At 49.1% G+C, this 56189-nt stretch carries 60 protein-coding genes, 2 tRNA genes and 1 riboswitch (2 of these 63 cut by a window edge); of the genes, 13 read left to right on the forward strand and 49 right to left on the reverse strand.

Features of this window, described 5'->3' with window-relative positions; genetic code table 11:
- The 7 genes from ACR9FF_RS19305 to ACR9FF_RS19335 form a co-directional block, all read right to left on the reverse strand.
- Positions 1–4, reverse strand: the 5' end (the start) of a protein-coding gene (locus tag ACR9FF_RS19305; RefSeq protein ID WP_127498556.1) for a DUF6081 family protein. 725 nt of this gene lie to the left of the window's left edge; the window shows 4 of its 729 coding nt (coding positions 1–4); its start codon is at positions 2–4; its stop codon lies beyond the left edge, outside the window.
- 45 nt (positions 5–49) lie between these two features.
- The gene (locus tag ACR9FF_RS19310; RefSeq protein WP_127498578.1) at positions 50–958 is read right to left on the reverse strand and encodes a prenyltransferase; all 909 of its coding nucleotides are present in this window, start codon (positions 956–958) and stop codon (positions 50–52) included.
- Positions 959–1137: 179 nt separating this feature from the next.
- A complete protein-coding gene (locus tag ACR9FF_RS19315; protein WP_435163812.1) occupies positions 1138–1896 on the reverse strand; it encodes a hypothetical protein in 759 nt (252 codons plus the stop codon).
- Positions 1893–2591, reverse strand: coding sequence for an ABC transporter ATP-binding protein (locus tag ACR9FF_RS19320; RefSeq protein WP_127498561.1), 699 nt, complete (start codon positions 2589–2591; stop codon positions 1893–1895). Before ACR9FF_RS19320 ends, ACR9FF_RS19315 begins: the two co-directional genes overlap by 4 nt.
- 5 nt (positions 2592–2596) lie before the next feature.
- Positions 2597–2992: a GntR family transcriptional regulator gene (locus ACR9FF_RS19325; RefSeq protein WP_127498563.1), complete on the reverse strand. Its 396-nt coding sequence runs from the start codon at positions 2990–2992 to the stop codon at positions 2597–2599.
- A gap of 44 nt (positions 2993–3036) precedes the next feature.
- A complete protein-coding gene (locus tag ACR9FF_RS19330; protein ID WP_435163817.1) occupies positions 3037–3795 on the reverse strand; it encodes a DUF2705 family protein in 759 nt (252 codons plus the stop codon).
- Complete coding sequence (locus ACR9FF_RS19335; RefSeq protein WP_435163820.1) at positions 3788–4741, reverse strand: ATP-binding cassette domain-containing protein; 954 nt, start codon at positions 4739–4741, stop codon at positions 3788–3790. The genes ACR9FF_RS19330 and ACR9FF_RS19335 overlap by 8 nt, the downstream gene beginning before the upstream one ends.
- Before the next feature lie 173 nt (positions 4742–4914).
- On the opposite strand from ACR9FF_RS19335, the gene ACR9FF_RS19340 reads away from it, so the two are divergent.
- Complete coding sequence (locus ACR9FF_RS19340) at positions 4915–5439, forward strand: DUF6886 family protein (protein ID WP_435163823.1); 525 nt, start codon at positions 4915–4917, stop codon at positions 5437–5439.
- 64 nt (positions 5440–5503) lie between these two features.
- On the opposite strand, the gene ACR9FF_RS19345 is transcribed toward ACR9FF_RS19340, so the two are convergent.
- Positions 5504–7282 carry a methyl-accepting chemotaxis protein gene (locus ACR9FF_RS19345; RefSeq protein ID WP_127498572.1) on the reverse strand — a complete coding sequence of 593 codons (1779 nt, stop codon included), beginning with the start codon at positions 7280–7282 and terminating at the stop codon, positions 5504–5506.
- Positions 7283–7374: 92 nt separating this feature from the next.
- Positions 7375–7462, reverse strand: a riboswitch (cyclic di-GMP riboswitch).
- A gap of 170 nt (positions 7463–7632) precedes the next feature.
- Here ACR9FF_RS19345 and ACR9FF_RS19350 point away from each other — a divergent pair.
- The 3 genes from ACR9FF_RS19350 to ACR9FF_RS19360 all read left to right on the forward strand — a co-directional run bounded on the left by ACR9FF_RS19350 (position 7633) and on the right by ACR9FF_RS19360 (position 8084).
- A complete protein-coding gene (locus ACR9FF_RS19350) occupies positions 7633–7845 on the forward strand; it encodes a YrzA family protein (RefSeq protein ID WP_127498574.1) in 213 nt (70 codons plus the stop codon).
- A 78-nt stretch (positions 7846–7923) separates the two neighbouring features.
- A tRNA-Thr gene (locus ACR9FF_RS19355) sits at positions 7924–7999 on the forward strand.
- A gap of 8 nt (positions 8000–8007) precedes the next feature.
- Positions 8008–8084: transfer RNA gene (locus tag ACR9FF_RS19360), tRNA-Pro, on the forward strand.
- A gap of 53 nt (positions 8085–8137) precedes the next feature.
- Here ACR9FF_RS19360 and ACR9FF_RS19365 read toward each other — a convergent pair.
- The 5 genes from ACR9FF_RS19365 to ACR9FF_RS19385 form a co-directional block, all read right to left on the reverse strand.
- Positions 8138–9490, reverse strand: coding sequence for an aspartate aminotransferase family protein (locus tag ACR9FF_RS19365; RefSeq protein ID WP_435163826.1), 1353 nt, complete (start codon positions 9488–9490; stop codon positions 8138–8140).
- A 229-nt stretch (positions 9491–9719) separates the two neighbouring features.
- Positions 9720–10145 (reverse strand): HIT family protein, encoded by a 426-nt coding sequence (locus ACR9FF_RS19370; RefSeq protein WP_435163829.1) that lies wholly within the window; start codon positions 10143–10145, stop codon positions 9720–9722.
- A 4-nt stretch (positions 10146–10149) separates the two neighbouring features.
- Positions 10150–10632: an NUDIX hydrolase gene (locus tag ACR9FF_RS19375; protein WP_435163832.1), complete on the reverse strand. Its 483-nt coding sequence runs from the start codon at positions 10630–10632 to the stop codon at positions 10150–10152.
- Positions 10633–10647: 15 nt separating this feature from the next.
- Entirely contained in the window at positions 10648–11355 is a 708-nt protein-coding gene (locus ACR9FF_RS19380) for a class I SAM-dependent methyltransferase (protein ID WP_201001530.1), read from the reverse strand.
- 65 nt (positions 11356–11420) lie between these two features.
- Positions 11421–12143, reverse strand: coding sequence for a MerR family transcriptional regulator (locus tag ACR9FF_RS19385; protein WP_435163836.1), 723 nt, complete (start codon positions 12141–12143; stop codon positions 11421–11423).
- Between the two features lie 168 nt (positions 12144–12311).
- On the opposite strand from ACR9FF_RS19385, the gene ACR9FF_RS19390 reads away from it, so the two are divergent.
- Complete coding sequence (locus ACR9FF_RS19390; RefSeq protein WP_435163839.1) at positions 12312–12968, forward strand: hypothetical protein; 657 nt, start codon at positions 12312–12314, stop codon at positions 12966–12968.
- A 116-nt stretch (positions 12969–13084) separates the two neighbouring features.
- Here ACR9FF_RS19390 and ACR9FF_RS19395 read toward each other — a convergent pair whose 3' ends face one another.
- The 10 genes from ACR9FF_RS19395 to ACR9FF_RS19440 form a co-directional block, all read right to left on the reverse strand.
- Entirely contained in the window at positions 13085–14455 is a 1371-nt protein-coding gene (locus ACR9FF_RS19395) for an FAD-binding protein (protein ID WP_435163842.1), read from the reverse strand.
- Between the two features lie 17 nt (positions 14456–14472).
- The gene (locus ACR9FF_RS19400) at positions 14473–14838 is read right to left on the reverse strand and encodes a hypothetical protein (RefSeq protein ID WP_435163845.1); all 366 of its coding nucleotides are present in this window, start codon (positions 14836–14838) and stop codon (positions 14473–14475) included.
- A 110-nt stretch (positions 14839–14948) separates the two neighbouring features.
- Positions 14949–15788 (reverse strand): DegV family protein, encoded by an 840-nt coding sequence (locus tag ACR9FF_RS19405; protein ID WP_127499335.1) that lies wholly within the window; start codon positions 15786–15788, stop codon positions 14949–14951.
- A gap of 168 nt (positions 15789–15956) precedes the next feature.
- Complete coding sequence (locus tag ACR9FF_RS19410) at positions 15957–19019, reverse strand: galactose-binding domain-containing protein (RefSeq protein ID WP_127499337.1); 3063 nt, start codon at positions 19017–19019, stop codon at positions 15957–15959.
- 404 nt (positions 19020–19423) lie between these two features.
- On the reverse strand, positions 19424–19699 hold the full coding sequence (locus ACR9FF_RS19415) for a hypothetical protein (protein WP_435163850.1): 276 nt from the start codon (positions 19697–19699) through the stop codon (positions 19424–19426).
- 102 nt (positions 19700–19801) lie between these two features.
- Positions 19802–20194 (reverse strand): DUF350 domain-containing protein, encoded by a 393-nt coding sequence (locus ACR9FF_RS19420; protein WP_127499341.1) that lies wholly within the window; start codon positions 20192–20194, stop codon positions 19802–19804.
- A complete protein-coding gene (locus ACR9FF_RS19425; protein ID WP_127499343.1) occupies positions 20191–20847 on the reverse strand; it encodes a hypothetical protein in 657 nt (218 codons plus the stop codon). The genes ACR9FF_RS19420 and ACR9FF_RS19425 overlap by 4 nt, the downstream gene beginning before the upstream one ends.
- Complete coding sequence (locus ACR9FF_RS19430) at positions 20822–22054, reverse strand: glutathionylspermidine synthase family protein (protein ID WP_435163853.1); 1233 nt, start codon at positions 22052–22054, stop codon at positions 20822–20824. The genes ACR9FF_RS19425 and ACR9FF_RS19430 overlap by 26 nt, the downstream gene beginning before the upstream one ends.
- On the reverse strand, positions 22051–22752 hold the full coding sequence (locus ACR9FF_RS19435) for a hypothetical protein (protein ID WP_435163856.1): 702 nt from the start codon (positions 22750–22752) through the stop codon (positions 22051–22053). The genes ACR9FF_RS19430 and ACR9FF_RS19435 overlap by 4 nt, the downstream gene beginning before the upstream one ends.
- A 20-nt stretch (positions 22753–22772) precedes the next feature.
- A complete protein-coding gene (locus ACR9FF_RS19440; protein WP_244935753.1) occupies positions 22773–22976 on the reverse strand; it encodes a hypothetical protein in 204 nt (67 codons plus the stop codon).
- Between the two features lie 335 nt (positions 22977–23311).
- On the opposite strand from ACR9FF_RS19440, the gene ACR9FF_RS19445 reads away from it, so the two are divergent.
- On the forward strand, positions 23312–23959 hold the full coding sequence (locus tag ACR9FF_RS19445) for an SIMPL domain-containing protein (protein ID WP_435163859.1): 648 nt from the start codon (positions 23312–23314) through the stop codon (positions 23957–23959).
- A gap of 94 nt (positions 23960–24053) precedes the next feature.
- Here ACR9FF_RS19445 and ACR9FF_RS19450 read toward each other — a convergent pair whose 3' ends face one another.
- The 8 genes from ACR9FF_RS19450 to ACR9FF_RS19485 form a co-directional block, all read right to left on the reverse strand.
- Complete coding sequence (locus ACR9FF_RS19450; RefSeq protein ID WP_127497543.1) at positions 24054–24887, reverse strand: carbohydrate ABC transporter permease; 834 nt, start codon at positions 24885–24887, stop codon at positions 24054–24056.
- 21 nt (positions 24888–24908) lie between these two features.
- A complete protein-coding gene (locus tag ACR9FF_RS19455; protein WP_127497545.1) occupies positions 24909–25799 on the reverse strand; it encodes a carbohydrate ABC transporter permease in 891 nt (296 codons plus the stop codon).
- Positions 25800–25883: 84 nt separating this feature from the next.
- Complete coding sequence (locus tag ACR9FF_RS19460) at positions 25884–27338, reverse strand: ABC transporter substrate-binding protein (protein WP_127497547.1); 1455 nt, start codon at positions 27336–27338, stop codon at positions 25884–25886.
- A gap of 258 nt (positions 27339–27596) precedes the next feature.
- A complete protein-coding gene (locus ACR9FF_RS19465) occupies positions 27597–28592 on the reverse strand; it encodes a DUF1835 domain-containing protein (RefSeq protein ID WP_435163864.1) in 996 nt (331 codons plus the stop codon).
- Positions 28593–28872: 280 nt separating this feature from the next.
- On the reverse strand, positions 28873–30732 hold the full coding sequence (locus tag ACR9FF_RS19470) for an ABC transporter ATP-binding protein (RefSeq protein WP_435163867.1): 1860 nt from the start codon (positions 30730–30732) through the stop codon (positions 28873–28875).
- Positions 30716–32470, reverse strand: a complete 1755-nt coding sequence (locus tag ACR9FF_RS19475) for an ABC transporter ATP-binding protein (RefSeq protein WP_127497559.1) — start codon at positions 32468–32470, stop codon at positions 30716–30718. The genes ACR9FF_RS19470 and ACR9FF_RS19475 overlap by 17 nt, the downstream gene beginning before the upstream one ends.
- Positions 32467–32808, reverse strand: coding sequence for a hypothetical protein (locus ACR9FF_RS19480; RefSeq protein ID WP_127497562.1), 342 nt, complete (start codon positions 32806–32808; stop codon positions 32467–32469). The genes ACR9FF_RS19475 and ACR9FF_RS19480 overlap by 4 nt, the downstream gene beginning before the upstream one ends.
- A gap of 185 nt (positions 32809–32993) precedes the next feature.
- Complete coding sequence (locus ACR9FF_RS19485; RefSeq protein WP_435172168.1) at positions 32994–33917, reverse strand: EamA family transporter; 924 nt, start codon at positions 33915–33917, stop codon at positions 32994–32996.
- Between the two features lie 329 nt (positions 33918–34246).
- On the opposite strand from ACR9FF_RS19485, the gene ACR9FF_RS19490 reads away from it, so the two are divergent.
- Genes ACR9FF_RS19490 through ACR9FF_RS19500 form a run of 3 tightly spaced genes read left to right on the forward strand, consistent with a single transcriptional unit; the run spans position 34247 to position 36883 of the window.
- Positions 34247–35245, forward strand: coding sequence for an ABC transporter ATP-binding protein (locus ACR9FF_RS19490; protein ID WP_435163872.1), 999 nt, complete (start codon positions 34247–34249; stop codon positions 35243–35245).
- Positions 35242–36045, forward strand: coding sequence for an ABC transporter permease (locus ACR9FF_RS19495; protein WP_127497568.1), 804 nt, complete (start codon positions 35242–35244; stop codon positions 36043–36045). The genes ACR9FF_RS19490 and ACR9FF_RS19495 overlap by 4 nt, the downstream gene beginning before the upstream one ends.
- On the forward strand, positions 36029–36883 hold the full coding sequence (locus ACR9FF_RS19500) for an ABC transporter permease (RefSeq protein ID WP_435163876.1): 855 nt from the start codon (positions 36029–36031) through the stop codon (positions 36881–36883). The genes ACR9FF_RS19495 and ACR9FF_RS19500 overlap by 17 nt, the downstream gene beginning before the upstream one ends.
- A 71-nt stretch (positions 36884–36954) precedes the next feature.
- On the opposite strand, the gene ACR9FF_RS19505 is transcribed toward ACR9FF_RS19500, so the two are convergent.
- The 4 genes from ACR9FF_RS19505 to ACR9FF_RS19520 form a co-directional block, all read right to left on the reverse strand.
- Positions 36955–37893, reverse strand: a complete 939-nt coding sequence (locus ACR9FF_RS19505) for an ABC transporter permease (protein ID WP_435163880.1) — start codon at positions 37891–37893, stop codon at positions 36955–36957.
- Entirely contained in the window at positions 37886–38818 is a 933-nt protein-coding gene (locus ACR9FF_RS19510) for an ABC transporter ATP-binding protein (protein WP_435163883.1), read from the reverse strand. The genes ACR9FF_RS19505 and ACR9FF_RS19510 overlap by 8 nt, the downstream gene beginning before the upstream one ends.
- Positions 38819–39017: 199 nt before the next feature.
- Complete coding sequence (locus tag ACR9FF_RS19515; protein WP_435163886.1) at positions 39018–39308, reverse strand: DUF3817 domain-containing protein; 291 nt, start codon at positions 39306–39308, stop codon at positions 39018–39020.
- 149 nt (positions 39309–39457) lie between these two features.
- Positions 39458–40384, reverse strand: a complete 927-nt coding sequence (locus ACR9FF_RS19520) for a DMT family transporter (protein WP_435163889.1) — start codon at positions 40382–40384, stop codon at positions 39458–39460.
- A gap of 126 nt (positions 40385–40510) precedes the next feature.
- Here ACR9FF_RS19520 and ACR9FF_RS19525 point away from each other — a divergent pair, with 126 nt between their 5' ends.
- From ACR9FF_RS19525 to ACR9FF_RS19535, 3 genes are all read left to right on the forward strand, one after another.
- Positions 40511–41434, forward strand: a complete 924-nt coding sequence (locus tag ACR9FF_RS19525; RefSeq protein ID WP_435163892.1) for a LysR family transcriptional regulator — start codon at positions 40511–40513, stop codon at positions 41432–41434.
- An 84-nt stretch (positions 41435–41518) separates the two neighbouring features.
- Positions 41519–41878 (forward strand): MerR family transcriptional regulator, encoded by a 360-nt coding sequence (locus ACR9FF_RS19530; protein ID WP_317978411.1) that lies wholly within the window; start codon positions 41519–41521, stop codon positions 41876–41878.
- Entirely contained in the window at positions 41878–42834 is a 957-nt protein-coding gene (locus ACR9FF_RS19535) for an SDR family NAD(P)-dependent oxidoreductase (RefSeq protein WP_435163895.1), read from the forward strand. The genes ACR9FF_RS19530 and ACR9FF_RS19535 overlap by 1 nt, the downstream gene beginning before the upstream one ends.
- Positions 42835–42940: 106 nt before the next feature.
- Here the strand turns inward: ACR9FF_RS19535 and ACR9FF_RS19540 are convergent, their stop codons facing one another.
- From ACR9FF_RS19540 to ACR9FF_RS19600, 13 genes are all read right to left on the reverse strand, one after another.
- Entirely contained in the window at positions 42941–43372 is a 432-nt protein-coding gene (locus ACR9FF_RS19540) for a DinB family protein (RefSeq protein ID WP_435163898.1), read from the reverse strand.
- 12 nt (positions 43373–43384) lie between these two features.
- Complete coding sequence (locus ACR9FF_RS19545; RefSeq protein ID WP_435163901.1) at positions 43385–43666, reverse strand: putative quinol monooxygenase; 282 nt, start codon at positions 43664–43666, stop codon at positions 43385–43387.
- A 21-nt stretch (positions 43667–43687) separates the two neighbouring features.
- On the reverse strand, positions 43688–44350 hold the full coding sequence (locus ACR9FF_RS19550) for a type 1 glutamine amidotransferase domain-containing protein (RefSeq protein ID WP_435163904.1): 663 nt from the start codon (positions 44348–44350) through the stop codon (positions 43688–43690).
- Between the two features lie 243 nt (positions 44351–44593).
- Positions 44594–45520, reverse strand: coding sequence for a ribose ABC transporter substrate-binding protein RbsB (rbsB, locus tag ACR9FF_RS19555; protein WP_201001563.1), 927 nt, complete (start codon positions 45518–45520; stop codon positions 44594–44596).
- 13 nt (positions 45521–45533) lie between these two features.
- Positions 45534–46496 (reverse strand): ribose ABC transporter permease RbsC, encoded by a 963-nt coding sequence (gene rbsC / locus ACR9FF_RS19560; protein ID WP_435163907.1) that lies wholly within the window; start codon positions 46494–46496, stop codon positions 45534–45536.
- A gap of 1 nt (position 46497) precedes the next feature.
- A complete protein-coding gene (locus ACR9FF_RS19565; protein ID WP_435163910.1) occupies positions 46498–47979 on the reverse strand; it encodes a sugar ABC transporter ATP-binding protein in 1482 nt (493 codons plus the stop codon).
- Positions 47980–47993: 14 nt separating this feature from the next.
- Positions 47994–48392, reverse strand: coding sequence for a D-ribose pyranase (gene rbsD / locus ACR9FF_RS19570; protein WP_435163913.1), 399 nt, complete (start codon positions 48390–48392; stop codon positions 47994–47996).
- Positions 48367–49272: a ribokinase gene (gene rbsK / locus ACR9FF_RS19575; RefSeq protein WP_435163916.1), complete on the reverse strand. Its 906-nt coding sequence runs from the start codon at positions 49270–49272 to the stop codon at positions 48367–48369. The genes rbsD and rbsK overlap by 26 nt, the downstream gene beginning before the upstream one ends.
- Complete coding sequence (locus ACR9FF_RS19580) at positions 49260–50255, reverse strand: LacI family DNA-binding transcriptional regulator (RefSeq protein ID WP_435163919.1); 996 nt, start codon at positions 50253–50255, stop codon at positions 49260–49262. The genes rbsK and ACR9FF_RS19580 overlap by 13 nt, the downstream gene beginning before the upstream one ends.
- Positions 50256–50358: 103 nt before the next feature.
- On the reverse strand, positions 50359–51225 hold the full coding sequence (locus ACR9FF_RS19585) for a LysR family transcriptional regulator (RefSeq protein ID WP_435163922.1): 867 nt from the start codon (positions 51223–51225) through the stop codon (positions 50359–50361).
- A 371-nt stretch (positions 51226–51596) separates the two neighbouring features.
- Complete coding sequence (locus ACR9FF_RS19590; protein ID WP_435172170.1) at positions 51597–52307, reverse strand: GT-D fold domain-containing glycosyltransferase; 711 nt, start codon at positions 52305–52307, stop codon at positions 51597–51599.
- Between the two features lie 285 nt (positions 52308–52592).
- Positions 52593–53384, reverse strand: coding sequence for a COG4705 family protein (locus tag ACR9FF_RS19595; RefSeq protein WP_435163925.1), 792 nt, complete (start codon positions 53382–53384; stop codon positions 52593–52595).
- 158 nt (positions 53385–53542) lie between these two features.
- The gene (locus tag ACR9FF_RS19600) at positions 53543–54154 is read right to left on the reverse strand and encodes a DedA family protein (protein ID WP_435163928.1); all 612 of its coding nucleotides are present in this window, start codon (positions 54152–54154) and stop codon (positions 53543–53545) included.
- A 429-nt stretch (positions 54155–54583) separates the two neighbouring features.
- On the opposite strand from ACR9FF_RS19600, the gene ACR9FF_RS19605 reads away from it, so the two are divergent.
- Entirely contained in the window at positions 54584–55453 is an 870-nt protein-coding gene (locus ACR9FF_RS19605; RefSeq protein WP_435163931.1) for an alkaline phosphatase family protein, read from the forward strand.
- A gap of 347 nt (positions 55454–55800) precedes the next feature.
- Here ACR9FF_RS19605 and ACR9FF_RS19610 read toward each other — a convergent pair whose 3' ends face one another.
- On the reverse strand, positions 55801–56189 hold the 3' portion of the coding sequence (locus tag ACR9FF_RS19610; protein WP_435163934.1) for a glycosyltransferase family 4 protein. 709 nt of this gene lie beyond the right edge of the window; 389 of the gene's 1098 nt are visible here — the last part of the coding sequence; the start codon falls outside the window, past its right edge; the stop codon is at positions 55801–55803.

Below are 56189 nucleotides of genomic sequence, written 5' to 3' on the forward strand. Positions count from 1 at the left end.
TCATCTTCTATTCCCTCGGCTTTCCTTATGAAATGATGGCCGTCTTTTCTTACAAGAGGCCTTGAATGATTAATGCTGCAATCAAAATAACGCCGCAACGGTTAGTCGCCTTAACCGAATTGCCCATCAGCGGCAAGTAAGCGTGGGAAGGATTATGCTCCTTCAGCTTGCCGTATACGGCATACAGCGGTACGGCCGTTACTAATCCAAGCAGCGCGTACCAAGGAAGCGCGCCCGCAAGCACGCAAATAACCAGCGAGACGTAAGCAAGCGCGAGCAGCCATCTGGAGAAGAGCAGCGCTCTTTGTTCTCCCCATACGACAACCAGCGTTTTTTTGCCGGCCTGCTTGTCCGCCTGCCAGTGCAGGAAATGGTGATTAAATAAAATAAGGGTGGTAAGCAGTCCAATCGGAAGCGACAGCAATAACGCGCGGTAATCGAGCTGCGAGGACTGCACATAGTACGCGCCGGCAACGGGCAAAATACCGAACGACAGCAGGATTGCGATTTCGCTATAGCCTTTGCCGCGATAGCCGAAACGAATGGGCGGCGCTACATAGAAGTAAGCGATCAATCCTCCAAGTCCGCCGAATACGATAACCGGCCATCCGCTGATCACCGACAAAATAATGCCGCTGACCGCGGCAATTGCGAATAGCGACCAGGTTACGGCTGCAAACACTCGAATCGACCACGTTCCGTTCGTCAAATAACCGGAATTTGTCGAGATAACCCCTTCGGCCTGCTTGGCAGCTTCATCCGTTCCGTTGTAGTAGTCCCACAAATCATTGATCATATTCGAGAACAAATGCGCCGCGCCCGAGCCAACAAGCGTGAGCAGAAGCAGCCAAATATTAAAGTTGCCGTCCCACACAAAAGCACCCAATGCGCCAAGCGCAACGGGAATAAGCATAACCGGAAGGACGCGTATCCGCGAGGCCTTCATAAACTGCTTCATGATGTTTTTCAAAGCTGCAAGTCTCTCCCTTCTTCATCATCCGTTCAACCTCATCAAATGTAATTGAAACACTTTGGGCAAGGGACCGTCAACTGAAAGTATAGGGCGAAAGCATCAATTTCTGACAAAAAAAGAGCTTCCCTGGGCGTTTAGCACCTTGGAAAGCTCTATTTCAAATCCTATCCTCTAGCCTGAATCTTCCGGTTAATCAGGTAGGTCATCATATAGACAAGCAGAACGATGACGGCAGCTTCAAAGAGCAGCGGTCCCCAAAAATTCGGGACACTGGCCTGCACATGAACGACCTGATCAGGGGAATCGGTTATTTTCACGTTAACGGATTTAAAGAACTGATCCGTAGAGACATTCATGCTGGGGAACAGCTTCGTTTCCACCCATTGAATGGCGAGCTGCAGCCCAACGAAGAGAGCAGCGCCTATCCAGGATCCCTTTTTCCCTCTGAACACCTTCGCCACCGTAATGCTTGAGAAAACAATGAGCACAAACAAGATACAGGAGATCAGCATCGCCCAGAAGCCTCTGTCCGCCAAAATATCGAATACCCGCAAATGCACCGAATCCACGACACTGCCAAGCACGATGAGATGGATTACGCCTATAACCCCAATAACAACCAGGCCCGCGATTCCTAGCAAGAGCGGAGACAGCACCGTATATAAGGCAGGCAACGGGAGAAGCCGGCGGTTAAAATACCTGAGGTTGCGCTCGTAAGTCCTGCATACCGTTACGCCAAGCGAAATCGTTATGGCGAGATAGACAAGAAAGGTCAGCACATAAATCAGGTCCGTATCCAAGTTCTTAACCTCGCCGTATACGGTAACCGCGCCTCCGGTTAATACGAACAAGGCTCCAACGATAAGCAAAAAGCCCGCGTTCCGTTTCCAATCGTATTTAACCAGCTTAAGCAAATTCATCATTCCGCGAACACCTCTTTAAACAGCTCATCCACGCTTTTGCCTTGCGAGAACCGGATCGTCTCCACTTCCTCCTGAAGGACAATGCTTCCGTTCTTGATCAAGATGACCTCGTCGAATATCCGTTCAATGTCCCGTACCAGATGGGTGGATATGATCAAGCAGCTGTCTTCGTTATAATATTTAACGATCGCATCCAATATTTTCTCGCGGGCAACCGGATCTACGCCGCCAATCGGCTCATCCAGCAAATACAGCTTGGCGTTGCGGGACAAAGCCAAGGTCAGCTGCAGCCGTTCGTTCATCCCCTTGGACAGCGTGCTGATCCTGTCCGCAGGCTGCAATTTCATGAACTGCAGCATCTCATCGGCCTTTGCGGCGTCAAAATCCGGATAGAAATCTTTATAAAAGCTTATCGCGTCCTTCACCCGCATCCAAGACTCCGTCAGAGGTTTATCCGGCATAAAAGAAGTCAAAGCTTTGGTCCGCTGACCGCTTGGTTCCCCGCAGACGAGCAATTGACCGGAGGATGGCGGCATGAGGCCCGCGGCGATTTTCATCAAGGTGCTTTTGCCGCTGCCGTTGCTGCCGAGCAATCCAATGATCCTGCCGGGCTGGATTTTGAAAGAAACATTGTCCAGCGCACGCTTGGCCCCATACGTTTTTGTTACTCCCGATAGCTCCAAGATCGATTCCACGTCTCTTATTCACTCCTGTCGGTACGACTCTCCGCTTTGCCGTCTTTTACGGCATCCTTCACGATGGCCACGATGTCGTCCTTCTCGAAGCCAAGCTCCCTCATTCCCTGCACAAAGCGTTCGAGCAGCTCGCCCGCCATCTCTTTCTTGATTTGCATAATCGTCGACTCCCTACTCGTCACAAATCGGCCAAGTCCTCGTCTTGTCTCTACAATACCTTCCCGCTCCAGCTCCTGGAACGTACGTTGAATCGTATTGGGGTTAATCTGCAGCTCAAGGGCCATATCCCGCACCGATTCGATTTTATCCCCGGGATTTAATCTGCCGGTAATAATCTGCTTCTTCACATAGTTCATAATCTGAATATAAATCGGCATATTGTTGTCAAATACAATTGTCACGGGTCAAGATTCTCCTTTCCATCTGTCGGCCCCAAACGCCTCGCTTAAGCGATGTCGCGCTTCTTGAAAACGGCGAAGCTGACGGATAGGAACAGCGCCATATATACAAGCAGTATAACAATGGAAAAGGCTAGCGTCATCCCCTCAACCGGCACTGCGTCGCTGCGGTAGACCGACAGGTCCGTATTGGCGAACAGCAAATACTTCGTAATCGAATAACGGGACAGCAGCATAACCAGAAGACTGCCGACCATCATGGAGAAAATACCGATGCCGATTGCCGCACCGTTTGATTTTGTCAGAATGCCAATCATAAAGGTCAGCGTGACGAACACGATGGAGTAAACGGCCAGGCTCGCTATATTGCCAAGAAAATCCGTCCATGTCGATTCTCCCGCTCCGCCGCCGTATACGATATAACCGGCAACAACGGCAAACACGGCTGCGGTTACGACTAACGTCAGCGCGTAAAGCACGGAGACGATATATTTGGATGCTAAAATTTTGTGACGGCTTTGCGCCCGGATCAGGAGAAACTTAATGGTGCCGTAGCGGTATTCCTGCGTTACGCTGCCTGCCGCGGCAAGAACGGCAAGAACCGGAACAAGCTGGCCTGCGGCTTGCAGCATAATCGTGCCGGTCGCGAAATCAACCGTTGAATTCAGGCCGTCAGGAGACAATTTATAGAAAGCAAACGCTAAAATCGCGAAAACGGCAGCGAGAATGGCGTAAGCGACGAAGAACGACTTCTTTTTACTGAGCTTAAGCCACTCGTTAATTAACAATCCCGAAAAATTACGCAATGCGGTTACCCCCCGTCAGCTTCATAAACTCTTCTTCCAAGGTTGCGCGTACTTCCTCAATCCGGTAGATCGCAACGCCTTCGGCCGCAAGCTTCGCGACAATACCCGGAATTTGGTCATGCAGCAGCTTGATGGTAATCCGGTTCGTGAAGGAGTCGGCTTGCGTTACCTCAACCCCTTCGATCTGGCCGATCACTTCTTGCGCTTGCCGCGCGTTTCCTACCTGCATGGAGATGGTGAGCACCTTCTGCTTCGGCGATTCCGTCTCTCCGATGGAACGAGCCGTTACAAACCTGCCCTCCTGAATGACGATAACGCGGCTGCACATGAGCTCAATCTCGCTGAGCAAATGGCTGGAGACCAGAATCGCAATGCCTTCGGACTCCGCTATCCGCTTCAAATATTCGCGCATCTCCTTGATTCCCGCGGGATCGAGACCGTTTGTCGGCTCATCGAGAATGAGCAGCTTAGGCTCATGGAGCAGCGCTTGCGCGATGCCAAGTCGCTGGCGCATGCCAAGCGAATAGGCTTTTACCTTTTTGCCGAGCGCCTCCTGCATGCCGACCAGCTTCGTAACTTCCTCAATCCGGTCGTTGGTTACCCCCTCCGTCATCCTCTGGTATTGCTTCAAGTTGTCGTAGCCCGTCATATACGGGTAGAACTCGGGGTTCTCGATAATTCCTCCGACATGCCTAATCGCCTTCTCGAAGTTCGTCCGGACGCTTTGCCCGCAAATCCGCACATCCCCTTCCGACATTCCGATTAAGCCCACAATCATCCGCATCGTTGTTGTTTTGCCTGCCCCGTTTGGACCAAGCAATCCAACAACCTCTCCCTTTGCGATATCAAAGGATAATCCGTCTACAATCGCTTTGCTGCCGATCTTCTTCGTTAAACCGTCCAATTGAAGCACGATAGACGGATTCGTAATTTTTGCCGTTGTCATAGCGCCTCTCCCTTTTGTATTAGTGTTATAGTTGAATAGTACACTAGATCATTAGTGATGTAAAGAGGTTAAAACGAAAATATCCATTTTTTTACGAAAAATAGTTGTTAGCCTAAGGAGACTGTCCTAGAATAGATAAGCACTAACAACCGCTTTGATTGGAGGTTACGAGGATGAGGCTGTTTCATTTCAGCGAGGAAAGCGTTATTGACGTCTTTGTTCCCAGGGTAAAAGCCAACCGGACCGATATGCCGCCCGTTGTCTGGGCGATTGACGAGGAGCATCAATTCACGTTTTTCTTCCCGAGGGATTGTCCCCGGATCGTCTACACGAGATCGGAAGGATTAACCCCCGAAGAGGAACAAAGATTTTTCGGCACGACAGCCGCAAACATTGTTATTACCGTTGAGACCGGCTGGCATGAACGGATAAAGCAAACAACCTTGTACCGATACGAGCTGTCTCCGGAATCCTTCGAGCTATTCGACGAATACGCCGGTTACTACATATCCAAGGAAACCTTAGTCCCCCTTGCGGTAAAGCCGCTTCCCGATCTGCTTGGTCTCTTGGTAGAGCTTGGCATCGAGCTCCGCTTCACCCCGAATCTTCATCCGCTTAGAGAAGCTATTCAACAATCCTCCCTCCGTGACTATGGCATTCACCGGTTCCAGTATGCGCAAGCCGATACAAGACCTTGAAAAACGACAAAGGCTGTCCTCCCCGGAAGGAGAACAGCCTTTGTCTTTGCCTATAGGATTGGAATTAAACTTTAAAGATTGCCGCTTTTTCTTTGAGCTCATACGAGGATTGCTGCAGATTTTGCGCCATCCCTTGCAGATTGTCCGAAATGCTGTTCTGCTCGACGGACAAATGCCCCATCTGCTCCATCTTGCCATTTACCTCGGAGGAGGTATGCAAAAGCTTGTCCACCGCGGTCACGATATGCGTGATGCCGGTTGTAATTTCATTGATGGCCGTCGAAATCTCGCTGACTTGCTCGGACAACGTATGGCTCTGCTTCTCCAGTCCTTTGAACACGTCGCTTGCCGCCGTGGAGGCCTGCTTAGTGGAGAAGATCACCTCGGCGAAGGCGCCCATGCTCTTGCTGCTTGCCGCTACATCCTCTTGGATCAGGTACATTTCTTTCGATATGTTTTTGGAGATCTGATCGGTCTGACCCGACAGCTTGCGGATCTCCTCGGCTACAACTGCGAAGCCACGTCCATGCTCCCCTGCCCGCGCGGACTCAATCGATGCATTCAGCGACAGCAGATTCGTCTGCGTGTTGACATCCTGGATACTTTCCAGAAACTTCGATACGTTGCTGTAGCGTTCGGTAATGCGGTTAAAAGCTTCCGTTACCTGGTTGAATTGCTCAACCGTCTGGTTAACCATCTGGACAACGCCTTCCATATCCACCGAGCCGGTATGGGAATCGTCTCGCATCTGCTGCATGTCTTTGTTGATATAATCGCTCGACGCCGCAATTTCCTGCGAGCTTGCAGAGATCTGCTCCGTTACCGCCGAGATCGAAGTCGCATCGTCATATTGGGAAAGCAAAACGGTTGTTCCCAGATCGATCTGCCCTTTCACCTGCTCGGATGCCGTACGGTTGCGGGCGATCATATCGCCCATCTGGTTCGACATCTGGAGAACGGTCTGGCTTACGCCTAACGTGGCTTTGATGGTTGCTTTCAAATTATCGCCCATGGATGCTAGCGAACGGTCGATATCGCCAAACTCGTCTTTGCGGTCAAGCGTTAGGTTATATGTAAAATCATTATGCTGATAGGCTTGAATACGTCCCATAATGCCTTGAAGACCAGATCGGATGCTTCTGATCAAACCAATCGTGAACAGGAACGGAATGACGGCCAGAATAAGTACGTTAATCAGGATGATCATATTCGCCGTATCCACGCTTTTCGAGAGAACCTCATCCGTATGCGCCGCATCTACGGTAATCCGGGCGTTGACGTTCTGATTGGCGAACTCCAGCTCATTCAGATAAATATTGACGAGCCTAAGCACTAGCGCCGATTTCATCTCGGCCGTTACATTTTCAAACTGGGTAACATTCGAGCTCTTCAAGTCATTGTAGGCAATCTCGTAGATGTTCGCCTGACCAATGTAGGTCTGCTGCTCCTCTGCCGCAGGGAACATCTTGTCCAGCTTCTCGAATGTTGTCTTCAAATGCTCGATTTGTCCCGGCATATCGGCCAAACGTTCCTTCGGATCGACAACCTCCGCATTCTGGCTGTTATTGTTGTTCTCGATCGAGTTGATCATCATCAGAAGCGTTTGAAGCAGCGAATTAGAGATCCCTTCGTATTCGCGCTGCGCGCTAGTCAACGTATTCGCATTTTTGACGGCATGGGATACCGACAGATTTTGCGTGTAGATAAACGCGCCTGCCCCTACGTTAAACAAAGTGATGATACTGGTCAGCAGAAGCAGCCGCACACCGATCTTTCTTCTGCCCTCCACAAGCTGTTTTCTTGCACCTAGCCATTGCAATGCCTTCTTAACCCATTCCTTCATCCTCGTCGTCTCTCCTCGCTGTCACTGAAAAAAGAAAATAAGCTATCCGGCCATGGACGGGCGGATAGCTGTTTAAGGCACTATGTCCTGCGTCCGGCGGTCTGGCAGCCATCGCTTCTATGCAGCATTAGGCCCATAACTTTGCGTCCTTGCCTTTCGGCAAGTTTGCCTTTTTCAGTTTAATTACGCTATTTTCGACACAAGGACTAGTTTAGGATATATATACCTATTTGTAAACAAAAAATGGCTCAATTCCCAACACTGCGACTTTAGCCTCATCTCTCTTTGAATCGCTCTTCGAAGAAGTTATAATAGAATTCAAATAAAGACAGAGACGGGAGTAATAGACGATGGAATTCCGGTTGGATCTGATTGACGATAAAGTAGAATTTTTTGAAGCTAGCGATCTGCGCACGCTGGAGCTGAAGATCGAGCAGCAGATCGAGAACAATAAAGCGCTTCTTCTGCAGGTTCATCATGTTCAGCATCATGCTGCATTTAACGCCAATACGGGTAAAATGCTATACAGCGCCGTTGTTCATTTCAAGGCTAAGAAGCTCTAGAAAATCCTCTCAAAAAAAGTCTTGCATAATCCGTACAAGCTGTGGCATAATACGTTTTGTGCCCGACACAAACAATATGCCGGTGTAGCTCAGTTGGTAGAGCAACTGACTTGTAATCAGTAGGTCGTGGGTTCGACTCCTATCGCCGGCACCATTCTTTTCCGGGACGTAGCTCAGCTTGGTAGAGCACCTGGTTTGGGACCAGGGGGTCGCATGTTCAAATCGTGTCGTCCCGACCATAGAGCAAACACGGAAGCTTGATAGGAATCAGGCTTTTTTTGTTTTTCTTCTATTATATACGTTTGAACACATCCCTTAACGTCTGAATGATAAATGCCACATCCTCATCCGTAGAAGACAACGGCGGACTGATCGTAAGCACATTATTGTAGCCTGCGACGGTATCGCCGTTTTTACCTATTATAAGTCCTTTCGCTTTACACTCCCCTATGATCCGGACCACGCCAGAGAGCGGATAAGGCTCCTTCGTCTGTTTATCGCTGACTAGCTCAATGCCCATCAGAAAGCCAAAGCTGCGGATATCTCCGACTATCGGATGCTCTTTCAACTCAGATAAGCCCTCGATAAGCCGTTCGCCAAGCGTTGCCGACCGTTCCACCAGCTGTTCCCGCTCCAGAATCTCGAGATTTGCCAGGGCAAGAGCACAGGCTGCCGGCGCGCCGCCAAACGTATTCAGATGACGGAAATGGCTGTACATGTCTTTCCCTTTGAAGGATTCGTAAATGTCTTTGCGTACTGCCGTCGCCGACAATGGCAGATACCCGCTGGTTAATCCTTTCGCCATCGTAACGATATCCGGCTTGATGCCGTAATTCATATGGCCAAACTTGCGGCCCGAACGGCCAAAGCCGCAAATCACTTCGTCGATAATGAGCAGAACGCCGTACTTCGTGCAGATGTCCCTGACCTTCTCGAGATAGATAGGCTCAGGCACAAGGACTCCCCCGCCGGTAATCGCAGGTTCCATAATGACTGCCGCGATCGTCTCCTGCCCTTCCCATATAATCGTCTCTTCAATTGCCTGGGCGCATTGCAAATTAAACTGCTCGACCGTTATCCCTTCCGGACGCCGGTAGCTGTCCGGCGGACGAACATGAAGGAAACCTCCGGCAAGCGGTTCATACTTATATTTGCGCTGGGCTTGCCCGGTTGCGGCTAGAGCCCCCATCGAATTGCCATGGTATGCCCGGTATCGGGAAATAAACTTGTACCGGCTTGGGGCACCGGATTGCTCATGATATTGCCTTGCTATCTTGAAGGCTACTTCATTCGCGTCCGACCCGCTGTTCGAATAGAAGATGACATAATCATCCTCCAGCCATTCATTCAGCTTTTCCGCCAAGCGGATCGCCGGTTCGTGGCTTTGCGTCAGAGGATAGTAGGACATGGCTTTGAGCTGTTCATAAGCTGCGCGCGCCAGCTCCTCGCGGCCGTACCCCACATTCACGCACCAGAGACCGGACATCCCGTCCAAATACCGGTTACCCCGGCTATCCGTAATCCACGAGCCTTGTCCTTCCTTAACGACCATCGGAGGTGCCTGCTCGTTATAAGGCGTCATGGCATGCCATACATATTGACGGTCCTTGGCAATCAGATCCAAATCATCCTGGTTCGTTGACATCTCTATACACTCCTCTCCTGAATCCTAGCAGTACCATGCCGTAACCTTTTTTAAGCGCATAGAATTCAACCCCGTCACTCTTACATCTATGTCTAGTATAGGGGGGAATATTACCGTTTACATTAGACAGAATGTCACGAAGTACAGAGACTTTTTCAACCTGAACGTTACATAAAACCGGAGCAGACCCGGGCTGCTCCGGCTAGGAGTCGGCACATTTGGGCCGACCTTAACGCTGAGGCGTATCCTTAAGCCCCGATATGATACGAGCTCTGGTCTCACGCAGTCGCAATTCCGCGCCATGGGGAGTTTGCGGCTCGCTCCAGAAGAAGCCGTCTCCCTTGTATCTAGGGATTAGGTGCATATGATAATGCGTCAGATCGTTGAAGATACCGCCATTCTGGCAGATGCTAATCCCGTCCGGACGAAAGACTTCCTTCAAGGCGACGGACAGCTTCTGAGAAGCCGCCATAATGGCTTGAGCTGTCTCCGAATCAAGTTCATCTACATCAAGATAATGCTGCTTAGGCAAAATTAAGAGATGCCCTTCGTTAAACGGCGCAATGTCCAGCACGCAGGTCGCATACTCATTTTCGTAAACGATATGTAGATCTGGTTCCAATCCGTTAGCAATGCGGCAGCCTAAACAATCCATAAGGCTAGACATTCCTTTCCAGATTAATGACGAAGTCGGGTTTCGTAACGTAATCCATATAAGTGACCGTACCGTTAAAATCCAAATAAACCTGATACCTGGTCCGAATCGCCGGGGAATGGATCAAGTCAAGCACCTCCTCCTTCCGTACCCAGCGTACCTCCGAGGTTTCTTCGGAAGTTCGCAAAGAACCTCCTGCCGGGCGGCATATAAAATCCAGCATCAGCTTGGTCGGCACATCGGTTACGCCATCATGCCATTTGTACATGCAAGTATTCGAATATACGCCGATCATTTGCAAGACCACGCATGTGATCCCGCTTTCTTCCTCTATTTCACGCTTAAGAGCATCGGTCAGATTCTCCCCGACTTCCACCTGACCGCCGGGAAACACCCATCCGTCATGCTGGGTTTTCACAAGCAGGACATCTCCGCGCTCATTCGCCACTATACCGCCAACAGCCACAATATGAGTCGGCATCACCATACGTTTTTCCTCCCCTCAGCTTGTACGACGAACGATAAAAGTAAGCCAATTTCCCCGGTATTCGATGGACTTCCCGTATTTGATTTCCTGAACGGCCTGGGGAATAACCCGCTCCAACACAATCTCCCAACCGTTATAACATTCTCTCAAGAGATGAAAAGCATCGTCTGTCGACAGATTTAATTCTATTAATCCTTCCGCCACTACGCCGGTACTATGATCGAGCTCTTCGGTCTGCGTACTCATTAAGATTGCATGAATGCCGCGGGATCTTGTTCCTTCTATCATGCGGTCAATGACGGTTCGAAAAGCATCTACCGAGGAAACATGCTCTAACGAAGAGCAAGCAATAATATAGTCATAGGATTGCGCCGGAATCCGGTAATGCTCAATATCTGCAATTACGGCTTCAAGATTATTTTGAACCTCGTATTTTTCCGCGTTATCCCGTAAAATCTCGACAGCAGAAGGAAGGAGATCAACGGCCGTCACCTTTCCGTTACTCGCTTTGATCGCTTGCGCAATGGGAATCGCATTTCGTCCAACACCGCTGCCAAGGTCCAATACTCGCATCTGATTCGGATCCAGCAAGACGAAAGTGTCCATAATGGCTTTTACAGGTTTAGAGATCCAAGTTCCGGGAGCAAACAACTCATGCTCCGCATAAAACTTCTCATGGTACTTCATTTCTTCGGTTCTTGCCTGGAGAAATCTTGATTCCAAAGTAGATTCGCCTCTCTCTTTCTCTTAATCTCTTCATTCTCCCTATATTTCCCATAAAAAGCAACTCATTTCTCCCTTACGCCACGCTCATTTCTGCCTTTATCATCCAGCAAACGGTACAAATAATAGATCCCTCGCAGCTGTTCGCGAATGGTTGTATTCAAGTATTCGAGGGATTCCCGTGCTATACGGAGTGCATGCTCCGTATGGTCATGGTCAAGCTCCTGAATGACTTGGCGGATGACTTCAAGCGGTAAATTCGCAGCCCGCAATGTACCGATAATCCTAATCTTGCGGACCTCTGCGGAATGAAAAATGCGATATCCGCTTCCTTCATCTCGGGTTAGCTGAATTAGCCCAGCCTTCTCCCAGTGACGGATCGCAGAAGCTGGAATGGAGGTTTCGCTGGATACTTCGCCAATGGTCCAGTTCTTTTTGGAGGGCCGGATTTCAATATTATTCAGCCCCGCTGTCTCCAGAACTTGTACCGTTTGCTCCGCCATTTTCTTCTTTTGATTCAATTCGGCCTGACTCTCATTCACCGTCCACATTGCTTTATCCCATTCCCGCTCGAGAAGCAGCTTCGTCACTTTAACGGTTGTTTCCATGCCAAAGCCAATACGCATTGCCCGGATACACTCAAAATAAACGACATGCTCTTCTGTATAAATCCGATATCCATTAGACGCCCGTTCAACAGGAGGAATAATCCCCCACTCTTCATAATGACGAAGGGCATTTGTGCTGATACCGAGCCTGTTAGCTATTTCCGAAGGCTTAAACGGCATGATCCTCACCCTCACCTCATCAAGATTCAACTAAAACCTTAAAGCTGCACTTCAATGTATTGCATCTTGCACTCCATTGATTCTAAGAGGTTTCTCAACACAACCTTAACTATTGCATCCATGTTATACAATTCAATTGTTAATCGCAATATAGCAGGAGGAGATGCAATGGATCTTACAATCGCTGAAACGTTTTTCCGTATTTCAACCGCCGGGTCGGAAGCCCCGCTCTATTCTACGGCCGCAACAGAATTGCTTGATAGGAATCAGATGGCGGACTTATTGACGAGATACGGCACAGAAGAAAAGGCAACCGGCCCTGAGCTAGCCGCATCCTTTCTTGGAATGGGCATCTATGGACTGATAGCCGTCAAGCATATGGTCCTTTCGAAATATAACCGTGTGCTGGATTTATCACTCCATCATTTAAATGTCCAATATGAGAAAACCCCGGATGGCCGTGTACAGTTTGTGTTTAAGCTCGGAGAGGTGAGATGGGCGGAGTTGCCTCAGGTTGGACGTGAGGAAGCAATCATTGAGGAATGGAAGAAATACTTTCAGGAAGAGATAAATCCGATTATTGAAGCAACTGCCGCCGCGGCAGGCGTTAGAACGGATTTGATCTGGAACCAGTATGGCTCTTCAGGAGCTTTTACCATGGAATATGCGGACTCGATGTTCGAAGGAGAGGTATTGCAAAGATATAGGGATGACTTCTTGACTCTATGCAGCTTGCCCGGCTCCGTCTTCAACCGTAGAAAGAACCCTTTTCAACATACGCCAAGATACAGGGACAACCCTTATTTGCCTGGTCAAAAACGATGATTCGTTCAGCTTGCTGTATGTACGATAAGCGCGAAGGCGGGAGTAAGTGTTTTTATTGTCCTGTGATGGCGGAAGCAAAAAAGGGATAGCCGCGGCTATCCCTTTCCCAAAACAAATTACTTCGCCATAACGTATTCATTTATGAAATCGTTCCGGAATTTTCCATCCGGGTCGCATTCCAGCATCAACTCACGGAATTCCGGCAGCTTCTCAAACAGCGATTGGATTCGCTCCGCAGGCATCGTGAACACTTTGCCCCAATGCGGTCTTGCGTTAAACTTCTCCAGCTTGGCTTCGATAAGCGGCAGCACCTGCTTGACGGCTTCCCAGTCCGGTTTCCAGGTAAAATGGAAGCCCACGGTGTCCTGCTTATAGCTTGGACTTAACCATAACCGATCGGCAGCAATGGTACGAATCTCGGATATAAACAGCAGCGGGGAGATCTGCTCGCCAAGCTCGCTGATTGCGCAAATTGCTTCATAGGCATGCTCGCGGGCCACAAAATATTCCGTTTGCAGCTCTTCGCCGGCGCTTGGCGTGAAATCCATGCGGAAATGCGGCAGGCGTTCATGCCATGGGCCCGGCACGCCAAACTGCTCGCTGCAGTTTTCAGCCGTTTGCTCCGGTACCGGATGGCGCTTCGCTTCCGCGAGGCTGGCCCCGTAAAATTCCGCTTGCACATCCCCAGCCGAGCCCTCTTGAACCAGTCTCTTTTGCCACACTTGATTAATAGAAGAGCCTTTCCAATCCGTAAATAGACTAACGCTATAGGCACTGGAGTAAATGGCATCAAAGTTATTCTCAACCTGCGCCAGCGGAAGAAGATCATAGACATATTGACTAATCTCAAAAGATGGCTGAATGTCTAGCGTAATAGCTGTTACAACGCCTAAAGCTCCTAAGCCAACGACGGCTCCATGAAACTTCCCGTCCTCGTCATCCCGGGTAAATACGGCGATTGTTCCGTCCGCTTTTACGATTTCAAGGGCATAAACAGCCGTTGCCAGGTTACCGTTCCGGTCACCGGAGCCATGAGTTGACGTTGCGATAGCGCCCGCTATCGTAATATGAGGCAGAGAAGCCAGATTATGGAGCGCGTAACCTTCCTGATGCAAATATTCGCCCAGGTCCCCGTAACGAATGCCGCCTTCTACTTTTACGCGGTTATTTACCTTATCCAATTCAAGTACGCGATTCATCTTCTGAAGCGATACCAGGCTTGCATGCGAATCCGCGATTCCGTTAAAGGAATGTCTCGAACCCAGCACTCTCAGCTTGCCGTTTCGCACAACAATCTCCTGCACTTGTTCCACATTCTCGGGATAGAGATATTCCAAGGCATTATACGTGTAATTGCCCGCCCAATTTTTCTCTTTTGCCACAACCTGCACTCTCCAGTCATTCAAGATGATAAAGCCTATCTTATAGTCATTAACCGCCAGTTCTCCTTTTCCTGCTCCGGAAAAAAATAAAATAACCGGCCCCATAGAGACCGGTTACCTCTTTACAGCATGAACTCCTTCATTTCGCCGCGCTCTAGCACCGCTTCGAATTCGTCATCGTCCATCTGATTTATTTCATCGATACGCGCAATTAGCAGCTTACCCGCTTCAAGGAGCTCCGGCCGATATTCAAAAATCCGCTTTATCTCTTCGGTTAGCCTTGCCGCAGTCCACTCTGTTGGCGTATCCGTCTCTGTCACTTGATCAATCGTCCATTCACGGCTCTGAAAGCTGAAGCTAAGCCTTGCGCTGATGCTCTCTTCCAAGCCTTCCAGCTGCATAACCAAAGTATTGTCCAGCATCTGCAGGCCCTGAGGCAATGCATGATATTCGAACCCCTTCTCTATTAACGAAGAAATACGGATCAATCCAATCGACTCCCCCCATAAAACTCGTCAATATGATATCAAATATTCGCGAAAAATCAACAAAATTCGTCAAAAAAAGCTGCCTCTATTCATTAGAGACAGCCTCTTGCTCACTCCGCGCAATACATGAAGCCTATAGCCCCGGGGCCGGTATGAGTCGTAATAACCGGAGTTGCCGGGCGAATACGGACTGGCGTTGCCGTAATCCGGCTAATCTCTTCCCGAAGCCGCTCGGCTAAGGAAAGATTATCGGCATGCGAGATTCCGATCTCGGTTATCTCTTTGCCTTCGGTATCGCTCTTGAAACGTTCCATTAAGCTCTTAATAATCTGGGATGAAGTCCGAACCTTGGTAATCGGCGTATAGACGCCTTCCTGCAGCATCGCAATCGGCTTAATGCTGAGCACCGAGCTGATCCAGCCCTTTGCTTTGCCGATACGGCCGCCTTTTACCAGATTTTCCAATGTGTCTACAACAACTAATAATGATGTGTTTTCTAACATACTCTTTAATCTCGTTATGATTTGCTGGACCGTGTGTCCTTCTCTAGCAAGCTTAGCCGCTTCGATGACTTGAAACCCAAGCGCTTGGGAGATCATTTGAGAGTCAATAACGATAACATGGCTTGCGGACATCTCGGCAGCGGCGCTGGCCGACGCAAAGGTACCGCTTAGACCGCTTGTCATATGAATGGAAATAATCGTGTCGCCATTCTTGCCGAGCCGGTCGTACGTATCGAGAAATACGCCAACGGCAGGCTGCGAGGTTTTCGGGAGCTCGGAGGCCATTTTCATTTTTTGAATAAAATCAAGCGGAAAAATCGTTACGTTATCTTCGTACGTCTCCCCGTCAACATACACCGACAGAGGAATGACCTCCACTTCATGCTGGTCGAGCAGTTCCTTGGGTAAATCCGTTGTGGAATCGGTAACAATCCTGATGCCGGGCATAAATAGCCTCCTATGATAATTCATATTTCGTAAGCATGCTTATTAAAGATAAACTTGTGAACAATACGTAAAGCTATGAAAATGGTTTCAATATTTTATAATGGAATATAAAGGGAAAAAGAAACAACCCAGCTAAGCCAGCCGGGTTGTTCTGTTCCTGCCTATGGATCACCAGTTATTTCCGGAGCCCGTTACGGTAAAGCTGCTTGAGGTATTGGAAAACTTGCCGGATGGCGCGCCGTTTACCGTATTATTGTTAAAGACGGAGCTGCCGGTTGCGGTTCCACGAATATACACCCCGTAAGTTCCTGAATTGGAAATCGTGTTCGAAGCATACGTGACCGAAATGCTTGGAGCCGGTTCTTCAATAAAAATACCGCTGTAGATGCTGTCCTGAATGGTATTGCCGGATACGGCAACCGTCAGATTTTGGGCTTTGCCCGTATTATTCAGCCAATACGCCCAGATTGCACCGATTTGATAGCCGTAATCTTTATGATAGGAACCCGTCCGAATCAGTACGTTATCTTGCACAGTCAGCGTTCCCGTCATCGAAGGAGGATTAAAATTGGTTCCAAACGAAATGCCAGAACCGTTAACTACCGTATCGGTCAGCAGATTGCCGATCACCTTGTTGTCTTTGCCGCCGTAAATAGCAATGTTGTTCGCGAGAGTAGGAATTTGAACCGTATTGTAGCTGAACGTATTGTTCGTATCCAAATAAGTATCGGACCACATCGCCAGTCCGTCATCACCGCTGTTGCGGACCGAGTTATTCGTCACCGTTGTATTGGATGTCCCGTAATGAAGATTCAGTCCGTCCGCCCATACATCACGGATTCTGGAATTCGAGATTGTTGCGTTATTCGTCTGGTTGGTCAGCCAGAAGCCCACCTTCGCATGCTCAATCCATAGATTCGTCAGAGTGGAATTCGTTCCGTTGCCTTCCACGCCGGATACGCCGTTGTAATCATCGCGGATGAGATCGTTCGCGCTGATTTTGAAGTCGGAGATCGTGACGTTGCCCCCGCGCAGATACAGCCCCGCATAGTTGCCGGACAAAGTCGAATACCAGATGCCAGCGCCTTTCATCGAGACGCCGCTGTCGAGATACAGCCTCGTACCGCTGCCGTCATAACCCGCGCCTTTATTCCCGTTATTCAAGTTAAAAGTACCCGCGGGAATCCATACGCCTTTATAGGCTCCGCCGGAGTTTTTCACCGCATTGATGGCATTGTTGAAGGCTGTTGTATCATCGGCACCGTCATTGGCCACGGCGCCGTAACTGGTGATGGATACGTAATTGGAAGGCATCGTCAGCGCAGCCGGAATGGCTTCCGTTTCGATCAGATCGATAGTCACATTGGCCGTGGAGCTGAAGTTCAGGTTCGATGCATTCCGCTGCAGCTTGATAATCGTACCTGCCGGGTACTCCTGATCCAGCACAACCGATACTTCGTCATACAGATGATGCGGCGTTGTTGGCGTGGCATTTGGGTTATTCGACCAGCGGATCTCCCCGCCTTCCGTTCCCCAAGCCCCGTAGTTCCAGCTGTATTTGGAAGTCAGATTGATATCTTTGAATAATGTGCCTCCAATGTACATGCTGATGGCCGAGTCAATGCCGGTTCCTGCCGCGTTATCGGGAATGGAGTAACGGATCGTTACGCCTTTTGCAGCCTTCGCTAATGTAAACTGCACGTATTGGCCAGCAGCTGCAAGCTGTACGGCTTTCCGGCCGGAAGCTTCCGAAGCAAGACTGCCAAAGGTCGTATTCGGCCCAATAACCGTTCCCGTATACGTCACCGACTCCGCTTCGTACGTATCATAAGGCATTGTTGCTCCATAAGTTCCGGATGGCGGAGGAGTTACCGGAGGCGTCTCTACAATCGCTACATCGATTTTGTCGATATTCACATTGCCGGTGTCGGTTGTATCGTACTTGTACATGATGGTGTTGTTGCCGGCATTTAACGTGACCGTATCGGCTTTTGTGCTCCAGGAATCCCAGTTTGCGGTTGCCGGAAGGGAAGTTTGCAATGCTTTTGTTCCGTTCGCATAGAGACTAAGCGTTTGCGCTGCCGTTGAACCGTTTGCATATTTTAACGTAACCGTATAGCTGCCTGCCGCTGCCACGTTTACATTAAAGGTTGCGGAAGCATTGCCTTTATTGGTGTCAATAAATCCTCCAACAAAGCCGGTCCCACTGTAACCCGCGTGATCCGTTGCAACGGATGCACCGCCGGACAATACGGCTGCCTCTGCTTCATAGGTTCCCGCCGGAGAAGTTGGCGGCGTTACGGTCCCTCCGCTTCCATATACCTCAAGCTCGGAGAGCTGCCCGCCTGTAGAACCGGAATTCGCAGTAACGTTTACTCGGACATATCTGGCTGACGCCGCCGCAAAGGAAAGCGTTACCATATTGCCGGAAGACGGGTTAAACGTGTACGTATTGGAAGACGCCACGGTATTAAAGGTATTATTATCGGCGCTTGCCGCAATAGATAAAGTCTGTGTTCTCGTTCCCCAGGCTGCCGGAAGCTTAAGGACAACGGAGTTTATGCTTTGCGCGCTTCCAAGATCAACTGTAAGGGTGTTTGGATACGAATTAGCCGCGCCTTCGTAATACGTGGAAGGGTTTCCGTCCACGGCATTGGTTGCCGCGAACCCGGTGTAATTATTGTTCGATGCAATCGGCTTGTTCAGTGCCAAGTTCGTTCCTGATGGCGTTGTGCCAGAGGAAGTATCACTGACGACGATATTGTCCAAATTCACATTGCCGGAATCAGCGGTATCGAATTTATACGTGATCGTATTGCTGCCCGAATTCAAGGATACGGTCTCGGTTTGAGTGGACCAGCTGTTCCAGTCCGCCGTTGCCGGAAGCGAGATTTGCTTCAGCTTCGTGCCGTTAACGTACAAGCTTAATGTTCTCGCCGAGCCTGTTCCGTTGGAATATCTTAACGCTGTGGTGTAGCTGCCTGCCGCACTTGCACTTACTGCAAAAGCGGTTGCTGCATTGCCTTTATTCACATCCGTATATCCTCCAACAAAGCCGGAACCGGCATAGCCTGTATGGTCGGTCGCAACAACCACGCCGCCGGAGCGGGCTGCCGATTCCGCTTCGTAGGTTGCGGATGCTGCGGATACAACCGCGGAATAAGGGAACTGAAGAACTAATAAAGCCAGGGTGAGTACGTAAATAAACAGCCTTCTTGTTTTTCCGGGCATGAGAATACCTCCATTAGTTTAGGGTCTGAACCGTTAACGAACGCTTCCTCCTCCCTTGTAGGCTAACTCCATAAGCCATTGTAGAAATCTCCTCCCGTCCCGGACTACCACGCCAGTGACTTCTAAGGTAAAAATTGTGACCTGGAGAAATGAAATAGAAAAGAAAATACCATCTATACGCCAATTCTGCGTGTAGATGGTATTCCGCTTTCATTATAAACCGTTAGTTTGTTTCTTCTTTCTTAAAAGGGTCCGCTTCGTTCCCCTTCCCATCTAAATAAACGGAAGCTTCGCCGTCGCTGTAGCTCCAATAAAGATTATGGTTGATCTCAAACAGATGAAGATTTAGCTTATTTGGCGCTTGATCAATCTTGTATCCCTTACGCTGCAGCGAATCGATAATCTCATCGGTATTTTAACGACAGCCTTTCTTGCCTGACTTCCCCCGACTTATCAAAAAGCACCGCATATTGCTGGCCGCTTTGATCTTCGGCTACCGTAATAAACGGACTCGAGAAATAGGGCAGCGCGGCAACCTCGGTTAGATCTAGCGCTTTCAGCTTTTCTTCATACCCTTCAGGGATGTACAATTCGTCTCCGGCTACATCGCCTTTGTTAGAGGAACAGCCTGCTAAGCTTATGATGGCAACCATGATGAGAATTGTCCAAATTTTTCTCATTGATCATGCTCCTCTTTTTCAGGATTACATGGTTATTGACGTTTATTATAATAAAATAGTTACAAAAAAAGGAAGCCGATTCAATATCGGCTTCCCCGTTAACTAAATGATTAAGCTGCTGACAGCAAAGCTTGTTCCTATAAAAACGAAACACAGAAGCGCTCCAATAGCGATATTCCCCTTCTGCAAATGCTCTGAGATTCTAATACCCGGCGTTACCAGCTCGAAAATCCAATAAGAAGCCACAAGAATAAAGTATCCCACCAGGAACCACAGCATCATGTTCCAAATGGACGTATTCGTATAAGCCGCAACGCCTATGATGAGTGCCGTGGACAAAAATTTCCCGCCAAACGCGAGTCCTACGGCCATATTTCCTTTCTTTAATTCCTCCAGATCGTTAAACGGCGTCATCAAGCTAAAGAACAGCATCCCTGCCAGTTGCAAAATAATAATGACGACCACGCTGACAACAAGATTGATTACAACGGTCATTGCGCCCACCCCCGGAATTTCGAATACACCTGATCGTAGTCATCGTACAGATGCACCTGCTCGATCGTTACTTTAACCTTCGACTTCGACTTGAGAGACGCATACTTCTCATCGCTGATCGGCTGCTTGACGACATTGCCCGACGGCAGCGTGATAACGGCAAACTCGCGTGTTTTACCGGCGTTCTCCGTCTTGTATACGCCAATCAAATCAACTTCGGTTTGAATCGATTCCTTTAAATTGCCGAGGTCTGCCAAGGCGCTCTTCTCATCCTTAAAAGATTTCAACGTACTCCAGGAAGACAGCTTGATCTGGCTGCGTCTATCATTGTCCGTCGTTAACATCGCATCCATGTATTGAAGAATCCATACCTTATCTCCCGTTGCATAGTTGCCGTCATTAGGAAGGAGCGTATTGTCCGGAATGATCGTCATATCGCTCCCGACAAGGTCGCCAACCTCCTCTTGTACGACCCGGTAATCCCATGGCACATTCCTTACCGGATTAACTTGGGTTGCGGAAGCAACGGCCGTATCTTGGGAAGACGAATAATTACTGGTGCTGGTGCTATACACGTAATCCGGATTATTCGTGCATGAGCTAAGAATGAAGCAAAACAGCAGCGTACTAGCGATTATCGTTAATTTCTTCATCGGGTTCCAACACTCCAATCGGGATAAAATGACTTGAATTGCCGGTAATAGGTCCCCCGGCACGTCCAAGAAGTCCAGCCGTCTCTCCGTTGATCATAAACATGCCAACCAAAAGGTGCAGCTCTCCGGCCGCGGTGCGTATGCGGGACAGCCCGGTTCTTTTCTGATACACGACGGGAAATAATTCGCTGGTATCAAACGCCTCTTGATCCTCCATCTCCAGTTCGCCCGACTGATCGAATATCTTGACCGAACCGCCTTCGCGCCCAAACATTGATTTGGATACAAAATCCCCATTAAACACAGGCTTGTTGTAAGTTGGCAGCATATACCGCCCGATCGTTTCGCGTTCTTGTTTATCGAATAGAACATCCAGCTCATATAATCCCCATGCCGCGGCTTGCAGACCTTTCGATTGAAGCAGGATGCTATGGACGGAATTGAACAGGTGCAAGTAACCTTTTTCTACCGCATAAGCCAATGCTTCTCCGCCGTCGTCATGCGCCATCCATTCCTTCGGATAAAGAGCGAACATTCGATGGATCGGTTTTCCTTGACCGTTTTTTAAAATGCCGTCGTCCACCCATAGGTCTAAGCAATCCTCTAATTGAACGTTTAGGCCGCTATGCTTGGCTAAGGCTTCTATCGTCCCGGAATCTTCCAAGTGCGAGCCGTACGCGACGCAAGCAACCGTATCGGGCTTCTCAATTGCCCAGGCGGATGCGACTAACTCCTTCATTCTGCCGTTAACGCTCCGGATCCCGGCCAGCTCGCACAACCACGGCGTTGCGATAGACGCTTCCACATAACCGGTAGGCGTATCCGCGTTTAGCTCCAGCATCTTGATGCTGCCGTCAGGAGAAACGGCGTAATCGAATCTAGCGTACCTGCTCATTACACCCTTCTCCGGCATAGGCAACAAGTCTATTAAATCCCACAATAGGGTCGGAATGCCGATCAGCTGGTATAAATCATGTTTGCCGTGTATGTAACGAGCGGTTTTGTCCAGAATGAGCCAAAGCTCCCTTGAAGCTTGTTCAAGCTCTTCATAAATAGCCCGGTTCATCCCGACAACCTGATCAATCCAGTAGTTCTCCGACTCCAGATCCGCCCAGGCAAATCCCATTTCCTTCAAAATATCAACCTTGCGGTTCCGGTCTGTTTCCGGCTCTCCAATGACAGTGAATATCTCCGTTGTTGTCGTCATCCTCCAAATCCTCCCGAAGAAATAGAGCTGGAATGAGAGCTGGAGGAGCTTGAAGAAGAGCTGAATCCGCTGGATTTGCCGCCGATGCCGCCAGGCGAAGACGAGGTGGAACGGCGGGTAACCGAGCCGGTGGAATTGGAAGTCTTAGGCGGCGATACCGTTGAACCTACAACCGGCTTGTTCTGGAATTTCCCGTTGGAATAGCTTTTTGGCTCATATGGACGTGTGCTGCCGTAATAGTAGGAACGATGGGAGGAAGCCCAGGTTTGCGAAGAATACGAACTGCCGTTGTTGAACAGCAGATGATAAAGCATCAGGTCATCCCAGCCAAAGCCCGACGATTGATGAACAATCGTTGTACTCCCGCCGGAACCGCTGCCGGCCGTCACTTGAGGACTCTCGTGCGCTGCTTCTTTGTCCAGCTCTTTATCCGATGGCAGCGGCAGATTCCAGTCAACGGCAGGGTCATAGTAACGCTTGACGGCCTCGCTTGACCATTCCACCAGCTTGGGACCTGATGCCGAGCTGGATACCGTTGGAGTTGGGGTTGGCGATTCAGCCGAGCTTGTTGTTCCGGCGTGAGCCGGCACGGCTGCCAGATTCGCCAGCAAAGCGATACCAAGCGAAGTGGACAGGACCTTGAGAGGAATCCCTTCTTTGATCGTTTTTAACGAATCCGTTGTTTTATCTTCTTGCATATCGAATCCCCTCTTTCCGTCTATTTGTTATTCATCTTTACAACCAGAAGCTCCAGCTGCCCGGCGTCCAGGTTCAGCTTCCCTTCCAGTGTCTGATACTCTTCCCCATGAACGGTCAGATAGTTAACATGCTCAAGCGTCGCGATCATGGCTGCATCCCACTCCCGTTCATCCACTAGCTTTAACCCCCGCTCCGAATCTTTTACAAACAGGACTACCCGCATCTGTTTACGTGCCCCTTTCAGTTGGATGTTCATTGTATACGACGATCGCAAATGGACGTTTCAATTTTTTGGAAGCAAAATATTTACCCGTAAAATAAAAAAAGCACCATCACTTTAAACGTGATCGTGCTCTACTAGCTGTGTCCGCTTAAATGGGAATGACTTTCCGAATTGTAGCATGAAATATTTGGGAAAATAATAGTCCGAAATAACTATTTCCTCTAATTGGAATTGTTGTTTAGTTCTAAACCAATCTAAAAAAATCCGAAACATCTCCCTATGGATAACCGTCTATATTAGTATTAGAGATTGCTTAGAGACGGAGGTCGTTCGACATGAAGGAACAAGCACAGACCTGTTGTGATTTTACTATCGAGGTTATGGGTGAAGGGGTGGCAACAGCCGTACCGGACGAAACCATCGTCACTCTTGGGGTTTCGGGAGAAAGCGACAGCCTTGGAACGCTTCAGACCGATCAGGCCAAGAACATAGATGCCATCATTCAAGCCATGCTTGCCCTTGGCGTGCCGCGGGAATCTATCTCCACCGCGCAATACTCCATTGAGCCGCAATACGATTTTATAGACGGAAAGCAAGTTTTCCGGGGATACAGAGCCGTACATCTGCTGCGAATTACGATAGACGGAGCGAAGGATGCGGGGCGCGTTATTGATGCGGCAGTCGCTCAAGGCGCCAATATGGTATCCGACGTAACGTTTCAAACCACTCATGCGGACGAAGCACGGCGAAAGGCATTAACGCTTGCCGTCCGCGATGCCGAAGCGAAGGCGCTTGCGATTGCCGCTACGCTTGGCGTCTCCCTCTCCTCCATTCCTTGCAAGGTTATGGAGTCGCCGGGAAACCGATTCGAGCCTGTCATGTTCAAAGCCGCTTCCGTTCCCGCCGGCGATGTCGGTACCACCATTGAACCCGGAACCTTAACGTTTAAAGCGTCCGTAAGAGTCTGGTATGTGTACGGCTGATAAAAACGGCTGCGCGGACAAAGACTCGCGCAGCCATTACTACCGCATTTAATAAACCTTCTTCATCAGGTCAATCACTTCGTCCAGCGAGAGACTACCCCTTCATACCGCCCTGCATGCTGAAGCCCTTGGACATAAAGCGCTGGGATAAGATATACAGAACGACCGACGGTATAGCGTACATAACGGAAAAAGCGGCTAATTTGCCGTAATCCGCCATGCCGTACTGCCCGAAGAATTGATAAATCTTGAGCGAAGCCGGGAAATTCTCCGGCGATTGAAGCAAAATGTACGGCACAAAGAAATTGCCCCAGCTGCCGGAGAAGGTGAAGATCGCAACCGTGCAGATGCCGGGAATCATCAGCGGGGCAACAACCTTCCTAATGCCGACAAACACGGAAGCTCCATCGATCCATGCCGCTTCTTCCAGCTCGGAGGGCACGGAATCCATGAAGTTTTTGAGCATCCATATGCCGTAAGGCATCGCCGAAGCGACAAAGAACAGGATAACGCCAAAAATATTGTTGTACAGCTTCAAGGTTAGAAACAGCTGATAGACCGGCACCATTACGGCAGTAATCGGCAAGGAAGTCATGAACAGGATCGTCAGCATAAAAGGCTTCTTGTATCTAAGTTGATAACGCGACAACGGATAAGCCGCCAGAAGTCCGAGTATAACGACCAATACGGCTTGGCTGCCGGACATCAGGAGGCCGATCAGAAAGGCACGCTGATTTTCTTTGTTGGTGAGTACATCAATATAATTGTTCCCCGTCAGATGAGTAGGCGTCTTAAGAGACTGCAGCGCGTTAGCATCTACGGATGCCACAAGCACCCATAGGAGCGGCAGCAGAAAGCAAATCCCAATAACCGTCAATATGGTATAGGGCAGCAATTGAAAAATCCATTTGCGTTGTTTTGCACTCATACAATTGTTCTCCTTGTCCGTTTACTCTTTCATGGAGCGGATATAGAACAAGCTTAGGATAATGCCGATGAACAGCAGCAATAAGGAGATAGCCGTGCCGTAACCAAGCTGGTAATTGACGAAAGCCTGATTGTACATAAAGATCGGGAGCGTGGTTGTAGACGTACCCGGTCCCCCGCCCGTCATCGCGTAAATGAGGCCAAACACGCCTAACGTCTGCAGCGTAACGAGCATCGCGTTAGTTGTAATGGAGTCCTTGATGTACGGAATGGTTACTCTCGTCAGCACCTGCCATTTCGAAGCCCCGTCCACAATGGCAGCCTCTTCGATTTCGCTGGGCACATCATCGAGGGCGGCCTGGAATACGAGCATCGAGAAGGCTGTCCCATGCCAAATATTCGCGAGAATAATCGTGATCATGGGTACCGTGTACAGCCAGGTAACTTCGGTGAAACCAAATGAGGTTATAATCGCGTTAAGCGTTCCTTCATCGGCGAAAAAGCTGTACAAGCATAAAGCGCACACGATTTCAGGCGTAACCCAGCCTGCCAATACGATAGTGCCGATAATTCTCCGGAACCATTTGTTTTTGTTTTTCATCAGCAGCGCAATCAGGAATCCCAAGACCTGCTGGCCGATAACGGCCGAACCAATCAGGAATACAAGCGTATTCCATATACTCGTCCGAACCGTAGGATCCTCGAACATGCGCGAATAGTTATCCAGGCCGACAAAATTCAGATTCTTGGCCGCTTCCCCGGTTAGAGCCAGGTTGGTAAAGGAATAGAATACGGTCAGCAGAATCGGGTAAATAAAAAACACAAGCATAATGGCCACGGAGGGCAGCAAAAAATACAGCCACGTCCATGTCCGCTTTCGCTTTGCGGCGCCATTTAAGGCTATACTGCTCATTCTCGTCTACCTCCTCCGCCTTCAGAAAAAAGGCTTGCTCAAGCATCCGCATCTGAGTGAAAGGCTTGAGCAAGCCATTTTCCATTATTTTTCTACCGTCTTATCCGCGCCGACGATACGCGTCACATCCTGCGCGTATTTGTTCGCCGCATCCTTCGCGGACGTACCGGAGGCAACGGACTCGACCATCGTCTGGATTTGCGTCGACACTTCCGGATATTTATCCTGCGCCGGGCGGAACTCGGCATTTTTCAAATAGTCGGTTGCGATTTGGTTAAACGGCATTTGGGTATATTCCGGATCCGAGCCTACGTCCGCTCGTACGGTAATATTGCCCGATGCGATAACCAGCTTTTTCGAGTTTTCTTTGTTCAGGGCGAATTTGATAACTTCCCATGCTTCGTCTTTATGCTGCGCGTTCGCAGGGATCGACAATGCCCAGCCGCCGGCAAGCGTGATGGAGCCAGGCGCCTGGCCTTTGCTTGTTGGCATTGGCGCGAAGCCGAGGACATCCTTGTATTCCGGCCATGGAGCGGCGCCGCCTTCCAGATAGTTGCCGGTAATCCAGGAGCCGTCGAGCGAGATCGCAAGCTTCCCTTGCGGCAAGTATTCGCGGGTAGACGTATTGCCCGCTTGACCGTTTAGAACCTTCGAGAGCGGCGGTCCAAGCTTTTCTTTGTTTATCGTTTGGATAAACGTGAGCGCATCGTTAATGCCTTGGCTTTTCGTAATCCATTTGCCGGTATCGTTATCGTAGAGTCTCTCGCCAGTGCCGTAGAGGAGCATTTCGTAAGTCTGCATGGAGGTCGCTTCGCCGGTTGCCTTCCCCATGTTCATCCAGATCGGCACGACGTCCGGAAGCTTGCTCTTGATGGTTCTCGCCGCATCCAGCACTTCATCCCAGTTCTTTGGTGCCCACTCTTCCGGCAATCCTGCTTTCTTGAAGAGCTCTTTGTTATACCAGAGACCCCTCGAATCCGTATTGTAAGGGACGCCGTATACTTTGCCGTCGCTGGCGGTAACGCCTTTTTTCAGCGCTTCGATGAAGGAGCCGTTCGTCCAGTCTTCCCATGCGCTTACTTTATCGTCGAGCGGCGTCAGATATCCCGCGCTAGCGTCTGAGTTCAGAATAAACGTATCCTCCGTTACGATATCCGGCGCGGTGTCTTTCGACTTGAGCGCGAGAGCAATCTTGGCGAAATAATCCCCTTCGGATGCCTGAATCGGAGTAGCCTTAATCTCTATGCTTTTATCCGGGAAGTTCTCGGCAAGCTGTTGAATCCATTTGTACATGACGCCTTGCTCGCCAATGCCGTCATCGCGATAGGTGATCGTAATGACTTTTTTCTCCGTATTTCCCGTTGTGCCCCCGTCGTTTGTTTGACCGGCATTCGTCTCTTTCGTGCCTGTGTCAGCCGAAGTGCTTGGACTGTTGCTTGGCGTGTTTGTGTTGTTCGCGTTATTCGAACAGGCAAACAGCAGCGTCGAACAGAGAACAAGCGATGTGGAAATCGACCAGAAACTTTTACCGCGACCCATCGTAATCCCTCCCTATTAGTCAACCACCCTTGGTTAAGCGCTTCCATGCGGTTATAGTTCATAGATATTTATCTACCTCCACCTTTATTCGATGAAAATCGGAAGATTTGACTATAAAATTGCGACATAAAACTATATTTAAATGACTTCCGAAAATCGCTTCAAATAATGGCGCACCATGGCACGAAAAAAAGAGCTCCGGCACTTGTCGTCCGAAGCTCTGAATCCATTATCGTTTTTTATGATGCTCTCACTTCGTTATCCAAGCTTAATGGAATACTGATATAACGCACCCGGAAGCCCTCTGAATTCGAAGACTCCATTGCTGATTAAGCTCCACATCCTGTATTCGATAAAGCCATCTCCAATGACCTGATTAAAATGCTCGAATACCTTCGCTACAACCGTTCCGGCTTTCACGAATCCTTCTTCGTCTCCGCTTTCTTGAACGGCTGATACCGCGGCAGATACAATAATCCCGTCAATCGCCTCGATCTCGCTGCCTTTAATCTCTCCGCCCTGCCAAAGGCGAAGCTCGTAATCTGAATTCGATAGTTCTTCCCATTCCGCCATATATTGCTGCCGTTCCCGCGAAGATAGATGTCTCGCATTTTCATAGTTGCTTACCATATCGCGATAGACTTCCGGATCAACATAAGCTTGCGCAATTGGAGGGACCGTCATATCGCGAAGGCTCTCCGAAAAGTTAACGAGCTGAACCGGCTGCTGCCGATCCTTTAACAAGTGCATAACGAGCCGCACTCCCGTCTGGTCATGCGAATTATCGGAGCACCATACGATAATGCATTTCTCCTGGGGAATGGCTTTTATTTCCTCTATCATGTGGTCCAATTGCGATTCTCTATTGCGATCATTCAAAACTCGGAACGGAGAAAACCGATCCAGCATCCATCGCTGCCTATTCCGTTGTCCTTCCGGCTGTTCCAAATGCTTGATTGGCCCAATCGAGAACAGGTCATTAAATGCGACTACTTTATTTTCATGCCTTCTGCCGATTTGACTAAGCGCAACTTTCAAAGAACCCGCATCCGAAAGACTAAATACAATATGTACATGACGTTGAAGCCGCTCAATCTCCTCGCGCTTCGAACGTGCTTCTGCAATCCGGTCATCTATAGCTTGCAAAAGCTTGCCTGAATCGGAGCTTGCCTCTGCTTCATTAATTAATTCATTTAATAGAATACGAAGCTCCCATTCATTAAGCTCATTGATAGAATCTTTGTAACGGTTCATCTATTCCACCTCTCACACTACTCTACCATAAATTTCTAGAAGGATACAAAAAAGGCCGTGATGCATCCCAAGCGGATACTCACGGCATTTCTATCAAGAGGCTAGTTTCATCGAACTTTTTGCAACGTATTTGCCGGACAAGAAACACACCAGCGGTCCCATGACCACCAATTGAAGCGGAAAGGCCAGCATATAATTGTGAAGGACTATCGTGAAAATAATCGCAAAAAAAGCTGAAGCTCTCTTCGATAAGAGCTTCAGCTTTTTCATTTTCGCGCGATTAAGGGATCGTCTGCGCTTCCGGCGAGGTTTCTTCCGAGGCTGCTGCCGCCTCGCCTTGCGAGTGGCGGTACAGCTCCTCGTACACGCCTTGCTGCTCAATCAGCTCGGCATGAGTTCCCGATTCGACGATTGTTCCGTGACTAAGCACGATAATCCGATCCGCATGCATTATGGTGGACAAGCGGTGGGCGATCACGATCGTCGTCCGGCCCTCGGATACGACCTGCAGCGCTCGTTGAATTAGCTGCTCCGTCTGGGAATCGAGGTTCGCCGTCGCTTCGTCGAGAATCAGAATCTTAGGACGGAACACGATAATTCGGGCAAAAGAAATTAGCTGCCGCTCGCCGGCGGATAGCCCGCTGCCGCGTTCGGACAGCTTCGTCTCGTAGCCGCCAGGCATACGGTTAATCAGCTGGTCCGCTCCGACAAATTCGCAGGCGCGGATAACGTCTTCGCTGGAGATCGACTCGTCAAACATCCGAACATTATCGATAATGCTTCCCGCATACAGATAAGGCTCCTGCTGAACCAGACCTACAATCCGGTGAAGCTCTGCCTGCGGGATATGCCGGACATCGTTCCCGTCAATTTGGACGCTGCCCTCGTTCACGTCATAGAACCGGCATAACAAGCTCATAAGCGAGCTTTTGCCCGCGCCTGTTGTACCCACGATGCCGACCATCTCGCCGGGACGGATATGCAGATCAAGTCCCCGGAAGATTGGAGTGCCGTTCCCGTAGCTGAATGAGATTTTGTTATAATCCACACGACCCTGAACGGCGTCATGGTTTATTTTCACAGGTTTGGCCGCATCTTTGATTTCGGGCTCGACATCGAGAACGCCCCAAATCCGGTTGACCGCTACCGTAGCGGACTGCAGCGTGTTCCACTGCTGGGTGATGGCATTGATCGGCTGGAAGAACTGCCGGATGTAAGTAATAAAAGCGTACAAGACGCCAAACTCCATCGTATGCCCTAGCACAGCCTTCCCCCCGGTCCAGACAACGAAAGCAATGGTCAGGTTCCCGAGCAGATCGAAGGTCCGGTTAAACGTAACCGCCGTACGGATCTCGCGGACATTAGCCTTGAAATAATCCTCGTTCCGCTCCTTGTACAATTCGCCCTGCGCCTTTTGCTGATGGAAGACTTGAATGAGGCTCATGCCCGCCAGATTCTCCGCCACAAACGCCACAAGGCGGGACAAGCGCGTCCGCGCCATCTGATACGTCGTGCGCATGAAGGACCGGAAACCAATCGCGATAAGCGCAATAATCGGCAGCAAAAGCAGACAGTACAGCCCTAGCGTCGTATCCAAATAAAACATCATGACCAGAATGGAAACCAACGTCAAGCCATCTCTCAGCAGGGTCAGCAATACCTGGTTGAAAAACTGGTTAACCGCCTCGGTATCGCTCGAAACATGCGTAATGAGGCTGCCGCCGGACGTTTTATCGAAGTAAGACATCGACAGCTTGGTAATATGCTCAAACAGCTGTTTCCGGATGCGGGCTACGATGCTCTGGCCGGCATCCTGCAGCAAATTATTTTGCAAATAGGTAAACAACAAGCTTGAGAGGGATAAGCCGAGATAAATCGCACAGATCGCAATCAAGCTGCCGTAATCGTTCTTGCCCACCATGAGGTTATCGTCAATCGCGATTTTGACCAAATAAGGCTGGAACAGCTCGGAGGCAATCGCAATAATCGTACAAATGGCTACCAGCGTAAACGTCTTCCGGTGCGGACTAATATAAGATTTCAATATGCGAAAAGCGGACTTGTATTGCGGCTTAGGCTGCTTGCCATTGCCATTGCCGGACTTCTGGTCCATCTGCCAGTTGTTAACGGCTGTCGGCATATTGGCTTCCCTCCTCTTGAATCGCATGGAGCTCGGCATAAGGTCCAGGTTCCGCAAGCAGCTTCTCATGCTTGCCCCGCTGAACGATCTTCCCTTCATCCAATACGATGATGAGATCCGCATGCTTCAAAGCGCTGAGCCGGTGCGCGATAATAATGGTTGTTTTTCCTTGACGCTCCTTCTGAATCGTGTGCACGATCTCGGATTCGGTCACCGCGTCGACGGCGCTGACGCTGTCATCCAGGATCATAAGAGGTGCCTGCATGATAAAGCCGCGCGCCAGACTTGTTCGCTGACGCTGCCCGCCGGATAACGTGACGCCCCTCTCTCCCAGCTTCGTCTCGAAGCCTTCCGGGAACTCCGCAATATTGTCGTAAATACGTGCCTGCTTGGCTGCAGCATGAATCTCGCCCTGACCGGCCTGCCGACGTGCAAAAGCAATATTCTCGCCAATCGTTGTGCTGAACAGGAAGCCGTCCTGAGGGACGTAAGCAATCTGCGTGCGCAGGCTCTCAAGCGTGACTTCGCGAATGTCCTCGGATCCGACATGAATGGCGCCTGCCGGCGGATCATATACCCGGAGCAGCTGCTTGACAAGCGTTGTTTTGCCGCTGCCCGTACGCCCTACGATGCCAAGCGTCATTCCGGGTTGAATCACAAGGTCAATATGCTGCAGCGAAGGCTGTGAAGCACCGGGGTAAGTAAACGTCAAATCCTTCATGCGAATCGGACTTGCGGACAGATTAACCGCTGCCGCATGGTCGGTCTCCACGATATCCGGCTGAACCGCGATTAATTCGTTAAGCCGCTGCAAGGATGCGCGCGACCGCTGAACCGTATTGATAACGTTGCCAATTTGCTGCAGCGGGTTCATCAGCATCCGTACGTACAGTGTCAGCGCAACGAAATTACCAAGCGAAATATCTCCTTGTATCGTTAAGTAACCGCCGTAAGCCAGCGACACAATAAGAGACAGGTTCCCGAGGAAAGGCACCGTTGCCTGGAACAAAGAGCTGATCCGTACCAGCGACAGCTGGTTGGTCTTGATCTGATCGACCTTGGCGCCAAACCGCTCAATCATAATAGGCTCCACTGCAAACTTTTTCGTAACACGGATACCGCCGAACTGCTCCTCGGCCGACTCCGTCATCGTGCCAAGCGCCTCCTGCACTTTGCGTGAACGCTGACGGATAACCGGACCAATCTTGATGACGATCCAAGGAATGAAGATAAGCGGCCCCACGGAAGCAGCGATGAGATAAAGCGGAATATCGCTAAGAATCATCGCTCCAACGCAGGAGACCAGAAGCATGGAGGCCATAGCCGTCTGGTTGATGCCCATCGAGATGGATTCCCGGACGCCGGTTACGTCGTTCATGAAGTAGTTGAGCATTTTGCCGACGCCGTTCTTCGAATAATAGTGCTCGCTAAGACCGGAAAAATGAGTAAATAGACGACGACGGGTCATGTACTCGAACAACCGTCCGACATACATGACCAGGTATTGACCGTATCCTCCCAGCAGGGCATATCCCGCTCCAATCAGAACCAGCATCAAGCTGAAGTGCGCAACATCCTGGGAGCCAAGCTCTCCGCCCTTCAGCTTATCCGTAAAGTCCCCAAGCACCTTTGGGAAATAAGCGAATACGATACTCGCTGCCGCATGAAGGGTGAACGATCCGAGATAGATATGCCAGGTCTGCCTGAAATACGGCTTTAACACACCTTCTGACTTCAAGACTCATCACTTCCATTAGTGGATTCGGAGCTGCTCTCTTCCCCAGCCGTAGCCTCTTCGGAAGGAACGTCTTCCTCAGGCAGCTCGTGTAGCTGAAATACGTGAATAAACTCTTCCATAATGGCTTCCGTCGCCTTCAATTCGCCGCTGATTACCGGTTTAATCGCTTCGAAAGCCGGATCATTCAGCTGGCGCAGCAGCGTTGTGCGGGTAATCGTAAGCTTCTCGAGAAAAGCAAGCGCCCTGCCGCGGCGAAACGTCTGCGCCTTGCCTCCGTCCCGATTCTTGCAATCCTCCTTGAAGGGATGCCTGCCTCTGTGTCCTTGCCCGTTACGCAAATTCTATGCCTCCTTCAGTTGTTGTATACGTTCGTATACATTTCTCTTTATGTATACAAATGTATACACATCATAAATGACTGTCAAGTTATAATTTTCAAATAATTAACAGTTGATTCGTTGCGGCATTAAAAAAAGCGCCACCCAGGTTCGAGAACCCGGATGACGCTAAGCTGTTTCTTTCGTTAAGCTATTAACCGCAAAAATAAAATGCCGCCAAACGCGCATGCCATTCCGGTAATTTCAAGCCTCGTGAAGCTTTCCTTCACCACGAACCGGGTATAAAGCAGTACGATCAATACATTCAAAGCGGTAACTGCGGAGACCAGCCCTGCCTTGCCATGATCAAAGGCCGTGACAATCATCATCATGCCTACCGCGTTGGTTGTGCCGACCAGCATTCCGGTCAGGTAAGTGCGTCGCTCACTCCACGTTTTGCCCGGATTCCGTCCATCCTCTGCGGCAGCTGCCACGGTTACCTCGGGTGCTTCAGCCGCTGCAGCCAAGCCGTATCTCCTTGCCGCAAGGCGGTCCTTCAGCCACCAAATACCATAGCAAATGGAGCCGGAGGCAAACATAAAGAACAACGTAGGGAACAGCGGCGCCTCAAGCTTGGTTGACCAGGAGCCGGACAAGTCGTTGCAGGCGAACATGACGAGAGACAGAAGTCCCCATTGCGCGCCTTGAAGATTTTTGAGCGACAAATCATTGGAGTAACGGACAAGCAAAATCCCCGCCACGATAACTACAAAGGCGGCCAGCTGGGTATATTTAAGCGCTTCTCCCCACATCAGGTACGCCCCTATGACAACCAGCACGGCAGGAAGTGCCGTAATAATCGCGACAAGCGAGGCTTTTCCGACGGCAAAGCCCTTGAACATGCTGGCATTCGCGACAAAGGAAAACACGCCCATCTGAATACCCACCAGAACTGTCGTCGGCCAAGGCTGACCGGACCATACGGCTGTAATTCCGCATATTACTGCCCCCATCGAGAACGCGCCGCATAGCAGCACGGTCCGGCTTAACGGTAGCTGGCTTGTATAGTGATACAATATTCCTCTTAATCCAAAGCATAGGGCGGCAAGCCCTGCAAATAAAATCCACATCACGTAAGCGGTCCCCTTCCCATTCTTCTAATCTTAGACAGGAAACCGCCATGTGGCAATGCTCTCGCTGGATAAAAATTCGCAAGCAAAATAGCTGTTGCCACACCTGACGTATCATGTTAATATGTGGAAAACGTTTTTCGGAAGGGCTTCTAGGGATCCGACTCCATTAGGATGGCGAACCAAGCGAAGCCGGCTTGCGCGGGTAGACGCCAAGCTACACCGTGAGGAATAAAAGACCTTCGGAAAGTTCCGCCTGCAAGACTAGGGCGAGACTTTGCGAGGGTCTTTCCTTTTTTTGCAGGAAAAATAACAAAGGGGTGCGTAAAGTGAGGTCTATCGAGGTTGAGCAGTTGGAGAAGATCTTTCAAGTCAAGAAAAAGCAAGCCGGTCTTGCGGGCAGTCTCAAGTCGTTGATTAAGCCGCATTATGCCGGCAAAGCCGCCGTTGAAGGCATTACGTTCTCCGTCGATCAAGGAGAAACGGTCGCTTTCCTCGGTCCAAACGGAGCGGGCAAATCAACAACGATCAAAATGCTGACCGGCATTCTTCATCCAACCTCCGGAAAGGCGGAAGTGTTGGACTGTTGTCCGTGGACGGAACGGTCAAAGCTGGCTTACCGAATCGGCTCCGTATTCGGACAGAAGTCGCAGCTGTGGTACCATCTCCCGCCGCTCGATACCTTTGAGCTGATGAGCCGGATTTACGAGCTCCGCCGGGAGGATTACAAGGCGCGGCGCGACAATCTGATCGAACGGTTCGAGCTTGGCCCTTACTTGCACACCCCCGTGCGGAAGCTGTCCCTGGGGGAACGGATGCGCTGCGAGATTGCCGCTTCTCTCATTCACCGTCCGCAGGCTTTGTTTCTCGATGAACCAACGATTGGACTGGACGCTGTCGTCAAGCAAAGAATCCGCGAGCTGATTCTGGAGATGAACCGCGAAGAAGGCACGACGATCTTCCTTACCTCCCATGATGCCGGCGACGTCGAGAAACTATGCGACCGCGCGATTGTAATTAATCATGGGGGACTCGTGTTTGACGGGCGGGTCGACTTCATGAAGCAGCAGTTTCTGACGCATAAGACGGTCCAGCTCCTCCTGGAGGACGATCCGGGGCATATGGCGCTTGAAGGCGTTGAGGTGCTGAGCCGGGACGGATCGCGCTTGACGCTTAGCGTTGACACCGGACTTACAACGATCGAATCCGTCCTGTCCGCCTTGATGGCAAGCCACCGTATCGTCGATATGACCGTTCAGGATCCGCCGATGGAGGATATTATCACAAGGATGTACGGGACGTTCCGCGCGAAGGAGGCGGTTATGTGATCAGTCTCTCCAAGCCGGCGAAATATGTGTTTATCGGTAAAATCACGCTGCGCAGCCAGCTGGCCTACGTCGTTGATTTTCTGATACGGTCCGTGTTTTTGCTGTTGATCTTATATATTTTCATGCAGTTATGGCAAACGACGTTTGCGGGAGAAGGAACCGCAACGATTAACGGCTATACCTTTAAACAGATGATGTGGTATCTCGTCTTTACCGAATCCATGGTTCTCGCCACTCCAAGTCTCAGTACCCGGATCGAAGAGGAAGTGAAAAGCGGCGACGTTGCCTTCAAGCTCATCCGGCCGGTTAGCTTCATTGCGTTCCATTATGCCGAATATATGAGCGAGGTAGCTATCCGCTACGTTATAAACCTGATACTGGGCTCGGCGATTGGCTTGCTGCTTGTTGGTCCCCTGCCTGTCGGCATCGGCCTTGCTTGGCTTCCGGTTATGGCGCTTGGCGGGTTCACCGTTAATTTCATGCTCGGCATGCTTGTTGCCCTTAGCGCTTTTTGGGTGGAGGAAACTCGCGGGCTCGAGTTCGTGTATAACAAAATTTTGTTTACGATAGGCGGGATGCTGATGCCGTTAGAGCTGTTTCCGGAGAGCTTGCAGCGAATCGGACACTGGCTGCCTTTTCAGACCGTCGTTTATTTTCCGGCCCGTACGGCGGTTGGCATGCATCTTGGCGAAATTTCCCACGCCCTTGCCATACAGTGGCTGTGGGTGATCCTTATTGGAGCGATGGTATGGCTGTTATACCGGAAAGGGGTGCGAAAGCTCAATGTTAATGGCGGATAACAAATTGCATAAGGGTCATGCGGGCATATCCGAGCATGACCAGCCGGGCAAGCTTAAGCGCCTGCTCCGGTTTACGGCGGCAAGCTGGAGGCTTAACCTGGCGGGCGCCATGGAATTCCGATTCAGCTTCCTCCTGACGGTTGGTTCCATGATCGTTAATAATATCGTGTGGATTATATTCTGGGGTATGTACTTCAAACGGTTCCCCGTGCTTAATGGCTGGACGCTTCAGGATGTCATGATGATGTGGGCGGCCGCGTCGGGCGGATTCGGAATCATGTCCGTTTTCTTCGGCAACGCAACCCGGCTTGCCAATCTGATCGCTACCGGACAGCTGGATGTCTACCTGGCTCAGCCTAAGCCGGTGCTTCTGAACGTGCTGATCAGCCGCATGTCGGTTAGCGCGATTGGCGATCTGCTGTTTGCGATATTCATCTTTGCAGGGTTTGGCGATGTCTCCCCGGTTGGAATCGTTAAATTTACGGCAGCGCTGCTTATTTCGGGCATGATCTTTATTTTCTTCTGCGTGATTGCCGGCTGTCTCTCCTTCTGGCTTGGCAATACGGAAGGATTAAGCTTTCAGCTGTTTAACGCGCTGCTCGTCTTTGCCACATACCCGACGGCTATATTCAAAGGGTTCGGCCGGCTTGTCTTGTTCACCGTTATTCCGGCCGGCTTCATCAGCAGCATGCCGGTATCGTTCATTCGCGAGCTTGATCTTCCCTTCTTGTACGGCGCATTAGGCATGACAGCTCTTTTGTGCGCCGGAGGGATTCTGCTCTTTTATCGAGGCTTAAGAAGATATACGTCGGGCAATATGATGGGGTTAAGGCGTTAACTTTTAAACTTAACAAGGAAAGAGAAAAAGATCGAACCTCGGAACATCCGGACGTTCGATCTTTTTTTGCTTTAAGCCGCCACGTCTCTTCGCGTGAACATCAGCCAGGATATAAGATTAAAGACCAGGAAGTAGGCAACAAGAACGATAATGGAGAAGGAAAGCGTCATTCCGTCCTGGAAAGGCCTGCCCTCCAAATACTGCGTTAGATCCGTATTAGCGAATAACAGGTATTTGCTCCACTCATACCGTTGCAGCAACTGCAATAATATATTGCCCGCAAACAAAATTCCGATGGAAAATCCGATGGACATCGCGCTGCTGCGGAAAGCGGACGAGATCATAAACGCTATCGTGACATACATAATGGTAGACACGCCATTAAGCATATACGTTTCCCAGAGATGAAGAAACATGTTTTTTTCGGTGATATGCCCATCCTTTATGCTAACCAAGGGCAGATCCATATCGTGAAAGCCATACAGAATCCCGTTCAGCACAACGGATAGGACAAACAACGTAAGCAGCAGGACCATGCTGAACAATAGGATAGAGATATATTTGGAGATAAGGATTCTAATCCGGCTGGCCGGACGTATGAGCAGCAGCTTGATGGTGCCGGTTGCGAATTCGCTGGCTACGATATCTCCCGCAATGATGATGGTAAAAAGAGTGATTAATATGCCGAGATTCGACGACTCGTTAATCCCATCCCAAATCGTTCCTTTTGTCGTGCGGATATTATGCTCAAGATGATAGTCGATGACAGCAATCCTGTCCTCGTAGGAAGTCCGGTTCTCTTCATTCACGCCGGAGCTTTTGAGATGATCGCTCCACATTTGCTTCTCTTGCGTCAGTTCCGCCCTCCAGCCTTCGCCTTGAGCATCCTTCCCGTCATGCCACATCATGATGTTGCCGAAGATGACAAAGGCAGCCATAAGCCCGATAAGGACCCAGGTCCGAGTCCTTCTGTAGATTTTCATATTTTCGTTAAGCACCAAATTAAACAAGCTGCCCACCTCCCGTTAATTCCAGGAACCCATCCTCTAAGGAACGGCGCACCTTTTGCACCCCGTATACGCGAATATGATTACGGACAAGCTCTTCCAAAATATCCGGTACGCGTTCCCTCTCCGCCGTCAGCTCGATAAGCCCTTCTTCCGTGACGGTAAGCCCCTGCACTCCGGCAACCAACTTTATAACAGCCATAGCCTGATCCGGCAGATGCGCATCAATCTGATAGGTTTGGACCGGATCGTTCCCTTGGGTAAAATAATCAATCGGCTTCACGTCAATCAGCTTGCCCCGCTGAAGAATGGCGACACGGTCGCACATCAGCTCCATCTCCGAGAGCAGATGGCTGGAGACAACGACCGTAATGCCTTCCGTACGGGTCAAGTGCCGCAAATAATCGCGCAGCTCGCGAATGCCCTCCGGGTCGAGACCGTTTGTAGGCTCATCCAGAATCAATAAGGACGGCCTATGCAGCAAAGCTTGCGCTACGCCAAGCCGCTGGCGCATGCCGAGCGAGTACTTTCGGACCTTTTCATGAATGCGGCTTTCCAGCTTTACGAGTGAAACAACCTCATCGATCCGTTCCTTAGTCACGCCAGGGATCATACGGGCATAATGGACAAGGTTATGGTAGCCGCTCAAATACTTGTACATCTCCGGATTTTCCACAATGGCGCCGACATGCCGGATGGCCTGCTCGAAATCCGTCTTAATATTTTTCCCCTTAATGAGAATTTGACCTTTTGTAATCGACATCAAGCCCACAATCATGCGGATGGTCGTCGTCTTGCCGGCGCCGTTTGGACCAAGGAAACCGAATATTTCGCCTTCCGGCACGTCAAACGTAAGATCGTCGATAATGTTTTTTCTCCCTATCCGCTTTGTTACATTCTGCAGACGGATAACAGGTTCGTTGCTCATAGATTCGATAGCCTCCCAGACTATAAATATTGCAATAGATAATCGTCTAGATATTATCATGGTATTTATTGTTTTGAAATAAATGATTATTGTATTTAAATACGTTTTTGTTGTTAAAATAGTGCGTTCCTAAAAATTGAAAAGCCCGGATTCCCTCCAATAAGCTTGGAAAGAATCCGGGCTTTTCCCATACGCCATACTAAGCATTAACCTTTAATCTTCGTTCCAGAACAAACGGGCCAAACGGTAAAAAGGCCGCCAGAATCGCTCCCGCTATACGGATCATTTTCCACTTGAACAGAACGGCCATCACCGCGATCGCTACCAAATAAACAGAAAATAAGAACCCGTGAATACCGCCGGTAACCGCAACAGCCTCCGGACTTTCGAACATGTATTTCAAAGGCATCGCTATTCCCAATAAAACGAGAAACGAAATCGCTTCCAAATAGCTGATCCAGCGAAACCATGTCCGGACGGATTGCTTCATTCTTACACTTCCTTTCTCTTTTTCTTCAATCGAGTCTATTACGTATTCCGTCTGTTCTTCGTTTCTGCCAATATCACAAATTCGTGTCCATTCCATGACCAAATGAAAAACGGCCCCCAAAGCGAAAGGCTTTGAGAACCGCTATCTTGTTATATAACGCCTGTCTGTTGTTTATTCACCCGTTTGATCCTATCTCCATCCGACCGTTTGATAAGGTTCGCCGATAGCAGCATCCCTGCGATAACGATAACTCCGCCTACGATTTGGGAAGCTAGCAGCTGCTGGCCCGTCAGTACGGACAGGATAGCCGTAAAGATCGGCATCAGATTCATCGTAATGCTGGCTTTGCCGGGTCCAAGCTCTTTGACGCCTTGGTTCCAGAACAGGAACGAGCCGATGGAAGGAAATAGGCCAAGATAAATAACACCCGTTACTCCGAGGGCTGTTATATGTTCAGTCTGTAATGGCTGGATAAACAGCAACGGAATCATGCAAATGACGCCAATGAAAGCCGTAAAGGCCACAAACGTAATGGGAGGAAGATGCTGCGCCCGCTTGCTGATGATCGAGTAAATCGCCCACAAGAACACCGCGATCAGCAAGATGCCGTCCCCTTCGTTATAAGGTGTCCGGAATACGCCTAGAAGATGCCCTTTCGTTAATACCGTCAGCACGCCCAGGAAGGATAATATCAAGCCCGCTCCCTGCATCAACGTCATTTTCTCCTTCAGGAACAGAACCGACAACACGATCATAACCGCCGGAGTCAAGCTGTTAATCAGGCTGCCGTTTGTTGACGAGGTGTGCTGCAATGCGGTGTAGGTAAGAAGCGTGTACAATACGACGCCCACCAGCGACAGGAATAACAAGAGCCCCCAATTGGCTCTCCACACCTTCCTCCAGTTTGGTTTTTCAATAAGCTGAGCCATCGGAATCAAGGCCGTAGCCGCAATTGCCCAACGTATGAAGGCCACCCAGATTGGCGGAAAATCGGCCGTAACGGACTTTCCGAAAATCAAATTCCCCGCCCAGAACAGATTTGCTAATACTAGAAAAAGCCATGCTTTTGTTTTCATAATCAGACTCTCCTCTCCCTGACTAACTCCTCCAGGTCTTTCTTTCTCTTGGTCTATAATCATGGTACAATAAACCTGATCATAAATAAAATGAATATAAATCATGAGGGAGATATCAAATCCGGTATGAACAAATCGCTTCTTCAACTGATTGTCGCCATTTCGGAAACCCGAAGCTTCACGACCGCCGGAGAGAAAATGAATATGACGCAGCCGGCTGTAAGCCGTGCCGTAACGACTTTGGAACGCGAGCTTGGGGTTACGCTACTGATCAGGGATCGACGTCACGGAGTTACTCTTACTCCTGTCGGAGAGCGTATTGTCCGGACTTTCCGGGAAATTCTTCAAGGGTATGATAAGATCGACCAGGAAATCGCAAGCGAGAAAGGAATGGAAACCGGCAGCGTCCGTATCGGAGCATTCCCGGTGGCCGCGACCTATCTGGTACCAAAGCTGATCCGTCAAATGAAGCAGCATTATCCGAACCTGGAGTTCAGCATCGTTGAAGGCACGATCGCCGATGTGCAGGAATGGCTGGATAACCGCGAAATTGACGTTGGTTTGCTTATCCCGTCCGATAAAACCGCTTATTCTTATCCTCTTTACCGCGAGGGAATTTATGCGGTTATGCGGGAAGATCATCCGCTTAACGAGAAAGAGATTATTAGCCCCGAGGATTTACGGGACGAACCCATGCTTATATGCAAAGCCGGTTATGAGCCCCCGGTCTTAAAGTGGTTTGAAAGCGCCGGAGAATCGCCAACCATTAAATACATTCTCTACAACTACAGAACCGCGCTTCAGATGATTCTGGCGGGTGAAGGAGTAGCCGTCATGTCCGAGCTGTCCCTTCTGGACCTTCCCCCGGGAATCGTCCTGAAGCAAATTTCTCCCGCAGCCTACCGGGATATTCACATTGCATCCGGTCCTCTGGAGGACTGCACCATCGCGGTAAAAGCATTTATAGAGACGGCACGGAAGCTGTTCCCATTCGAAGCCGAGCCTACTGAAATATCTTGCAATCTTTACGGAAGACACGGGCAAACTTGAAGAAGAGTAAAACTTCCATCGGATCAGCTGTTGACATAAAGTCAACTTTACGCTGTAACCTTGATTTCGCGAGGTGAGAATCCCATGTATCAGATTTCCGAAGTGTCCAAGCTTATCGGCCTGCCCATCCCAACCATTCGCTACTACGAGCAATTGGGATTGATCGACGAGCCGGCCAAAAATGCCCGAGGATATAAAGTCTACGATGAATTGACGGTGGAATATCTGCAATTCATCGTCAATTTGAAGGATACGGATATGTCCTTGGAGCTGATCAAAAGCTACGTTGACGCTTATCGGGCCAAGAACTACTTGCGGTGTCACGAAATTCTCCGGGAGCATGCCGTCAAGATGGAGCTTGAGCTTGAGAAGCGCCAAAGGATCCTGGAGAAGGTACGATACAAGGTGACTCACTTCAGTAAACTTCGAGGTGGCGGTATTTAATGCAACAACCTATTCCATCCGGCTATTCGGCTAGAACTACGGCTAACCATATCGTACAAAACATCGATTTAAAGGGTAAAATAATCATCGTCACCGGTGGATCCGCCGGTCTAGGCTTGGAATCGGCAAAAGCGCTAGCATCGGCTGGCGCAAAGGTAATCGTGCCTGCAAGAAACGTCAGTAAAGCTAGCCAAGCACTAGCGGGCATACCTAACGTGGAGTTATATCCGGAAGAAATGGATCTGAGCAAAAGCGAGACGATTGAAGCCTTCGGCAGTTGGTTCCAGTCTCGGCATGACAAGCTGGACATCCTGATTAACAGCGCGGGAGTGATGGCAATACCGCTTGCCAGGGATGACCGGGGGAATGAAATGCAAATCTCGGCCAATTATTTGGGTCATTATCATTTCATTCATAAACTTCTACCTCAATTAAAAAAAGCGAACGGAGCCCGGGTTGTCACCCTATCCTCCCGTGCTCACTGGTATTCGGCGTTTCATTTCGAGGACCCTAATTTTGTTCATTCGCCGTACGACAAATGGTTGGCTTACGGACAAGCGAAGACAGCCGCTGCCTTGCTCAGCGTTGCGGTAGACGAGCTGTTCAAACCAGATAACATTCGCGCTTTTACCGTCCATCCCGGCAGTATTGTCACCGGTCTCTCCCATGCTCTGTCGGAGGATGAACTCGCAGCGTTTGGAGCCATCAAGGCAAACAGAGAACGCGGCTACGAACAATACGACAACGAGAGAAAAACGATTTCCGAAGGCGCGGCAACTATCGTATGGTGCGCAGTCAGCCCTCAATTAAACGGATACGGCGGCGTTTATTGCGAGAACTGCGATATCGCCCCTCTGCATACGGACGACAGCATGACCGTTGGCGTAAAAGGATGGGCGGTCGATCAAGCAGCCGCACGCAGGTTGTGGGAAGAAACGCCGCGGTTGTTTAACTAAGCATAGTAAAAAGCCCCGCATTTCACTTGAAATGCGGGGCTTTCCATTCGTATGATTATACGCTTAAGTCCACGTAAAACGGCGGCTTCACGCCAAGCATGCGGGCTTACACATAAAGCTGGCCTTTGTGATGCGCCTCATGCCCGACTAAACGATGCAGGATTTCCAATACAGGCTCGGTAATATTCAACGCTTTAACGCTTTTGATCTGTTTTAAATCCGATTCCGAATACGAAGCAAGCTTCTGCTCATGCTCATGCGTCAGCTTCTTCAGAAGCACGCGCGCTTCCGCCACCGTTGAAGGAACCGGCGGAATATTCATCTCGCGTTCCTCCATGCCCGCAAAGAAGAAATCCGGCGTCCAAGCTAGATGATGGATGAGCTCGAGCGTAGTCATCGCGCCCTCCCAAGGGCTGTATGCTCCACCCGATTCCGGCAGCATTTCCGCAAGCTCAAGCAATGCGTTGCGGTGCATCTTCCAGCTTTTCAGCGCTTGTTGTCCAGCGGTACGTTCAGCAGTCAGTTCAGTAGCAACCATGTTATATTCCTCCTAGATTTTATTTAGCCGGTATACCTCCCTGGATGCTAACCAGGCTTCGGTTGAACGGCGGTATTCCTGATAATGCGAAGAAGCGAGATGCGCTTGCAGGGCGTCTTCATCTTTCCAATTTTCATACAGCACGTATTGCTCCGGATGTTCCGGGCTATTGTGCAAAATATAATCAACGCAGCCTACTTCGGCACGTGAAGGCGCGGCAACTTTTAACAGCTCATCCCGAAGCTGCCGCTCGGTTCCTGGGCGGGCTTTCAGTATCGCGACTATGGTAATCATATAAGCATGACCCCTCTTGATTTAACGGTTTAATTGGGCAATAACTTCTTTTGCCGCGCTTTCCGTAGACTGTGGATTTTGGCCGGTGATCAGATTTCCGTCTACCTGTACGTTATCAGTCCAGTTTGGAGACAGCACGACGTTAGCTCCTAATTCACGAAGCTTGGATTCCAAAAGAAACGGCATGTACCGGTCCAAGGTCGTTTCCCTTTCTTCCTCATCGGTAAAGGCCGCAACGGTTTTTCCGGCAACAAGCGGATGGCCGTCCGACAGTTTGACCCCAACGAGAGCAGCAGGTCCGTGGCACACGGCAGCCACTACTTTTCCCGTTTCGTACAACGTACGGATGATCGACTGCAGCAGCTCGTTGCCAGGCATGTCGAACATGGTACCGTGACCGCCGGGAAGAAAAATGGCGTCGTAAGAATCAATATCATGGACAAGGCTAAGCTTTATTGTATCTGTAAGGTAACTAGCGGTATCCCGCAGCTCCTGCGATATCCCTTCCAAGCTTCTATGATCCAAAGGAGCTTGTCCGCCCAATGGGCTTGCGATTGTTATTTCGTATCCCTCGCCGCTAAATGCCAAGTATGCTTCGCCAAATTCGGACAGCCACAAGCCCGTTCGCTCCGTATCGCTCAATTTATCCGCCGTTGTAACTACCATTAGAACACGTTTCGCCATCTATAACAGCCTCCTTGACTAGTAGTAAAATGATCATTACCCTCCGAAAATATTCGGCCAGTGAACATACTTTAACATTCCGGAAAGGCGGTTTGTACTACGGTTATGTTAGGAGGCGATAATGAAAAGTTATCCCCCGGTTTGTTTTCGGAAATCAAGATGCGATGGTCAATGATCAATATCTCGGCTAGCAGCAAAACAGCCTCAAAGCCGCGAATCTCGCGCTTTGAGGCTATTTTGTTGTTACTCGTTTTCGTTTTTGGTTACAAGCTTGAGCGGTGCCGGAATCGATTTCTCTACCTTCTTGCCCTGCAGCACATCGTAAGCGGCTTGCACGGCAAGCTGGCCGATAAGCTCCGGCTGCTGCGCGACGGTTGCCGTAAGTTTTCCTTCCGCAATCGACTTCAGCGCGTCTTCGTTGCCGTCAAAGCCGATTACCGGAATATCCTTGCCGGAGCTCCGGATCGCTTCAATGGCACCAAGCGCCATTTCGTCGTTGTGAGCGAATACGGCTTGCACGTCGGGATTTGCCTGAAGAAGGTTTTCCATGACATTTAATCCCTTTGTACGGTCGAAGTCCGCCGTCTGCTTCGCCACTACTTTCAAATCCGTATCCGCAAGCTCGTGGAAGCCTTTTCCGCGTTCCCGGGTGGCCGAAGCGCCGGCGACGCCTTCGAGTTCGACTACCTTCGCCCCCTTGCCGAGCAGCTTCTCGATATACTCGGCCGCCATGCGTCCGCCCTTCGCGTTATCCGAAGCGACAAGCGCTTCGACGTTCCCGCTGTCCGCGGAACGGTCCAGCGTAATAACGGGGATGCCAAGTTCGTTGGCCGATTGAACGACAGTCGAGATTGCCGCGGAATCGGTTGGGTTAATAAGAAGGACATTGACGCCTTTTTGCATCAAATCGTCGACGTCGTTGCTCTGTTTGGCGGAATCGTTCTGCGCATCGACCACTATGGTCTCGATGCCATGCTTTTTCGCTTCCGCAACAACGCCCTCCTTCATCGAAACGAAGAATGGATTGTTTAAGGTCGAGACGGAGAGGCCAATTTTCATGTTCTTCAAATCTCCGCCCGTATCGGGCTTCGCCCAGCTTGGCGGCTCCATCGAGCATCCCGTAACGAGGAAGAGGAACAACGCCGTCAGTAACAAAGAAAGCTTTTTCATAAACATTCTCTCCTTATGCCGATTTCTTTCTGTCAATGAGTACGGCGATCAGTATGACAATCCCCTTAACTACCATCTGATAGAAGGAAGATACGCCAAGCAGATTTAGTCCGTTATTCAAGGTACCAATGATAAGCGCGCCGATAAGCGTGCCAACGATGCGCCCGCGGCCGCCGGAAAGGCTAGTCCCCCCGAGAACGACGGCAGCAATCGCGTCCAGCTCGTAAGAGGTGCCGGCCGTTGGCTGCGCCGAATTTAATCGGGAAGTAAGAATGGCGCCGGCCAAGGCGGAAAGCATACCCGCCAAGGAATAGATCATGATTTTGACGCGCGTTACTTTGATGCCGGATACGATTGACGCTTTCTCGTTACCGCCGATTGCGTAAGTTTTGCGTCCGAAGGCGGTCTTTTGAAGAATAATCCACAATGCCGCAAATGTAATAATCATGGTAATGGCCGGAACCGGAATGCCGAACATATACCCGCGCCCGAATAGCTGAAACGCCATGCTGTCTCCCAGGCCCGTTATCGGATTACCGTTCGTGTATACGAGAGTAAGACCTCTGAAAATCGTCATTGTCGCCAAAGTCGCGATAAAGGGCGCCATCTTCCCTTTCGTAATCATAAGACCGTTTACCATCCCCATTACGCCGCCGACTATGCAGCCGAGCAGAATCGCGATAATCGGATCAAAGCTGGCCAGCATCATGTTTGCCACAAACGCGCTGGACAAGGCCAGGATGGAGCCGACCGACAGGTCGATGCCGCCCGTAAGAATAACAAAGGTCATCCCGAACGCAATCAAAGCGTTAATAGACACCTGTCTTAGAAGATTCAAAATATTAAGCGGTTCCAAAAAACTCGGATTCATAATCGATACGATCGCGATCAATAAAATCAAACCAAGCAAAGGCCCTAATTTCTGCGTAATTTGCGAAAGCGGAAAGCCGCTTTTCGCTTCGTTTCTAGTTGTCATGTTACTGTCCCCCTGTCGCGAGCGTCATAATGTTTTCTTGCGTCGCTTCTTCTTTGCCCAGCTCTCCCGCGATTTGGCCCTCATGCACAACCACAATGCGGTCGCTCATGCCAAGCACCTCGGGCAATTCCGACGATACCATGATGATGGCGACGCCGTGTGCCGTCAGCTCGTTCATCAGCTGGTAAATTTCCCGTTTGGCTCCCACGTCCACTCCGCGGGTCGGTTCGTCCAGAATAAGCAGCCTTGGTCCGATACCAACCCATTTGGCGATTACAACCTTCTGTTGGTTGCCGCCGGACAAATTGCCTACAGCCGTATCCGCCGTATAGGTTTTGATTTGCAGCCTTCTGATCAAGGCTTCAACAAACGTTGTCTCCTTTCTCGAAGAGAGCAAGCCCCTGGTTGTGAAGCTGCTAAGGCTAGGAAGCACCATATTATCTCTGACGGAGAAGTCGAGAATAAGCCCTTCATCCTTTCGGTCCTCCGTAATAAAGCCGATTCCCAGCTTGACCGCGTCCACCGGCTTCCGGATGGATGCTTTTTTCCCAAAGACGCGGATCTCGCCGCCATCCAGCCGGTCCAGGCCGAACAAGGCTCTCATCATCTCCGTGCGGCCTGCCCCCATTAAGCCGGAGAAACCTAAGATCTCGCCCGCATGAACCTGGAAGCTGATATTGTCGAACAGGCCTTTTCGCGAGGCTTGTTTCACTTCCAGCACAACCTCGCCGAGCTTTGGCGTCCGGGCCGGATATCGTTCCGTTAACTCGCGGCCGACCATTTTTCTTACGACCTCATCGAAATTCGTTTCTGGTATAGGCTTCGTATCTACGGTACGGCCATCCCGCATGACGGTAATGCGATCGCAGATTTCGAATATCTCTTCCATCCGGTGCGAGATATAAACGATGGAAACGCCGTCCTTCTTCAGCGCTTCAATGACATCAAACAGCTTTCTGATCTCTCTTTCGGTCAGCGCCGAGGTTGGCTCATCCATAATGATGACTTTGGTATCCGTTAACAAGGCTTTGGCAATTTCGATCATTTGCTGCTGGCCGACCGAACAAGAGCCGGCTAAGGCGCTTAACGGAATATCCACGGCTAAACGTTTGAACTGCTCCTTCGCCAGCTCCCGCATTTTCCTTTCCTTCAACAACCCCCAGTTGCCGGACATCTCGCGGCCGATGAACAGATTCTCCAGCACCGTCATATCCGGCCACACATGAAGCTCCTGATGGATAAAAGCTATGCCGTTACGTTCCGCTTCCTTCGGATTGGCGAAATACGTCTCTTTCCCCTCGATCAGAACCGTTCCTTCGTCTTTCGCATGCAGCCCCGTCAATATATTCATCAAGGTGGACTTGCCTGCCCCGTTCTCCCCCATAAGGGCATGAACCTCGCCTGCCACCAGATCGAAATCGACCCCGGAGAGCACTTGGTTGCCGCCAAATGCTTTATGAATGCCTTTCATCTCAATGCGCATAACGGCTCCTCCTCTTATCCAAAATTAACTCCCGCTCGCAATATCACATTCGCATACGGGGTCGCTTCTCCCGTGCGAATGATCGCTTTCGCATCGCGCGTTAGCTGCTTAAACTCCTCGTGCGAGCATTTCCCGATCTCAAGCCCATGAAATTTCTGTTCTATAAAATCTAGCGTAGTCCGGTTAGCCGCGCTAATCTCTTCCGCCAGAATAACCTTCTCGACTGTCATGTCCGCCACTACGGCGTTTACGGTATCTTCAAAACTCGGCGTACCCAGCGTCAATGCCAGATCGATCTTTGGCACACCCTCCGGCACGGGAAGGCCGACGTCCGCGATTACCAGCGTGTCGGTATGTCCGAGATCGGCCAGTACCTTGGCAATATGGCTATTCAATATGCCTTGCTTCTTCATCTTGCATCTGCTCCTCTACTTCTCTCCTTATTGGCATACCGCCCTGCGCGCCGAACTTCGTGACGGACAAGGAAGCTGCACGGTTTGCGAACCTTACGCATTCGCGGATCGGTTTTCCCTCTGCGAGCGCGACAGCGAACGCGGCGTTAAAGGTATCTCCCGCGCCGGTCGTATCGACGGCATCGACCTTATAGGAAGGAACCAGCACCTCTTGTTCCCCGTCAAAGTATCGCACTCCGCGGCTGCCTTCCGTAATAAACAGCTTGTTCGGATACCGGCGCAGCGCTTCGGATAAGCTAAGCCCGGGAAACAAAACCTTTGCTTCATGCTCGTTAGGCGTCAAATACGTCGCGTTTGCAATCATCTCTTCCGTGAGCGGACGAGCCGGAGCGGGATTCAGCAGCAGCGGCAATTGCATTTCCCTGCAAAGTTCACCAACGTAAGCGACGGTATCCTCCGGGATTTCCTGTTGGATTAACAGAATGTCCGCTTCGCGGAACGCGTCCTTGCTTTTTGCAAGGTAAGCCGGCGTCACTTCATTGTTCGCCGCCGGAACAACAACGATACTATTGTCGCCTTCCGCTAGAACAATATGTGCCGTTCCGCTCGCCAAATGTGTAACCGGTTCCACATATTCGATAGAAACCTTATTCCTTTTAAAATTGTTTAAAATTTCTTGACCGTAAAGATCGTCGCCGACCCGTCCAATCATCGTTACCTCTGCGCCTAGACGCGAAGCGGCAACCGCCTGGTTAGCCCCTTTGCCTCCCGGAACGGTCACGAACCCTTCGCCGAGAACCGTTTCTCCCGCTCCGGGACGCCTCGCCGCCGTAACGACGAGGTCGACCGATGAACTTCCGACTACGATTATTTTTGCCATTCTATTTCCGCCTTTCTGGTTGTATCCCGTTCCGCAAACGTTACGGGCATCTGTATCGTTGGTTCATCCACTATTTCATTCTCGATCAGCCGAATAAGCAGGCTAGCCGCCGCTTTGCCCATATCGTAAGCCGGCTGGCGAATAGTCGTCAGCGACGGCGTCAGCAAGCGGCTGAGCGGAATATCGTCAAAGCCGACAATCTGCACGTCCTCCGGGACTTTCTTGCCCAGCCTTAGCGCTTCGTGCAATACGGCGGCCGCGACAATGTCGTTGCTGGCGATGACGCCGTCAGTTTCCGGATACCGCTCGAACAGCTCCCTTGCCCAAGTTCCCGCATCCGTAAAGGAAAACGAAGAGGTTTGAATGACGTTAAACACGATGCCCCGCTCTCCCAAAGCTTCAACCGCACCTTCGTAACGGTCCTGAGCAGGCCGGATATGCCTTGGTCCCCGCATCACGGTGACCCGCCGGCTGCCGCGATCGGCAATTTCCCGGGCTGCCATTCTCCCGCCTTCCTGTCCATCCGAATAAACCGATGGGCGGTTATCCGCTGTCCGGTCCAGAAACACAACCGGAATGTTCAGCTTCCGGTACATATCACTGTCCGGAAAGTTCGTAGAGGAGATGATTCCAACCACGTTATTCTGTACGAAGGTTTGGAGATATTCCTTCTCCTTCGCTTTATTCTCGTCGCTGTTGCCGAAGATGATCCGGAATTCGTTGCGCTGCATCTCGTCCTCCACCCCGCGCGCAAGCTCAGGAAAGAACGGGTTGGCTATGTCCGGCAGCAGCAAGCCGGTCAATCGCGACTTTCGTTTATATAAAGATCTTGCGACTTCGTTTGGCGTATAGTGAAGCTCCTTGATAGCGGTTTCAATTTTCTTGCGGGTATCTTCGTGCACATAACCCGTATCGTTGATCATCCGCGACACGGTTGCGACCGAAACGCCCGCATGCTTCGCTACGTCTCTAATGGTTGCCATATCGTCTTCTCTCCTCAATGTGGAACCGTTTACATATCTAAAATAGCATATCCGATTCCTTTTGACAAGCAGGCATCTTTTTGCAATATTAACCAAATGCTTTTTATACGGAGTCAAAAATAAACCCCAATTGCCTGTTAACGGATTTTTCCCGCGTAATGACCGAGATCTCGCGTACCGTTCCGAAATCGGCAATGGGAATCGCTTTTGTCGTATTCTTCATTTGAATAATAAAGATTTCCGGCAAAATAGAAATCCCCAAATTAGCGTGAATATAGCCCAAAATGCTTTGTCCCAGTTCAAATTCAAGAGCTATGTTCATTTTTTCGTTCCTATTGGAAAACTCTTGATCAATCAGCATCCTTGCATCGCAGCCTTCTGTTAACATTACGAAATTCTCATGCTTTATCTCATCAAAAGATACTTCGTCTTTATTCCCATAGACGGGATGGTCGACATTCACGAACATAAAAAATTTCTCCGAAAAAACGGGAGTGGAGAAAAAGGAGTGATTGACCCCTCTGTCATCAAATAAAGCGGCATCGATAATGCCATTGTCCAGACTCGTCAGCAAGTCGTAGAAACAATAAAATACCCTGAATTTTATGTCTAACTGTCCTATGGCCTGCTGACTGCGCGCAATTTGGCCTGGAAGAAAGATCGTCGCTATGCTTGGCCAAGAACCTATTGTGAGGTCGGATTTCCCCTCGTCTTGAGCAAGCGCAATCTCCCGCCGAATGGCATTCATTTCGTTAAGAATGTTCTTGCTTCCTTCAAGCAAAATGTGCCCGGCCGGTGTTAGCGTTACTCCTGTAGTCGAACGAACCAATAACGGGGCTCCCAATTCCACTTCCAAGTTGCGAATTTGCTTGCTTAACGCAGACTGGCTGATATGCAACAATTCGCTCGCTTTTGTTAAGCTCTTCATCTCCGCTGTCTGACGGAAGGCCACCAGCCAATCCATTCTCATGCGCAACCCTCCATCGTCTTTTGATTTCCGCATTGAAATGCTTCTCTATTCGTTAGTCCGTTTTAAGCTTCCCTTGGCAAACATGTCATATTCCTTGAAGAAGAATAACAAAAGACCTGTCCGCTGTAACATGAAGTGTCTACTAACAAAGATGCAGGAACGTATGTATGCAAGGCTGGTCATATGCCCATTCCAAAAGCCCGGCAAAGGAAGAAAGGAGTAGGAAAAAACCTGCACAACACGTAGTAGAAAAAATGGGCCAGTTACTCTCAATCTCTCGAGAGTGACTGACCCATTAGAGCTTAGGTTGACCACTTTTTTCTGCAGAGATAAGACCTTTCCCTTACTCAGGCTTCTCAATACGCGATTATTCAAACAGTCCGGGATTTCATAAAGTTTTTATGTCCTTGACCAAAATCTATTGCAACTTTCCCAGTCCTTCGAGCTATTTTTGGTGCTAGAATAACAGCATTCACGCCTGCCGAAATGAGTACTAAATCAAATTTATTTTTGAGCATATCAACTTCCTTTAATACCCGATTAATCTGTCTATAATCCGAAAAAAATAGGGTTCCTGTTACATTTAAACCATATTTATTAACGAGTACTTGTTTCATTTCATTAGCGTGTTGTGAAATAAGAAGAACTCTTCTGTTTTTTAGAACGTCCCAAAAAGCTTTGTATTTAGGGATATAGCGATTAATACAGGCATCACATGTATATCGTGGCGAAAGATTAAAATGAGTAAAAATTTTGTTTGTTAATATTCTTTTAAGTCTCTTTGGAGCATGAATTCGGTTATCGTTAAGAAGTAGAACACCTACAACATTTGCATTCCTAATCCCTTGAACAAGCTCATTTCTTAGACGAATATTAGGTAAATGCACACCCTTTTCTCCACGGTTCGCTTTTTTTGTCCAAGGCTCTTTCAGAACATCGCGTATAGGCCATACAGACTTTTGCGCCAAGCAAATATTCTCCCCATCGCCGATTCTAACCAATGAAAAAGGTTTTCTATAGTCCAAAGCATATTTCACTTGTTTCAACACTTGTTTCCATGTAAGAAATTTTTCCGTATATATCCCTCACTCTATAATTTTTTTAAAGTTACGCTACTCTGACTTAATTAATGTATGTTTAATTGAGTGAAAGGAGATAAACCAGAGCACATTTTAGACTGACGAGTCTGTTCCTGTTAATTTCATTAATAGGCATAAACAGGTCAACCTGCTAACGTAGTACCCTATGGAGGAAAAATGCCAAAAGAAGAAGGCATTACCATGAGCATGTCCCGCAAGGGAATGCCCATTGATAATGCCCCCATCTTAACTCCATTCGAGTAACACTGTGCGCGGTTATATCCCCCATTACTGATTAACAGCGAGCTGCTGAGTCTCCTCCATCTTTGCAGGGGTACCGCCTCGAAAGACAACGAGAAGCACAATCACAATCAAGAGGACCAGACTAACGAGTCCTTTGCTGTAACCAACTCCGCCATTGCCTGGTGCCGCAGAAAGCCAATCCGCGAAGGACGCGCCCACAGGACGAGTCAAAACATAAGCTATCCAGAAAGCTGTAATTTCTTTCAAATGAAACAGCCGATAACATAATGCGGGTATGAATAGAAAAGCAAAGAACATTATTCCGGAATCTAAATATCCCAAATGCATACTGGAGGCTGTTAAATCGCCTGCAGAAGTGCCGAGAGCGAATGTGGTCAGGACCGTCATCCAATAAAACACTTCTCTCCGGCGCGTGTTAATGCTATGAATCGATAAGCTCTTCTCCTTCACATACCAAATTCTGAAAATAGCTGCAAGCGAGGCAATAAAAAAGAGAGTTGAAACCGTATTTCCCAAACCAGCTCGTATAACATCAGCTGCTGTAGTGCCAAATATGCTTACCATTATGACAACCAGCCAATACAGACTCGCGATATACTTTTTCGACTTGAACTGGAGAACCATAGCTGCAACAAAAATCGCTACACTTATTGGCACGGAGAGGAATGGATTTAATTTTTCAAATAAAAAATCTGATGCCACTTCTCCAAGACCAGTTGTAATTAGCTTCGTTATCCAGAAATACAACGTAATTTCAGGTACTTTTGCTAGCATCGTTGTAGCTTGTGGGTTAAATTCCGTTTTATAATTGTACATGACTATCCCCTTATTTTTCAGATTGAGTACGACTCTTTATGGCTGCCCTTAGGAGAACTCGGGTCTTTCACACTCCGTTGAACTAAATCCGATTGCTTTCTTGTAAAATCAATCCGATCCTCCTTATATTCGGTTAAAATTTATCGCCGCCGTATCGATCAGACTCTCGTCCGTTTCCTAATAAGGAGCCAATACGCAAATAGTCCAACAACTACTATCGCAACAGCATAACTGATCGGATGCATGTAACGCTCCAATACATCCGCATTCGCTCCCCATTTAAAACCCGCATAGGCCAATGCAATATTCCATGGAATACAGCCTAAAAAAGTATATAGCAGAAATGTAGAGAACTTCATCTTAGCTATGCCCGCTGGCAAGGATATGAAAGTTCGGATAAAAGGAAGATTTCTGGTAAAGAATACGCTCATTGCACCATATCGGGTAAACCACTTCTCCGCTTGATCAAGATGCGAGCTTCTAAAGAACACATATTTCCCGTACTTATTAAGTATTTTCCTTCCGCCAAGAGATCCAACTTGGTAAGCAATTATTGATCCAAGAACATTTCCGAGTACACCTGCGATGACCACCTCCTGCCATGATATCGTTCCGTTAGCAGCAGCAAGACCCCCGCTTAATAAAATGACTTCACTCGGAATAGGTATACAAGCACTTTCCAGGACCATACCGATAAATATGCCGTAGAGGCCAATCGCATCAATTAGTTGGACCGCTAAATTCGAGATCCAATCCATAATACTTTGCATATCTCTTATAACTCCTTTCCAAGCTATAAATGAAAGCATCTGTTCCTTGTACTTTAAAATTCAATTCTCAACGAGCTGTGAACATCCGATTAAATTTTTATTAACTATTATGAAGTAAAATAAAAAAGTCTGATCATTGGATCAGACTTTAATCCTTTGCAGCGGTAACCTACTCCCCATATCCGATTTTCTTGCATACTTCAAACCCGTTTATCTTTGGGAGCATCAAATCAAGAATGACCAACTGGATATTAATATCAAAGGTAAAAAATAAAAGAGCCGGACGTTAGTCCGACCCTTGCACATCCCATTAAGCCAATTTGAAATAAATCTTAAATAAATATTAACTCGATCATATGGTGCATCATTTTGGAGAAATACGAGCTATGATAGTAAAACTCCGGGAAAATAAAAAAGAGAGGGCTAAAAATGAAAATTGGAATAGTTAGCGTTATATTTGTTGTACTTGTACTGTATTTAACAATGGGTCCATTTACAAAACAAAACCCTAAGACGGTTCATGCTTCTAAACCCACATCGCAAACCAGACTAGCACCAGATCATATCGTCATCGTAGTAGAAGAGAACCATTCCTACAAAGAGATTATAGGGAATAAAAATGCCCCTTATATTAATCAGCTTGTAAAAACCGGTGCCAATTTAACTAACCATTATGCAATTGAACACCCCAGCCAGCCGAACTATATTGATCTTTTTTCCGGCTCAAATCAAGGGGTCACCGATGATAAACCATCCCATACTTTTAAGTCGGACAATTTAGCTAATGAACTTGTAAAGCACGGCTACTCATTTGGAGGTTATTCTGACGGATTGCCAAGTGTAGGATTTACCGGACCCTATGACCTGAAAACTCTGTATGCTCGAAAACATAACCCTTGGGTTGATTTCACTAACGTTCCCGCAAAAGTAAATATGCCGTTTACATCTTTTCCAAAAGACTATAGTAAGCTGCCAACTGTTTCCTTTGTTATTCCAAATCTAAACCACGACATACATGACGGGACGATTAAAGAAGCAGATAATTGGTTAAAGACGAACATGGCAGGTTATGTAGAATGGGCTATAAAACATAATAGTATCTTTATTCTAACGTGGGACGAAGACGATATGAGTGCTAAGAATAAAATTCCCACTATTATGGTTGGACAAAAAATTAAACATCAAGCCTACATGACCAAAACAAACCATTATAATATGCTGCGAACTATCGAAGACCTCTATGGATTACCGGCTCTTGGTAATAGCAAAAACGTTACACCCATAAATGTATGGAAATAAACAGAGATTCAGCAATAATGGTTAATCGCATATCATACACAATACACTAACAACAAAACACGGCATTATTTTCGTCTTTTTGCTGTTAGTGTTTCGTGTTTCTAATTCATATTGTCATTAAATTAAGTTATATTCGCTTCCTTTAATAAGTACTGCAGTATTTGCTTCTGATATTGAATACGAGTAGATATTGGTAATTCCAAACTGGTTTCAACTGTAATTGCCTTGGCCTTAATAAGCTGCTTCGCAGCATTCCTTCCTGAACCTGGCAAAGAGCTCAATCGCATCTTGATATTCAAATCGTATCTAAAAGCACTTGCAACAATGCTGCTAAGCTTCTATATGGTTTACGAAGTCCTCTTTTTCTTAGAATTAGATGATGCATGCTTATATACGGTCATTAGCTTATAGGCCATTTTGCTCCAGCTGAACCTCTCGACCGCATCTTTTCTTGCTTGTTTGCCCAATTTCGAAGCTAGATTTTTATCACCCGCTAGCTTCCCAATCCACTCGGCATGTGAATGAGGACTTTTGTATTGTTTAACGAGATACCCGTTCGCCCCATGTCTCACTATTTCTTTAATCCCTCCGATACTGGATGCAACGACGGGGAGTCCAGAGGCCATAGCCTCCACATTGACAAGCCCAAATGCCTCATGTCGCTGTGAAGGACACACGAAGCAATCTGCGTTCTTGTATAGCTGGTGGACTCTATTATGAGGAATCATTCCAGTAA

The organism is Paenibacillus glycanilyticus, from assembly GCF_051200795.1.
Lineage (GTDB): Bacteria > Bacillota > Bacilli > Paenibacillales > Paenibacillaceae > Pristimantibacillus > Pristimantibacillus glycanilyticus.

Bases quoted from the DNA above. Each gene is read 5' to 3' on its own strand.
- ACR9FF_RS19310 (WP_127498578.1), bottom strand. From the start codon at position 958: ATGAAGCAGTTTATGAAGGCCTCGCGGATACGCGTCCTTCCGGTTATG.
- ACR9FF_RS19315 (WP_435163812.1), bottom strand. From the start codon at position 1,896: ATGATGAATTTGCTTAAGCTGGTTAAATACGATTGGAAACGGAACGCG.
- ACR9FF_RS19335 (WP_435163820.1), bottom strand. From the start codon at position 4,741: ATGACAACGGCAAAAATTACGAATCCGTCTATCGTGCTTCAATTGGAC.
- ACR9FF_RS19340 (WP_435163823.1), top strand. From the start codon at position 4,915: ATGAGGCTGTTTCATTTCAGCGAGGAAAGCGTTATTGACGTCTTTGTT.
- ACR9FF_RS19345 (WP_127498572.1), bottom strand. From the start codon at position 7,282: ATGAAGGAATGGGTTAAGAAGGCATTGCAATGGCTAGGTGCAAGAAAA.
- ACR9FF_RS19350 (WP_127498574.1), top strand. From the start codon at position 7,633: ATGGAATTCCGGTTGGATCTGATTGACGATAAAGTAGAATTTTTTGAA.
- ACR9FF_RS19365 (WP_435163826.1), bottom strand. From the start codon at position 9,490: ATGTCAACGAACCAGGATGATTTGGATCTGATTGCCAAGGACCGTCAA.
- ACR9FF_RS19370 (WP_435163829.1), bottom strand. From the start codon at position 10,145: ATGGATTGTTTAGGCTGCCGCATTGCTAACGGATTGGAACCAGATCTA.
- ACR9FF_RS19375 (WP_435163832.1), bottom strand. From the start codon at position 10,632: ATGGTGATGCCGACTCATATTGTGGCTGTTGGCGGTATAGTGGCGAAT.
- ACR9FF_RS19385 (WP_435163836.1), bottom strand. From the start codon at position 12,143: ATGCCGTTTAAGCCTTCGGAAATAGCTAACAGGCTCGGTATCAGCACA.
- ACR9FF_RS19390 (WP_435163839.1), top strand. From the start codon at position 12,312: ATGGATCTTACAATCGCTGAAACGTTTTTCCGTATTTCAACCGCCGGG.
- ACR9FF_RS19395 (WP_435163842.1), bottom strand. From the start codon at position 14,455: ATGGGGCCGGTTATTTTATTTTTTTCCGGAGCAGGAAAAGGAGAACTG.
- ACR9FF_RS19405 (WP_127499335.1), bottom strand. From the start codon at position 15,788: ATGCCCGGCATCAGGATTGTTACCGATTCCACAACGGATTTACCCAAG.
- ACR9FF_RS19410 (WP_127499337.1), bottom strand. From the start codon at position 19,019: ATGCCCGGAAAAACAAGAAGGCTGTTTATTTACGTACTCACCCTGGCT.
- ACR9FF_RS19415 (WP_435163850.1), bottom strand. From the start codon at position 19,699: ATGAGAAAAATTTGGACAATTCTCATCATGGTTGCCATCATAAGCTTA.
- ACR9FF_RS19420 (WP_127499341.1), bottom strand. From the start codon at position 20,194: ATGACCGTTGTAATCAATCTTGTTGTCAGCGTGGTCGTCATTATTATT.
- ACR9FF_RS19425 (WP_127499343.1), bottom strand. From the start codon at position 20,847: ATGAAGAAATTAACGATAATCGCTAGTACGCTGCTGTTTTGCTTCATT.
- ACR9FF_RS19430 (WP_435163853.1), bottom strand. From the start codon at position 22,054: ATGACGACAACAACGGAGATATTCACTGTCATTGGAGAGCCGGAAACA.
- ACR9FF_RS19435 (WP_435163856.1), bottom strand. From the start codon at position 22,752: ATGCAAGAAGATAAAACAACGGATTCGTTAAAAACGATCAAAGAAGGG.
- ACR9FF_RS19440 (WP_244935753.1), bottom strand. From the start codon at position 22,976: ATGCGGGTAGTCCTGTTTGTAAAAGATTCGGAGCGGGGGTTAAAGCTA.
- ACR9FF_RS19445 (WP_435163859.1), top strand. From the start codon at position 23,312: ATGAAGGAACAAGCACAGACCTGTTGTGATTTTACTATCGAGGTTATG.
- ACR9FF_RS19450 (WP_127497543.1), bottom strand. From the start codon at position 24,887: ATGAGTGCAAAACAACGCAAATGGATTTTTCAATTGCTGCCCTATACC.
- ACR9FF_RS19455 (WP_127497545.1), bottom strand. From the start codon at position 25,799: ATGAGCAGTATAGCCTTAAATGGCGCCGCAAAGCGAAAGCGGACATGG.
- ACR9FF_RS19460 (WP_127497547.1), bottom strand. From the start codon at position 27,338: ATGGGTCGCGGTAAAAGTTTCTGGTCGATTTCCACATCGCTTGTTCTC.
- ACR9FF_RS19465 (WP_435163864.1), bottom strand. From the start codon at position 28,592: ATGAACCGTTACAAAGATTCTATCAATGAGCTTAATGAATGGGAGCTT.
- ACR9FF_RS19470 (WP_435163867.1), bottom strand. From the start codon at position 30,732: ATGCCGACAGCCGTTAACAACTGGCAGATGGACCAGAAGTCCGGCAAT.
- ACR9FF_RS19485 (WP_435172168.1), bottom strand. From the start codon at position 33,917: ATGTGGATTTTATTTGCAGGGCTTGCCGCCCTATGCTTTGGATTAAGA.
- ACR9FF_RS19500 (WP_435163876.1), top strand. From the start codon at position 36,029: ATGTTAATGGCGGATAACAAATTGCATAAGGGTCATGCGGGCATATCC.
- ACR9FF_RS19510 (WP_435163883.1), bottom strand. From the start codon at position 38,818: ATGAGCAACGAACCTGTTATCCGTCTGCAGAATGTAACAAAGCGGATA.
- ACR9FF_RS19515 (WP_435163886.1), bottom strand. From the start codon at position 39,308: ATGAAGCAATCCGTCCGGACATGGTTTCGCTGGATCAGCTATTTGGAA.
- ACR9FF_RS19520 (WP_435163889.1), bottom strand. From the start codon at position 40,384: ATGAAAACAAAAGCATGGCTTTTTCTAGTATTAGCAAATCTGTTCTGG.
- ACR9FF_RS19525 (WP_435163892.1), top strand. From the start codon at position 40,511: ATGAACAAATCGCTTCTTCAACTGATTGTCGCCATTTCGGAAACCCGA.
- ACR9FF_RS19530 (WP_317978411.1), top strand. From the start codon at position 41,519: ATGTATCAGATTTCCGAAGTGTCCAAGCTTATCGGCCTGCCCATCCCA.
- ACR9FF_RS19535 (WP_435163895.1), top strand. From the start codon at position 41,878: ATGCAACAACCTATTCCATCCGGCTATTCGGCTAGAACTACGGCTAAC.
- ACR9FF_RS19540 (WP_435163898.1), bottom strand. From the start codon at position 43,372: ATGGTTGCTACTGAACTGACTGCTGAACGTACCGCTGGACAACAAGCG.
- ACR9FF_RS19545 (WP_435163901.1), bottom strand. From the start codon at position 43,666: ATGATTACCATAGTCGCGATACTGAAAGCCCGCCCAGGAACCGAGCGG.
- ACR9FF_RS19550 (WP_435163904.1), bottom strand. From the start codon at position 44,350: ATGGCGAAACGTGTTCTAATGGTAGTTACAACGGCGGATAAATTGAGC.
- rbsB (WP_201001563.1), bottom strand. From the start codon at position 45,520: ATGAAAAAGCTTTCTTTGTTACTGACGGCGTTGTTCCTCTTCCTCGTT.
- rbsC (WP_435163907.1), bottom strand. From the start codon at position 46,496: ATGACAACTAGAAACGAAGCGAAAAGCGGCTTTCCGCTTTCGCAAATT.
- ACR9FF_RS19565 (WP_435163910.1), bottom strand. From the start codon at position 47,979: ATGCGCATTGAGATGAAAGGCATTCATAAAGCATTTGGCGGCAACCAA.
- rbsD (WP_435163913.1), bottom strand. From the start codon at position 48,392: ATGAAGAAGCAAGGCATATTGAATAGCCATATTGCCAAGGTACTGGCC.
- rbsK (WP_435163916.1), bottom strand. From the start codon at position 49,272: ATGGCAAAAATAATCGTAGTCGGAAGTTCATCGGTCGACCTCGTCGTT.
- ACR9FF_RS19580 (WP_435163919.1), bottom strand. From the start codon at position 50,255: ATGGCAACCATTAGAGACGTAGCGAAGCATGCGGGCGTTTCGGTCGCA.
- ACR9FF_RS19585 (WP_435163922.1), bottom strand. From the start codon at position 51,225: ATGAGAATGGATTGGCTGGTGGCCTTCCGTCAGACAGCGGAGATGAAG.
- ACR9FF_RS19595 (WP_435163925.1), bottom strand. From the start codon at position 53,384: ATGTACAATTATAAAACGGAATTTAACCCACAAGCTACAACGATGCTA.
- ACR9FF_RS19600 (WP_435163928.1), bottom strand. From the start codon at position 54,154: ATGCAAAGTATTATGGATTGGATCTCGAATTTAGCGGTCCAACTAATT.
- ACR9FF_RS19605 (WP_435163931.1), top strand. From the start codon at position 54,584: ATGAAAATTGGAATAGTTAGCGTTATATTTGTTGTACTTGTACTGTAT.